Annotated in this window: 43 protein-coding genes, 1 riboswitch and 1 other annotated feature; of the genes, 12 read left to right on the forward strand and 31 right to left on the reverse strand. The window is 64.5% G+C overall.

What is annotated here, in order from left to right:
* Nucleotides 1–111 precede the first annotated feature (111 nt).
* On the reverse strand, nt 112–369 hold the full coding sequence (gene rpsO, locus ACTNAU_RS11335; RefSeq protein WP_044992442.1) for a 30S ribosomal protein S15: 258 nt from the start codon (nt 367–369) through the stop codon (nt 112–114).
* A gap of 449 nt (nt 370–818) precedes the next feature.
* On the opposite strand from rpsO, the gene ACTNAU_RS11340 reads away from it, so the two are divergent.
* Together ACTNAU_RS11340 and ACTNAU_RS11345 are read left to right on the forward strand one after the other, a co-directional pair.
* Nucleotides 819–1,658 (forward strand): 5'-3' exonuclease, encoded by an 840-nt coding sequence (locus ACTNAU_RS11340; protein WP_185915926.1) that lies wholly within the window; start codon nt 819–821, stop codon nt 1,656–1,658.
* 98 nt (nt 1,659–1,756) lie between these two features.
* The gene (locus ACTNAU_RS11345) at nt 1,757–2,332 is read left to right on the forward strand and encodes a cyclase family protein (RefSeq protein WP_256136130.1); all 576 of its coding nucleotides are present in this window, start codon (nt 1,757–1,759) and stop codon (nt 2,330–2,332) included.
* 349 nt (nt 2,333–2,681) lie between these two features.
* On the opposite strand, the gene ribF is transcribed toward ACTNAU_RS11345, so the two are convergent.
* The 15 genes from ribF to ACTNAU_RS11420 form a co-directional block, all read right to left on the reverse strand.
* Entirely contained in the window at nt 2,682–3,602 is a 921-nt protein-coding gene (ribF, locus tag ACTNAU_RS11350) for a riboflavin biosynthesis protein RibF (protein WP_441098487.1), read from the reverse strand.
* Between the two features lie 3 nt (nt 3,603–3,605).
* Complete coding sequence (truB, locus tag ACTNAU_RS11355; RefSeq protein WP_441098488.1) at nt 3,606–4,481, reverse strand: tRNA pseudouridine(55) synthase TruB; 876 nt, start codon at nt 4,479–4,481, stop codon at nt 3,606–3,608.
* On the reverse strand, nt 4,482–5,429 hold the full coding sequence (locus ACTNAU_RS11360) for a DHH family phosphoesterase (protein ID WP_441098489.1): 948 nt from the start codon (nt 5,427–5,429) through the stop codon (nt 4,482–4,484).
* A 117-nt stretch (nt 5,430–5,546) separates the two neighbouring features.
* Nucleotides 5,547–5,933, reverse strand: coding sequence for a 30S ribosome-binding factor RbfA (gene rbfA / locus ACTNAU_RS11365; protein WP_185915930.1), 387 nt, complete (start codon nt 5,931–5,933; stop codon nt 5,547–5,549).
* Nucleotides 5,934–6,006: 73 nt separating this feature from the next.
* Nucleotides 6,007–8,325 carry a translation initiation factor IF-2 gene (gene infB / locus ACTNAU_RS11370; protein WP_441098490.1) on the reverse strand — a complete coding sequence of 773 codons (2,319 nt, stop codon included), beginning with the start codon at nt 8,323–8,325 and terminating at the stop codon, nt 6,007–6,009.
* Nucleotides 8,318–8,653 (reverse strand): L7Ae/L30e/S12e/Gadd45 family ribosomal protein, encoded by a 336-nt coding sequence (locus ACTNAU_RS11375; RefSeq protein ID WP_021658651.1) that lies wholly within the window; start codon nt 8,651–8,653, stop codon nt 8,318–8,320. Before ACTNAU_RS11375 ends, infB begins: the two co-directional genes overlap by 8 nt.
* The gene (gene rnpM / locus ACTNAU_RS11380) at nt 8,643–8,915 is read right to left on the reverse strand and encodes an RNase P modulator RnpM (protein ID WP_021658652.1); all 273 of its coding nucleotides are present in this window, start codon (nt 8,913–8,915) and stop codon (nt 8,643–8,645) included. Before rnpM ends, ACTNAU_RS11375 begins: the two co-directional genes overlap by 11 nt.
* Before the next feature lie 75 nt (nt 8,916–8,990).
* The gene (gene nusA, locus ACTNAU_RS11385) at nt 8,991–10,088 is read right to left on the reverse strand and encodes a transcription termination factor NusA (RefSeq protein ID WP_185915932.1); all 1,098 of its coding nucleotides are present in this window, start codon (nt 10,086–10,088) and stop codon (nt 8,991–8,993) included.
* Nucleotides 10,085–10,609, reverse strand: a complete 525-nt coding sequence (rimP, locus tag ACTNAU_RS11390; RefSeq protein ID WP_059004467.1) for a ribosome maturation factor RimP — start codon at nt 10,607–10,609, stop codon at nt 10,085–10,087. Before rimP ends, nusA begins: the two co-directional genes overlap by 4 nt.
* A gap of 226 nt (nt 10,610–10,835) precedes the next feature.
* On the reverse strand, nt 10,836–11,375 hold the full coding sequence (locus tag ACTNAU_RS11395) for a stage V sporulation T C-terminal domain-containing protein (RefSeq protein ID WP_021658655.1): 540 nt from the start codon (nt 11,373–11,375) through the stop codon (nt 10,836–10,838).
* 180 nt (nt 11,376–11,555) lie between these two features.
* Entirely contained in the window at nt 11,556–12,740 is a 1,185-nt protein-coding gene (locus ACTNAU_RS11400) for a hypothetical protein (RefSeq protein ID WP_185915934.1), read from the reverse strand.
* A 256-nt stretch (nt 12,741–12,996) separates the two neighbouring features.
* Nucleotides 12,997–13,248 (reverse strand) — a binding site (T-box leader).
* A gap of 1,583 nt (nt 13,249–14,831) precedes the next feature.
* Complete coding sequence (locus ACTNAU_RS11405; RefSeq protein WP_441098491.1) at nt 14,832–15,956, reverse strand: putative glycoside hydrolase; 1,125 nt, start codon at nt 15,954–15,956, stop codon at nt 14,832–14,834.
* A gap of 153 nt (nt 15,957–16,109) precedes the next feature.
* Nucleotides 16,110–16,718, reverse strand: coding sequence for an Rnf-Nqr domain containing protein (locus tag ACTNAU_RS11410; RefSeq protein ID WP_185915936.1), 609 nt, complete (start codon nt 16,716–16,718; stop codon nt 16,110–16,112).
* 3 nt (nt 16,719–16,721) lie between these two features.
* Entirely contained in the window at nt 16,722–17,402 is a 681-nt protein-coding gene (locus tag ACTNAU_RS11415; protein ID WP_185915937.1) for an Rnf-Nqr domain containing protein, read from the reverse strand.
* A gap of 25 nt (nt 17,403–17,427) precedes the next feature.
* The gene (locus ACTNAU_RS11420; RefSeq protein WP_441098492.1) at nt 17,428–18,384 is read right to left on the reverse strand and encodes an RnfABCDGE type electron transport complex subunit D; all 957 of its coding nucleotides are present in this window, start codon (nt 18,382–18,384) and stop codon (nt 17,428–17,430) included.
* Between the two features lie 45 nt (nt 18,385–18,429).
* Here ACTNAU_RS11420 and ACTNAU_RS11425 point away from each other — a divergent pair, with 45 nt between their 5' ends.
* Nucleotides 18,430–18,966, forward strand: a complete 537-nt coding sequence (locus ACTNAU_RS11425) for an adaptor protein MecA (protein ID WP_216400963.1) — start codon at nt 18,430–18,432, stop codon at nt 18,964–18,966.
* Between the two features lie 64 nt (nt 18,967–19,030).
* Here the strand turns inward: ACTNAU_RS11425 and rpe are convergent, their stop codons facing one another.
* Nucleotides 19,031–19,726, reverse strand: a complete 696-nt coding sequence (rpe, locus tag ACTNAU_RS11430) for a ribulose-phosphate 3-epimerase (RefSeq protein ID WP_441098493.1) — start codon at nt 19,724–19,726, stop codon at nt 19,031–19,033.
* A 140-nt stretch (nt 19,727–19,866) separates the two neighbouring features.
* On the opposite strand from rpe, the gene ACTNAU_RS11435 reads away from it, so the two are divergent.
* Entirely contained in the window at nt 19,867–20,997 is a 1,131-nt protein-coding gene (locus ACTNAU_RS11435) for an aldo/keto reductase (RefSeq protein ID WP_441098494.1), read from the forward strand.
* A gap of 232 nt (nt 20,998–21,229) precedes the next feature.
* Here the strand turns inward: ACTNAU_RS11435 and ACTNAU_RS11440 are convergent, their stop codons facing one another.
* From ACTNAU_RS11440 to ACTNAU_RS11455, 4 genes are all read right to left on the reverse strand, one after another.
* Complete coding sequence (locus tag ACTNAU_RS11440; protein WP_441098495.1) at nt 21,230–22,690, reverse strand: S1C family serine protease; 1,461 nt, start codon at nt 22,688–22,690, stop codon at nt 21,230–21,232.
* A 73-nt stretch (nt 22,691–22,763) separates the two neighbouring features.
* Nucleotides 22,764–24,326 (reverse strand): HAMP domain-containing sensor histidine kinase, encoded by a 1,563-nt coding sequence (locus ACTNAU_RS11445; protein WP_441098496.1) that lies wholly within the window; start codon nt 24,324–24,326, stop codon nt 22,764–22,766.
* Nucleotides 24,327–24,398: 72 nt separating this feature from the next.
* Nucleotides 24,399–25,085, reverse strand: coding sequence for a response regulator transcription factor (locus tag ACTNAU_RS11450; protein ID WP_021659545.1), 687 nt, complete (start codon nt 25,083–25,085; stop codon nt 24,399–24,401).
* 295 nt (nt 25,086–25,380) lie between these two features.
* Nucleotides 25,381–26,118: a class I SAM-dependent methyltransferase gene (locus ACTNAU_RS11455; RefSeq protein WP_441098497.1), complete on the reverse strand. Its 738-nt coding sequence runs from the start codon at nt 26,116–26,118 to the stop codon at nt 25,381–25,383.
* 468 nt (nt 26,119–26,586) lie between these two features.
* Between ACTNAU_RS11455 and ychF the strand changes: the two genes are divergently transcribed.
* From ychF to ACTNAU_RS11470, 3 genes are all read left to right on the forward strand, one after another.
* Nucleotides 26,587–27,681, forward strand: coding sequence for a redox-regulated ATPase YchF (gene ychF, locus ACTNAU_RS11460; RefSeq protein ID WP_185915946.1), 1,095 nt, complete (start codon nt 26,587–26,589; stop codon nt 27,679–27,681).
* 412 nt (nt 27,682–28,093) lie between these two features.
* Nucleotides 28,094–29,440, forward strand: coding sequence for a sodium-dependent transporter (locus ACTNAU_RS11465; protein WP_185915947.1), 1,347 nt, complete (start codon nt 28,094–28,096; stop codon nt 29,438–29,440).
* 469 nt (nt 29,441–29,909) lie between these two features.
* On the forward strand, nt 29,910–31,313 hold the full coding sequence (locus tag ACTNAU_RS11470; RefSeq protein ID WP_441098498.1) for an MATE family efflux transporter: 1,404 nt from the start codon (nt 29,910–29,912) through the stop codon (nt 31,311–31,313).
* A 356-nt stretch (nt 31,314–31,669) separates the two neighbouring features.
* Here ACTNAU_RS11470 and ACTNAU_RS11475 read toward each other — a convergent pair whose 3' ends face one another.
* The 3 genes from ACTNAU_RS11475 to ACTNAU_RS11485 form a co-directional block, all read right to left on the reverse strand.
* Nucleotides 31,670–32,434 carry a hypothetical protein gene (locus ACTNAU_RS11475; RefSeq protein ID WP_441098499.1) on the reverse strand — a complete coding sequence of 255 codons (765 nt, stop codon included), beginning with the start codon at nt 32,432–32,434 and terminating at the stop codon, nt 31,670–31,672.
* A gap of 45 nt (nt 32,435–32,479) precedes the next feature.
* A complete protein-coding gene (gene ybaK, locus ACTNAU_RS11480) occupies nt 32,480–32,971 on the reverse strand; it encodes a Cys-tRNA(Pro) deacylase (protein ID WP_185915950.1) in 492 nt (163 codons plus the stop codon).
* 123 nt (nt 32,972–33,094) lie between these two features.
* Nucleotides 33,095–33,634: a rubrerythrin family protein gene (locus ACTNAU_RS11485; protein ID WP_185915951.1), complete on the reverse strand. Its 540-nt coding sequence runs from the start codon at nt 33,632–33,634 to the stop codon at nt 33,095–33,097.
* Nucleotides 33,635–33,794: 160 nt separating this feature from the next.
* Between ACTNAU_RS11485 and ACTNAU_RS11490 the strand changes: the two genes are divergently transcribed.
* Nucleotides 33,795–34,478 carry a 5'-methylthioadenosine/adenosylhomocysteine nucleosidase gene (locus tag ACTNAU_RS11490; protein WP_441098500.1) on the forward strand — a complete coding sequence of 228 codons (684 nt, stop codon included), beginning with the start codon at nt 33,795–33,797 and terminating at the stop codon, nt 34,476–34,478.
* Nucleotides 34,479–34,635: 157 nt separating this feature from the next.
* Nucleotides 34,636–36,885 carry a putative bifunctional diguanylate cyclase/phosphodiesterase gene (locus ACTNAU_RS11495; protein ID WP_441098501.1) on the forward strand — a complete coding sequence of 750 codons (2,250 nt, stop codon included), beginning with the start codon at nt 34,636–34,638 and terminating at the stop codon, nt 36,883–36,885.
* A 73-nt stretch (nt 36,886–36,958) separates the two neighbouring features.
* Here ACTNAU_RS11495 and ACTNAU_RS11500 read toward each other — a convergent pair whose 3' ends face one another.
* From ACTNAU_RS11500 to ACTNAU_RS11530, 7 genes are all read right to left on the reverse strand, one after another.
* Complete coding sequence (locus tag ACTNAU_RS11500; protein WP_441098502.1) at nt 36,959–38,737, reverse strand: adenine deaminase; 1,779 nt, start codon at nt 38,735–38,737, stop codon at nt 36,959–36,961.
* Nucleotides 38,738–38,847: 110 nt separating this feature from the next.
* Nucleotides 38,848–40,188, reverse strand: a complete 1,341-nt coding sequence (locus ACTNAU_RS11505) for an NCS2 family permease (protein WP_256136148.1) — start codon at nt 40,186–40,188, stop codon at nt 38,848–38,850.
* Nucleotides 40,189–40,314: 126 nt separating this feature from the next.
* Nucleotides 40,315–40,412, reverse strand: a riboswitch (purine riboswitch).
* A 1,305-nt stretch (nt 40,413–41,717) separates the two neighbouring features.
* Entirely contained in the window at nt 41,718–42,875 is a 1,158-nt protein-coding gene (gene dnaJ, locus ACTNAU_RS11510) for a molecular chaperone DnaJ (RefSeq protein WP_185915956.1), read from the reverse strand.
* A 161-nt stretch (nt 42,876–43,036) separates the two neighbouring features.
* On the reverse strand, nt 43,037–44,884 hold the full coding sequence (dnaK, locus tag ACTNAU_RS11515) for a molecular chaperone DnaK (RefSeq protein ID WP_256136149.1): 1,848 nt from the start codon (nt 44,882–44,884) through the stop codon (nt 43,037–43,039).
* A gap of 79 nt (nt 44,885–44,963) precedes the next feature.
* A complete protein-coding gene (gene grpE / locus ACTNAU_RS11520) occupies nt 44,964–45,620 on the reverse strand; it encodes a nucleotide exchange factor GrpE (RefSeq protein ID WP_441098503.1) in 657 nt (218 codons plus the stop codon).
* Nucleotides 45,598–46,620: a heat-inducible transcriptional repressor HrcA gene (gene hrcA / locus ACTNAU_RS11525; protein WP_082671698.1), complete on the reverse strand. Its 1,023-nt coding sequence runs from the start codon at nt 46,618–46,620 to the stop codon at nt 45,598–45,600. Before hrcA ends, grpE begins: the two co-directional genes overlap by 23 nt.
* Nucleotides 46,621–46,894: 274 nt before the next feature.
* Nucleotides 46,895–47,218, reverse strand: a complete 324-nt coding sequence (locus ACTNAU_RS11530; protein ID WP_441098504.1) for a hypothetical protein — start codon at nt 47,216–47,218, stop codon at nt 46,895–46,897.
* 118 nt (nt 47,219–47,336) lie between these two features.
* Between ACTNAU_RS11530 and ACTNAU_RS11535 the strand changes: the two genes are divergently transcribed.
* From ACTNAU_RS11535 to ACTNAU_RS11545, 3 genes are all read left to right on the forward strand, one after another.
* Nucleotides 47,337–47,549 (forward strand): helix-turn-helix domain-containing protein, encoded by a 213-nt coding sequence (locus ACTNAU_RS11535; RefSeq protein WP_021659516.1) that lies wholly within the window; start codon nt 47,337–47,339, stop codon nt 47,547–47,549.
* Between the two features lie 542 nt (nt 47,550–48,091).
* A complete protein-coding gene (locus ACTNAU_RS11540) occupies nt 48,092–48,445 on the forward strand; it encodes an arsenate reductase family protein (RefSeq protein ID WP_059004519.1) in 354 nt (117 codons plus the stop codon).
* A 15-nt stretch (nt 48,446–48,460) separates the two neighbouring features.
* Nucleotides 48,461–49,006, forward strand: coding sequence for a hypothetical protein (locus ACTNAU_RS11545; protein ID WP_185915961.1), 546 nt, complete (start codon nt 48,461–48,463; stop codon nt 49,004–49,006).
* Nucleotides 49,007–49,099: the final 93 nt, after the last annotated feature.

A 49,099-nucleotide genomic window follows, 5' to 3' on the forward strand; every position in this document is an offset into this window, starting at 1 on the left:
CCCCCCCCCCCGCCCCCCCCCCCCCCCCCCCCCCCCCCCCCCCCCCGCTCCTGCAAAAAAAGGCCCCTGGCCGATAGTGGCCAGGGCCCTCTCTGTTTTTTTGATCGTCGCCTACTTGCGGATGCCCAGCTCTTTGATGATGGCGCGGTACCGCTCCACATCGACCTTGGTCAGGTACTTGAGCAGGTTGCGGCGCTTGCCGACCATCTTCAGCAGACCCCGGCGGGAGTGGTGGTCGTGGGGGTGCTCTTTCAGGTGCTCGCTCAGGTGGTTGATGCGGGCGGTCAGAAGGGCGATCTGCACCTCCGGCGAGCCGGTGTCTTTCTCATTGACGCGGTATTTGGCGATGAGTTCCTGTTTGTTTTCCATGTCTTTCACCTCATTGTAAAATTTGCGCCGCAAAACTTCGCAGTGGGCAGGTGAACTCCCCGTTTCGGGGCATGCCCCCAGAGCCAAGTAATGGGTCACACAGTTGTTAGGATACCACAAACCAGGGCTGTTGTAAAGCAAAAATCCAATCTTTTCCCGGCGTTCGCCGGCGGGGAACGGCCCCCTCCTCCCCCTCCAAAAAAGGGAGGGGGAGGGGCGTTGCCAAGGGCCCGCCCCTCTGCTATAATGGGGGCAGAAGCAGTTTCTTCCGGCCGGGCGGCCGGACCCTAGAGATAGGTATGATCGACATCATACCTGTCTTTTTTTATCCCCCCGCCGGCGGGGGGACAGAGAAAACCGCCCCGCCCCCCCTTTTGCGCTGGGGGACGGAGGCGACCGCAGGGCCGAACGGCGGCCCACATCACCTTTTGATCGGGGAGGGCGAAAAGATGGAAAAAATCGTCGTCGTGGACGGGCACAACCTGCTGTTTCGGATGTACTATGGGATCCCCGCCTCTATTTTAAACAGGGAGGGGCGGGAAATCAAGGGGCTGGTGGGCTTTTTGGGGAGCCTGAAGAAGCTGGCCGAGCAGTTTGACCCCTGCGCCCTGGCCGTCGTCTTTGACAGCGAGACCAGTTGGGCGGGCAATCTGGCCATCGACAGCGGCTACAAGGCCAACCGCCGCGACTGCGCCGACGTGCCGGAGGGGGAGAACCCCTTTGCCCAACTGCCCCTCATCAAAAAGGCGCTGGACTACCTGGACATCCCCCACCGGGAGGCGGAGGGGGTGGAGGCCGACGACTTCATCGCCTCCCTCGTGGCGCGGGAGGGGGCAGCCGGGCGAGCCTGCACCGTCGTCTCCACCGACTCCGACTTCATTCAACTGGTGGACGGGCGCACCACCCTCTACGTTCCCCGGGGGAAAAACAGCGTCCTCTTCGACTGCCGGCGGGTGAGGGAGCGGTTTCAGATCGCGCCCGGGGAGTACGTCCTCTACAAGGCCCTGGTGGGGGACAAGAGCGACAACATCGAGGGGGTGCGGGGGATCGGCCCCAAGACCGCGGCGGCCATTCTGCACAGCGGGGGGATCGCCCCGTACATCGCCGCCCAGCCCGCCTCCAAAACGGCGGGCATCCTGCGGGAAAACCGGGACAAAATTGCCCAGAACGAGCGGCTGATCGCCCTTGACCGGACACTCGACACCGGGGCGCTGGTGCCGCGGCGGCCGAGCCCCGCCCTGCGCGAGCGCAAGACCTACGAAATCATCGCCGCCATCGGCGAACGGTAGGCCCGGCACTTTTTTGCCCCAAAAGTGCCGCCGCCCCTGTACAGGGGGGAAACTCTCTGCTATGCTGGAGAAAAGAAAACGGAAAGGCGGCGCTTGCCATGCGTCTGATCGACATCTCCCACGAACTGCTCTCGGCCCCCCTCTACCCGGGCGACCCGCCGGCCGAGACCCGCCAGACCCTCAGCCGGGCGCGAGGGGACGACTGCAACTGCACCCAAATCACCACCTCGGTGCACAAGGGCACCCACACCGACGCCCCCTGCCACTTCACCGACTCGCCGGTCTCCATCGCCGACATGCCGCTGGAGCACTACATCGGCGAATGCCTGGTGGTCAGCTATCCCGGCCAGACTGTGGGCGACACCTGGCTGCGGGAGCTGGACACCCAGGGCTGCTCCATCCTCCTCGTCAAGGGGTTTGCCTTTTTCAGCGAGAACGCCGGCCCCATCCTCCGGGAGAAGGGGATCATCACCCTGGGCACCGACGCCCTCTCGGTGGGCCCGGTGGGCGGGGAGAAACCGCCCCACCAGAGCATCCTCGGCGAGGGGATCGCCATCATCGAGACCCTCAAGCTGGAGGGGGTCGAGCCGGGGCGCTACTTCCTCTCGGCCGCCCCCGTCAAGATCGCCGGCAGCGACGGCGCGCCGGTGCGGGCCGTTCTGATCGCCCCCTGACCCGCCCGGACAATACGATTTGTTGTTTTTATAAAAATAATACAGGCAGGCGTATCATCCGCCTGCCTGTATTTTTATTTTGCAGCTTTGACACCCAGCCTCTCCCCGGTTTGACCGGAGGAGCGCAAACGGGCTTTGGCAGAAGCCCCTCCTGAAAGAATGGGCGCCGAAGAGGCAAAAAGCGATTTGAAGGGGGGTAAACGGCGCGAAACGGCGTCCCACCGGGGGCGATGGGGGCAATGGGGGGCGGGGCGATGCCAACATCCCGGCGCCCCTCTCTGGGGCAAAGGCCGGAGCACGCCCTTTTCGGCCGGCAGATACCGCCCGTTGCCCTGGCGAGGTCCACCTCTCAGCCGTTTTGGGCGAAGTAGTCCCGGGCGCTCTGCACGTCCCGGGCAATCTGTTCCCGCAGCGCCTCCACCGAGGCGAACTTCTGTTCCCCCCGCAGAAAGTGGAGCAGCTCCACCCGTATCTCGGCCCCGTACAGGTCACCGGAAAAGCCCAGCAGGTTGGTCTCGGCCACCGGCCACTCGCTCCCCACCGTGGGCTTGACCCCCACATTGGTCACCGAGGGCCACCAGCGCCCGGCCGCCCGGGTGCGGGAGACATAGACCCCGAAGCGGGGCTGCACCATCCCCTCCTGCAGTCGCTGGTTGACGGTGGGGAACTGGAGGGTGCGGCCCAGGTGGTTGCCCTGGCCCACGCTCCCCTCTACAGCGAAGGGGTAGCCCAGCAGCCGGCCCGCCTCCTCCACCTCGCCCTGGGCGATGAGGGCGCGGATGCGGGTGGAGGAGACCTCCCGCCCCGCCAGCCGGAACTCGGGCACCACCTCCACGGCGATGCCCAGGGGGGCGCAGAGGCACTTGAGGGCGGCGGCGTCCCCCGCCCCGCCCCGGCCAAAGCGAAAGTCGTAGCCGCAGGTCACCGCCCGGGCCCGCAGCCGCAGGTGGATCACCTCGGCCACGAACTGCTCGGGCTCCATCTGGCGAAAGCTGGCGAAGTGGGGGGTGAGCACCAGCTCCACCCCGGCGCCCGCCAGCAGCCGCTCCTTGGCCGCCTCGGTGAGCAGCTGCCCCTGCAGGGCCCGCTCCCCCTTGCGGCCCCCCTCGGCCACAAAGGTGAAGACCGCCGGGCGCAGCCCCTTCTCCCGGGGGGTGCCCACCGCCCGGGAAATCACCTCCATGAGGCCCCGGTGCACCCCGTCAAAGTACCCCAGCGCCACCGAGGTCTGCTGCAAACTGCAAAAGTCCAGTGTTGCCGCCACTTCCATCGGCTATCTCCCCCCTAAAAACAGGCGTTTGATCCGCAGTTGTCCCCCGTCTTGCAGGGCGACCCCCAAAAAGCCGTCCGGCCCAAAGACCCGGTACTCGCCGGGCTGCGGGCTGCCCACCTGCTCGGCCCGCAGCCGCACCCCGTTGGCAAAGAGGCGGGCAAAGTGGGCCGAGAGGGAGAGCGCCGGCAGGTGGGCGAAGGCCGTCTCCACCGGCAGCAAAAGGGAGGCCAGCTCCTCCCGCTTGGCCTGGGCCTCTTCCAGGGTGATGCATTCTTTCAGGGTGTAGGGGCCGGAGCGGGTGCGCACCAAGTCGGTGAGCACCGCGCCGCAGCCCAGGGCCTCGCCCAGGTCGCTCACCAACGAGCGCACATAGGTGCCCTTGCTGCAGAGGATGCGCAGGGTGTAGCTGTCCCCCTCGCCGTCCAGCAGCTCCAGCTCCTCTATGGTGATCCGGCGGGGCTTGCGCTCCACCTCGATGCCCTGGCGGGCCAGGTCGTAGAGCCGCCGCCCCCCCACCGACACCGCCGAGTACATGGGGGGCAGCTGCTCCTGCTCCCCCGTGAAGCGGGGCAGCAGGGCCAGCACCTCCGCCCGCCCCACCCGCACCGGCCGGGTCTCCAGCAGGGTGCCGGTGCGGTCCAGGGTGTCGGTGGTCCGGCCCAGCAAAAAGGTGGCCCGGTACTCTTTTTTCTGGCCGGGCACCATGTCCACCGCCCGGGTGGCCGCGCCGAAGTAGAGGGGCAGCACCCCGGTGGCCATGGGGTCCAGCGTCCCCCCGTGGCCGATCTTCTTGCAGCGGGCGATCCCCCGCATCTTGGCGATCACGTCAAAGGAGGTGAACCCCTCCGGCTTGTTGACGCACAAAATCCCGTCCATCTAGTGCAAAAACTCCTTTGCCAGTTGGTGGATGGTCTCCACCGCCTCGTCCGCCGTGCCGCGGACGGTGCAGCCCGCGGCGCGGATGTGGCCGCCGCCCCCCAGCCGGGCCGCCAGGGCCGAGGCGTCCACATAGCGGGAGGTGCGCACGCTCACTTTAAAGAAGCCGGGTTCCCGCTCCCGCAGGGTGACCCCGATCTCCACCCCCTCCACCTGGCGGGGCAGGGCGGTCAGCCCGTCAAAGTCGGCCGGGCCGGCCCCGGCCTCGGCGATGGTCGCCAGGTCCATCACCGCCACGGCCAGCCGTCCGCCGCAGAAATAGCGGATCGAGCGGATCAGGGCGCTCTCGGCCGCCAAGCGCCCCTGGGATTTGGTGTCGAAGATCGCCCGGTTGATTTCGGCCGCGTCGGCCCCCCACTCCATCAGCTCGGCGGCGATGCGGTGGGTGCGGGGGGTGGTGTTTTGGTATTTGAAGCAGCCGCTGTCGGTGGCGATGCCGGTGTAGAGGCAGTCGGCCAGGTGGGGGTCGGGCGCCAGCCCCCACTCCTTTGCCAGGGCGAAGATGACCTCGGCGGTGCCGGCGGCCTCCCGGTCCAAAAGCAGCCGGCGGGCGTACCCGGTGTTGGAGATGTGGTGGTCGATGCAGAGGTCCACCGAATCGCCGTACTGCGCGCAGAGGCGGCCCATCAGCTTGGCGTCGGCGATGTCCACCGCCACCACCAGGGCGGGGTCGAACGGCTCCTCCCTGTACCCCCGCAGGAGGGGTTTGAACAGCTCCGGTATCTCGTCCGGGCAGAGCACACGGGCCCGCACCCCCAGCTTTTTCAGGCAGAAGTACAGCCCGTACCCGCTGCCCAGGGTGTCCCCGTCCGGGCTCTGGTGGCAGAGGATCAGCACGTCCTTTGCCCCCTTGAGCAGGTCTGCCGCCCCTTTTACCGTCATCTCCATCTCCAACGTCTCCCCCTTTGATAGGGCCCCTCCTCGGGGCCGGTTTTGGGCGCGCCGACGAGGAAGGGCCGCCCCGCCTGTGCGGGGCGGCCCCTAGGTCTCGCCGGAACACCTCTGTCAATCGGACTCGGTCTGGTCCTTCTGCCGGTTCTGCCGGTCCTTTTCCCGGATGTCGTCCAGCTTTTTGAAGATCTCGCTGCTGTAAGCGATGGAGTCGTCGGCCACGAACCGGAATTCCGGGGTCCGGCGCAGCCGCAGGCGGTTGCCGATCTCCCGGCGGATATAGCCGGCCGCGCTCTCAAAGCCCTTGACGGCCTCCCTCGCGTCCTCGATCCCGTCGAGGGACGAGACGTACACCGTGGCGTAGGACAGGTCGCTGGTCACCTCTGCCTTGACGATGGAGATGACCCCGTGCTTGATGCGCGGGTCTTTGAGGACCCGGATGATGTCCACCAGTTCCTTCTTCACATCTTCAGAGATGCGGTTTACCCGAAAGGATGACATGGTTTCCCCTCCCTATCCCCGGCCGCCCGGTTGGGGGCGGCCGGGGCAGATTGCGGCGCGGGTCGCGCCCCTATTAGTCTTCTCTGTATTCCTCCATCATATAAGCCTCGAAGAAGTCGCCTTCCTTGATGTCGTTGAACTTCTGCAGGCTCATGCCGCACTCGTAGCCCTGGGCCACCTCTTTGACGTCGTCTTTAAAGCGCTTGAGGCTGGCCAGCTCGTCGTCGGCAATGATGATGCCGTCCCGGACCACCCGGATCTTGGCGCCCCGGAGGATCTTGCCCTCGGTCACGTAGCAGCCGGCCACCGCGCCCACGTTGGAGATGCGGTAGACCTGACGGATCTCGGCCCGGCCCAAGTCCACCTCGCGGATCTTGGGGGCCAACATCCCCTTCATGGCCGACTCCACGTCCTCGATGGCGTCGTAGATGACCCGGTAGAGCCGCAGGTCGACCCCGGCCTCTTCCGCCCGGTTCCTGGCCAGGGGGTCGGGGCGGACGTTGAAGCCGACGATGATGGCGGAGGAGGCCTCGGCCAGCATCACGTCCGACTCGGTGATGGCGCCCACCGCGCCGTGGATGACCCGCACCTTGACCTCGTCGTTGGAGAGCTTCTCCAGCGACTGGCGCACGGCCTCCACCGAGCCCTGCACGTCGGCCTTGACGATGATGGAGAGCTCTTTGGACTCGCCCTGCTCGATCTGGCTGAACAGGTTTTCCAGGGTGACCTTCTGGTAGGAGTTGAACTGCTCCTGCTTCTGCTGGTAGCGGCGCTTCTCCACCAGCTCACGGGCCAGCTTCTCGTTCTCGACGGCGTTGAAGTCGTCGCCCGCGGCGGGCACCTCGGCCAGGCCGGTGATCTCCACCGGGGTGGCGGGGCCGGCCTCTTCCAGGCGGCGGCCGTTCTCGTCGGTCATGGCCCGCACACGGCCCACGGCGGTGCCGGCGATCACCACGTCGCCCCGGTGCAGGGTGCCGTTTTGCACCAGCACGGTGGCCACCGGGCCGCGGCCCTTGTCCAGCTTGGCCTCGATGACGGCGCCCTTGGCCATCCGGTTGGGGTTGGCCTTGAGCTCCTTGACGTCGGCGGTCAGCTGCACCATCTCCAGCAGGGTGTCGATGCCCTGTTTGGTGGTGGCCGAGACAGGCACGCAGATCACGTCGCCGCCCCACTCCTCGGGCACCAGCTCGTACTCGGTGAGCTCCTGCATCACCCGGTCGGGGTTTGCCTCGGGCTTATCCATCTTGTTGATGGCGACGATGATCGAGACCCCGGCGGCCTTGGCGTGGTTGATGGCCTCCACCGTCTGGGGCATGATGCCGTCGTCGGCGGCCACCACCAGGATGGCGATGTCGGTCATCAGGGCGCCGCGGGCGCGCATGGCGGTGAACGCCTCGTGCCCGGGGGTGTCGAGGAAGGTGATCTCCCCGTCGCCCACCTTCACCTTGTAGGCGCCGATGTGCTGGGTGATGCCGCCGGCCTCGGTGGAGGTGACGCTGGCGTGGCGGATGGCGTCGAGCAGGCTGGTCTTGCCGTGGTCGACGTGGCCCATGACCACCACGATGGGGCTGCGGGTGACCAGGTCTTCGTCCTTGTCCTCCTCCTCTTCAAAGAGGCGCTCCTCGATGGTGACCACCACTTCCTTCTCGGGGGCGCAGCCCAGCTCGCTGGCCACCAAAAAGGCGGTGTCGTAGTCGACGGTGTCGCTGATGGAGGCCATGACCCCCAGCCCCATCAGCTTTTTGATGACGTTGGCGGCGGTCATCTTCATCCGCGCGGCCAGCTCGCCCACGGTGATCTCGTCGGGGATGAGCACCTTCAGCGGGGTCTTTTTGATGTTCTCCATCCGCAGCCGCTGCAGCCGCTGGGCCTCGGTCTCCACCTTCTTGCCGCCGCGGAAGCCGCCCCGCCGTCCCCGGCTGGTGAACTTCTGCTTGGTGACGGCGTTCTTGGTCTTGGGGGTCTGGGGGGCGATGCGGTCGTACTTCTCGTTGAATTTGTCCAGGTTGACGTCCACCGTCCGGGTGTCCACGTGCCGCAGGGTCTTGGCCTGTTTGGCGATCTCCTCGGCGGCCTTCTCGGCCTCGGGGTCCTGCACCACCGGCAGCTTGACCGTCTGCAGTTTCTCCTTGGGCTTTTTGGGCTTGGCCGCCTTCTGGGGCCGGGCCTTGGGCGCCTCTTTCGCGACGGGCTTTTTCTCCAGGTAACTGTCCAGGTTGGGCAGCTGGTTGCGCTCGGTCAGCTTTTCAAAGAGGTAGCTGAGCTGCTCGTCATCCAGGGCGCTCATGTGCTTTTTGGTCAGGTCGGCCTTCCCCTCCATAATCTCCATCAAGTCCTTGCTGGGCAGGCCCATATCCTTGGCCAATTCGTGGATGCGATGCTGTTTAATCATATACACAGTCCTCCTCGTTCGTACAGGTCAACAGGTTTTGTATGCTGGCGGCAAAGGAATCGTCGTCCACGCTGAGGACGGTGTACTCCTTGCCCATTCTCTTTGAAAGGTCCCCGCGGCCGACGGGCAGGTCTCTGCAGGAGACCCCTTCCCTGCCGCAAAAAAACCGAACTTCCTTGGCGGTTTTGGGGGAGCAGTCGGCAGCCAGCAGACAAAGCCGGCTCGCTTTGCGCACCAGCGCCTCTTTGGCGCTGTCAAAACCCATGGACAGTTTTCCCGCCTTTCGGCAGAGGGACAACATATTCAGCAGTTTCTCTCTACTCTCCATGGGCTTCTATCTCCGAGAGCAGGGTTTCATAGACGTCCTCCGGGATGGGCGCGCTCAGCGCCCGCTCCAGCCGCTTGGCCTTTTGGGCCTTTTTCAGGCAGCCGGCGCTGGGACAGAGGTAGACCCCCCGCCCGGGCTTTTTGCCCGTGGTGTCCAGGGAGACCTCCCCCTCTTTGTTGCGCACCACCCGAATCAGTTCCCGCTTGGGCTTCTGTTCGCCGCAGCCGGCGCACATCCGCATGGGGACCCGCTTTTGAACCATCTCTCTTCACCCTTCTCTGCTCAAAAAAACACGCGTTTGCCCGCCTGCGCGGGCCCTTGCCGGCAAACGGGGGGATCAGCCCTCTTCGCCGCTGTCCTGGGCGGGGGCCGGGGTCTCGTCTTCGTCCTCGCCGTAGAATCCGCTCTCGGGGCGGATGTCGATCTTCCAGCCGGTCAGCTTGGCCGACAGGCGGGCGTTCTGCCCCTTGTTGCCGATGGCCAGGGAGAGCTGTCCGTCGGGCACCGAGACCCGGCAGGTCCGCTGCTCCTCGTCCAAGATCTCCACCCCGACCACCTGGGCCGGGCTCAGCGCCTCGCTGATGAAGGCCACCGGGTCCTCGTTCCAGCGGACGATGTCGATCTTCTCGCCCCCCAGCTCGGCGACGATGGCCGCCACCCGGGAGCCCTTGGGGCCGATGCAGGCGCCCACCGGGTCCACGTCGGGGTTCTTGCTCCAGACGGCCATCTTGGTGCGGCTGCCCGCCTCGCGGGAGACCGCCTTGATCTCCACCGTGCCGTCGTAGATCTCGGGCACCTCCATCTCGAACAGGCGCTTGACCAGGCCGGGGTGGGTGCGGGAGATCATGATCTTGGGCCCGCGGTCGGTGGCCAACACGTCCACCACGTAGACCTTGACCCGCTCGCCCTCGTGGAGGACTTCCCCCTCCACCTGCTCGGAGCGGACCAGCACCGCCTCGTTCTTGCCCAAATCGACGGTGACAAAGCCCTTGAGGGGGTCCACCCGCAGCACGGTGGCGGTGATGACCTCGTGCTCCTTCTCCTGCATGTCGCGGACCATCAGCCCCCGCTCCGCCTCGCGGATGCCCTGGCGGATGACGTGCTTGGCCGTCTGGGCGGCGATGCGGCCGAACTCCTTGGTCTTGAGTTTGATTTGGATGGTGTCGCCGATCTTGGCGCTCTTTTTATAGGACTGGGCCTGTTCCAGGGTGAGTTCGGCGGTCTCGTCCTCCACCTCTTCCACCACGGTCTTGACCAGGTAAACGTCGAATTTGCACTTTTCGGCGTCGATGTCCACCAGCACGTTGTCGCCGCAGTTGTAGTCCTTCTTCACGGCAATCACCACGGCGGCCTCGATCTTCTCCAGCAGGTAGTCGGCGGGAATGCCCCGCTCCTTCTCCAGCAGGGCCAGCGCTTCAAAAAATTCGGTGTTCATCTTTTCTCCATTCCTCCGTCCTCATCTTCACTGTCGGCAAACGCCTCTTCGGTGTCCACGGCGTTGACCTTGGCCGTCTGGGCCAGGTCGATCTCCACCGTGCCGCCGCCTTCCAGCGCCAGGGTCAGCAGGGCCCCTTCCTTCTTCACCAGTTCCCCCACCAGCTCCTTGCAGCCGTCCAGCGGGCGGATCATGGTCACCCGGACGGGCTCGCCCAGGTAGCGGGCAAAGTGCTCATCCCGGGTGAGCGCGCGCTCGATGCCCGGGGAGGAGACCTCCAAAAAGTAGCTCTCGGGGATGGGGTCGGCCTCGTCCAGCAGGTCACTGACCCGGCGGCTCACCGCCTCGCAGGTGTTGAGGTCGATCCCCTCGGGGCGGTCGATGACCACCCGCAGGAACCAGTCCGACCCCTCTTTGAGATAGAGGACGTCCCAGAGTTCCACCCCCAGCTCCTGGCAGATGGGCTGGACCAGCTCGCGCACCAGGTTGGCGGTCTTGCCGCCGGAAGTTCGTTTTGCCACAGCAGTGCCTCCCTTATTTTCTGTGGAGGGGGACCCGCCTGGGCCCCATAAAAATGAAAGAGCGGGAAACCCCACTCTTTCAACCTCACTTATAAAACCTTACTGTGTTATTCACTATACCACATCCCCCGCCCCATTGCAAGGGGCTTTGGGGCAAAAAGCGGGGTAAACATCCCTTTTTTGGGGTGTTTGCCACTCCCAAATGCCGCTTTTTCCCCCGCTGGGGTCAGCCCTCGATCTGGCGGCCCAAAAAGGCGGCGCCGGCCACCGTCAGCTTGCACTCGGCCTCGGTGGCCGAGGCGGTGCCATCGCCCTGCAGCAGCACCGCGTAGCCCACCACGTCCCCGTTGCTGAGGATGGGGGAGGCCGTCTGGGCCTGGCGCTCCAACCCCTCCACCGGGCGCAGCACCTCGCCGCCCTTCTCCCAGAGGTAGTTTTTGCGGCCCTCCCCCAGCTGTTCCAGGGCCGGGGCCACCCGGCGGTCGAGCACCTCCTTCTTGGAGATGCCGCCGGCGGCGATCACCCCGTCGGTGTCGCAGATCAGGGCCGGCAGCCCGGTGGTCTTGGCCAACACCTCGGCGCAGACGGCGGAGAAGGTGGACATCTCCCCCATGGGGGAATACTTCTTAAAGATGACCTCCCCCCCGTTGTCGGTGTATATCTCCAGGGGGTCGCCCTCCCGGATGCGCAGGGTCCGGCGGATCTCCTTCGGGATCACCACCCGCCCCAAATCGTCGATTCTCCTCACAATTCCCGTTGCCTTCATCTGGCTTTTCCTCCCATGTCAAAACTGGCGTTATCCGCGGCGCCTCCTGGCGTCTGCGGGAAATTTCACATTGCTAGTATTTGCACGGCAGGTTATTTTATGCCAAAATCCCTTCCTCGCGCAGACGAAAGCAGGCCATTTTTTCCGGCGAAAAAACGGCCTGCTCTCCCAATCGAACAGTTATGCAAAAATCATGGGCGCCACCACCCCGGCCAGCACCACCGAGGCCACGCTCACGGTGGTCACCCCGGCGATGAGCATTTTGGGCAGCACGTAGTCGGTGAGGCGCTGCACCTCCTGCTCGGTGTAGTCGCCGCCGTCGGTGACCCCCTGGACGACCTCCATGGCCACCGTGTAGGTGATGGGGTAGCCGAACATGCAGGAGAAGCCCGCCGCGATGGAGAGGGCGGGGCTCCACTTGAATATCTTCCCCACCACCACCGAGAAGACGGCGATGCCCAGCGCCGAGATCAGCAGCATCCCAAAGACCGGCACCAAGATGCTGGCAAACTGGGAGAAGGACATGGTCAAAAAGCTGACCGAGCAGTAGGCGTAGGTGGCCAGCAGGATCACCCCGTCGCCCCCCGCTTTGGCGAGGGCGTTTTTGTCCACCACGCCGGTGGCTGAGGCCAGCGCCCCGAAGAGGAGGTAGACGATGGTGGCGTTGAGGCCGGTGGCCGAGGCGGCCAGTTCGGCCAACCCCGCCACCAGGGCCAGGCGGGCAAAGTGGGCGAAGGGGCTGTCCAGGCCCTTGGGGGTCTTGGGGAGGAAGTGGAGGTCGATGCGGCGGCCGCCCTCCTCGGCAGCCCGCTTCAGGTTGCCCTCAGAAGCGTACTTGGTGGCCGCCTTCTTTAGGCAGAAGGAGGAGATGGGCAGGCCGACGATCACCTGCAGGGCGTTGACTGCCGCCACGTAGGAGGCCACGTCGGGCCGGCCGGCGGCGGTGGCCGCGTCGCTGGTGATGATGGTGGCCACCACCCCGCCGGAGACCGGGGGCAGCGCCGAGAGGGCCAGTTCCCGGCCAAAGATGAGCTGGCCCAGGGTGAAGCCCAGCACCAGAATGCCGATCACCGCCGCCAGGGCCACCAGGATGGTCCTCCACTCCTTTTTCAGCTCGTTGAGGTCCAGGGTGGAGCCCAGGTTGGTGAGGATCAGCCCCATGCCAAAGGTGGGGATGATGGCGTTGAGGCCAGAGGTGTCCATCAAGTCGGCGGGCAGCACCTTGAGCACGCCGCCGAAGAGCACGAAGAGCACGATGGCGACGATGAAGGCGGAGATGATGCCCTTGGTTTTGCGGGCCACCAGGTCGCCCAGGGCAAAGACAATGGCGACCACGGCAAAGGCCAGAATGGGGGTAAAGGTCATGGTTGTTCAGTCCTCCTCAAAAATTGGTTTCGGGTGTCTGTGGGCGGGCGTTTTTCCCCGCCATCGAAACACCGGCAAGACCCCGGCGGCGCGGCTGTTCATCCCTCTCTCCCCCTTCTCACGGGCCTTGCGCGGCCCGACTCGACAGATGCGGTGGCGACGGTCCTTTGCCGGGCAAGAGCGCACTTGCGGCCCCCTTTTGCGGCCGCCCCCTCGATTTCCACGGCAATAAAAAATCCCCTGTCCCAGCAATTTCTGCTGGGACAGGGGAATCACTCTCCTGCGGTACCACCCAAATTGGCGTCTAAGCGCCCACTCGCTCCGCACACCACCATGTGCGCTCCCTTGGTAACGGGTGGAGGTCCCGTCGGGCACTACTCGGCCGTCCGCCTTTCGTCCCGCCCTCATGAGTCCATTCAGTCCGGCGCCTTGCCCGCTGCGCTCTCACCGCCCGCAGCTCTCTGGAAGGGAGCACTCCGCACCTACTCTTCTCAATCAACGGTTTTCTGGAATATGGTGTCATTCTACTCCGCCCCCGCCGTCTTGTCAAGGGGGAAAATCGTCCTCTTTGGCGCTCGCCGCTCGGTGGGGCGGAACGGGCAGGCACTGCCTCCAGGAGCGCCGGGTTGCACTGCAGGGGTCTGGGGGAGCACGAGCGGCTGCGCCGGTCAGGCCCTGCGTCAAAGCCACCCCATAAGGGTCGGAAGGCCGGCCTACGGGTCTCTTCCCCTTCCCCTGCCGCCCAAATTGCGCCGGACAGGGGCCGCTGCGGCGAAGGGAAAAAAGCGGTCACCCGCCCCTCACTGCGCCGGCTCCGGGGAGAAACTGCCCCGAACACCCCGAGGGCCCGCCAGAGCGGGCCTGCAACTGGATGGGGCGGGGAAGGTGTTTTCCACCAAACGCCTCTCGACTGTAGGGCAGTGGGATGAGGCGGCCAAAAGGAAGACGACCCTTAGGCCGCCCCGGCGCATCGGCACCGCGCCGCTTCCTCCGCGCCCCGACCCAATGCGGCCAGAGGGCACCTACAATAGAAGGTGCGGGGGAGTGGATTTTCCAGTGCGCTGTTGGATTTACGAGGGGTGCGGAACTGTCTCCTCCTTTTCGGGAATGCTCACCCCATCGGACACATGGTAAAGGGGGGCGTAGCTACCTTGCTCTCCAAGACCGCCCAAATTGTGCCCGCATCACACTGTCCCCCCATACCCCGACTTAATGCAATCGGGGCGCGCCTGTAAAAAATGCGCTGGATGGGACTTTCCCGGCGCACTGCCGGATTGAAATTTGTAGAAAAGGATGGAACCGTCTCCTCCTGCCCAATACGCCCGACCTGTCGGGTGCACGGTAGAAGGGGCGGGACCGTCTCTCCGGAGCCGTCCGCGTCATGTCAACACTGCGCCGTCCCCTACGCCCCGACTTGATGCGACCGGGGCACACCCACAAAAAAGCGTACTGGGGGAGGATCTCCCGGCGCGCCGTTTGATTTGGACTTATGAGAGGGGCAAGGTCGTTCCCCCTACTTGAAAATGTTTCCCCTGTCAGGCGCACAGTGGGGAGGAGACGTGATTGCCCCGCTCTCCAGGGCCGTTCACACTGTGCCCACACCCCGCCGTCTCCCTATGCCCCGACTTGATGCGACCGGGGCACACTCACAATATCGGGATGAGATTTTCCCGGTGCGCTGTTTGATTTGAATTTACGAGAAAAGGCGAAACCTTTTCCTCCTGCCCGGAAACACCACCCCAACGGATACACAGTAGGGAGGGGACATAGTTGTCTTGCCCTCCAGAGCTATCTGCACTTCCTCCCGGTTCGATACAGTTAGAACGCCCCTATAAAACGCATCGAGGAGAAGGACTTCCCCAGCACTCTTGAATTTACGAGAGGCACAAAACCGTCTCCCCCTGTCCGGAAACGCTCCCCCGTCGGGCGCACAGTGGGGAGGAGAGGAGACATGGCCGCCCCGCCCTCCAAGGCCGTTCACACTGTGCCCACACCCCGCCGTCCCCCTATGCTCCGACTTGATGCGACCGGGGCACGCCTACAAAAAACGCGCCGGGGAAGTCCTTCCCTGGCGCGCTGTTTGATTTGAATTTACGAGAGGGGCGGGACCGTCTCCTCCTGCCCGGAGACGCTCACCCCGTCGGGTGTGCAGTAGAGGGGGGACGTGGCCGTCTTGCCCTCCAGGGCCGCCCGCACCGCGTCGGCCACCTCCTGGCGGGAGGTGCCGGCCGCCACGGTGAGTTCCCCCACCTTGGTGCCGTTGGGCACGCCGGTCTCCCCCACGTCCACGTAGAGCCGGTCGGCCTTCAGGGCCCGGTAGTCCACCCCGTTTACCTGTTCGGCCAACATCCAGGGGCTGGCCGGGTAGTAAAGGCTCAACTCGGCCCCCGACTCCTTGGCGCTCTGGGCGATCCCATTGAGGGAGGCCTGCAGCGCCTGCTGGGCGGTAGTGCCGCCGGAGAGGCCATAGCCCGCGTCCTTCAGGAAGGCGGCCACCGGATAGGTGGCGTCGGCGAGAATGATCTCCTTGACCCCCTTCTGCCCCAGTTCGGCGCACAGGGCCTTCAGGTAGGTCTGGGCGCTTTGGGCATTGGGGTTGAGCCAGGGTTTGCCCCCGGCCTTAGCGGTGTTGTCCAGCCAGAGGACCCCTGCCTGGTTTTTGTAGAGGACCGCCGCGGTCTTGTCGTAGCGGGAGACCAGGGGGTCTTTAAAGGCCGACAGCTGGGCCGCCACCTCGATCCCCTTTTCCGAAAAGATGCTGACCACCCGGTCCAGATCGATGCCGCCGGCCGCCACTGCCCCGGCCGCCTGGGCGGTGGCCACCCCGGTGTTGTAGTGCACCAGCCCTTCGCTGTCCTTGAGGGGGAGCACCGCCCGGGTGACACCGGCGGCCTCCAGCCGCTGGGCGGTCTCGGCGATCTTGGCCTCGTCGGCGAGGTCGCTCAGGGAGACCCTGGCGTAGACGGGGGTCTTCTCCTCCTGGGGCGGCGCCTCCTCCTCGCCGGTCTGGCCCGGGTCCTGCGCCGGTTGAGAGGTGGGGGGCTTCTCCCCGGTATAGACGCCGTTTAGGAAGTTGACCAGGGGACGGTAGGCGGCAAAGCCCACAAAGGCGAGCACCACCAACACTGCGCCCCAAATGGCGATATTTCGGATCAGGTTTCGGTTGCTGCTGCGGTAGATCTTGTCGTAGCGCTTGATTTTGTATCGCTTCGCCATCCGCCTGACTCCCTCCTTTTTGCCCGCTGTTCGGGCGCTGTGATCAGCCGTGATAAGTATACACCATTTTTTTGACGAGGTGTGCAAAATGCAAAAGGGTTTAAAAAAATTTCATAAATTGGCCGTCTGCCGGCCCCATTTCGCCCTTTTCCCCTAAAAACTCAGCTGGTAGCCGGTGAACCCATAGATGCAGAGGCTGAGGATGCCGATGTAGAGCAGCGTCACCGGCAATCCCTGAAAGGAGGCGGGGACACTGCGGTTTTTCAGCTTTCTCTGCCCCTCGGCCACGATGAGGGTGGCCAGGGTGTAGCCCGCGCCGCTGCCCAAACAGAAGCCGACGGTCTGGGGCAGGGAGAACACCTGCCCGGAGCAGAGCATCAGGGTGCCCAGCACGGCGCTGTTGAAAGTGGCCAGGTGAAAGTGGGGGCGCACCTTGGTCTGCCACTTGACAAAGCGGGGGATGCGGATGCGGCGGGCGATCCCCGACAGGGCAAAATAGACCGCCACCATGCATAGGATGAACAGGAGCGGCTTGTAGATGTAGGCGTTGACGTCCTGCTGCAGGGGGAAACTCACCAGATAGGTGAGCAGCGAGGTGAGGGTGACCGAGAGGGTGGTCAGGCAGCCAAAGGTGACCATGGCCCCCATGTCGTCCACCAGCAGCAGCGTCCGCTCCACCCCCAGGGCGCGGGAGAAGAGGGCGTTTTCCGCAAAGATGGCCAAAATGACCGAAACCAGCATGTTTGCTGCGACCTGTGCCATGGCTTACTTCCCCTCCTTTTTGTTGATCCAGTGGCGGAAGCTGTTGTTGAGAAAGCGAAAGCCCGCCGCCAGCACGGCGATGAGGAAGAACCCGAAGAAGGGCAGGGCGATGGAGCGGGAGACCGGCACCACCCCTTTGAGGGTGACGCCCCAGAGCCGCCCGTAGGCCAACACCTCCCGCAGGGCGCCCACCACGCAGACCACCAGGGTAAAGCCCAACCAGGTGCAAAAGAGGTCCAAAAAGGTGTAGCGGTCCACCCCGAAATGGGTGTAAGAGCTGCACTTGGTCACCACGATCGAATCCACGATCAGGATGGGCAGGTAGATGCCCACATTGGTGGAGACAAAGGGAAACATCTGCGACAGCCCGTAGGCCACCGGCACAAAGAGCAGGGCCCCCAACAGCGCCGTGAGGATGGTGCGGTAGACTGCGTCCACCTTTTTAAAGAGCAGGCTGCCCAGGAGGATGGTGGGCACCACCACTCCCAGAAAGCCCAGGGAGAGGATGACCCCCGCCTTGAGCGACTGGGTGGCCACGATGGCCGGCGCCAGGGCCAGCCCCTGCATCAAAATCGGGTTTTGGGAGAAGATCCCATCCACCCGGCCCAGGTCGTCCTGGTGGCGGCCGAAAAAGAGGCGGCCCCGCTCCTTCCAGGCGCGAAAGCGCCGCTTGAATTTGGTCACAGTTGCTTCACTCCTTTCCGCGCCCTCACTGGGAAATCACCCGCAGGCCGCTGTTGCGACTTTGGAACCAAGCCACCTTGCGGTCGATGAAGGCGGCCATGGCATTGGAGGCGATGGCGGCAAAACAGATCCCCATCTCAAAGGCGCCATAGTAGCGAAAGAGCATGGTGATCACCCCGAAGAGGGCCCCGTAGATCAGCCGGGACAGGGGCTGCTTGGGGGCGGTGATGGGGTCGGTCACCACAAAGAAGGCCGCGAAGACCAGGGTGCCCGAGAGCAGTTCCAGACAGGCCGCGTCCAGCCGGGTGGTGTGCAGCCGGGGGAAGAGGTAGGAAAAGAGGGCGCAGGCCCCCAGGAAGGAGACCGGCAGCCGCCAGTCGACCGCCTTTTTCACAAAGAGGTAGACCGCCCCCGAGAGGACCACCAGCGTCCCCACCGCCCCCAGAGGGCCGGGGTAGTTGCCGATGAGGAATTCCATCTTCTCCACAAAGGGCACCCCGCCGATCTTCATGGTCTTGAGGGGGGAGTCCACCAGCACCGCGCCCTTGTGCAAAATCAGCGGCACGCTGGTGAAGGGCAGGGGATAGGAAAACATCCATTCCGGCCAGAAGAGGGCCAAAAAGGCACCGCCCACCGCCGCGGGGTTGAAGATGTTGTTGCCGTAGCCGCCAAAGGCGTTTTTGGCCAGCACAATGGCCACAAAGACGCCCACCACCGCCAGCCAATAGGGGGCGCTGGCGGGGAGGAACATCACCAAAATGGCGCCGGTGACCATCCCCGAGATGTCGTGGCGGTCGAATTTTTCCTGCCGCATCCGGGCGGTGAGGGCGTCGAAGAGATAGGAGAACGCCATCGACACCGCCAGCAGGAGGAGGGGGCGAAGGCCGTAGGTGATCACATTCATGAGGAAGATGGGCAGCATTGCGATGAGCACGTCTTTGGACAGCGCATACCGCCGGTAGAGGGGGGAGGACCGATCCATGGAGGACTCCTTTCCGGTTGTGAGAAGTGGGGGGATGGGACAGCCATGACCATTGAGAGGATAGACGCCGACCGCTGGAAGATCGCCCTGGAGGCCGCCGAGTTGCGGGCCCTGCAGATCGGCGAGGGCTGGCGGCCCGAGGGGGAGCCGGCCCGGCAGGCCATCGCCCGGCTGCTGGCGCGCATTCAGCGGGCCACCGGGCTGGCCCCGCTGCGGCCGGAGGCGCTCTCGGTCGAGCTGCGCCGCCAGGGCGAGGGGGCGGAGCTCTACCTCACCGGGCTGGCGTCGGGCGCGCCGCCCCAGCTGTGGGAGTTTGCGAGCCTGTCCCACCTGGCGCAGGGGTGCGCGGCGCTGCTGCGCCAGGCCGGGCCGGGGCGCTTTGAGAGCGCCCTCTTCGCCCGCGAGGGCCGCTACCGGCTGCGGTTGGCCCCCTGCCGGGGGCAGTCGCCCCGCCCCCTCTCCCTATTGGGGGAGTTCGGGCGGCCGCTGCCGCCGGGGGGCGTGGCCGACGCCGCCACCCGGGAGCACTGGCGGCCCCTGGCCGGGCAGCAAGCAGTGGAACAGCTGGCCAGGTTGGCCTGAAAGAGAGCGGCGGCAGGCGGGGGTCACCCCGCCCGCCCCCGCTTTTTGGCGCGCGAGAGGGCGATTAGAGGGCGCTCTCGCCGGCTGCCCGCAGGGCCCGCACCGCGGCGGTGCGGTCGGGTTTGTCGAAGATGGCCGAACCGGCCACCAGCACGTTGGCGCCGGCCGCCGTCACCAGCGGCGCGGTGCCCGCGTCGATGCCGCCGTCCACCTCGATGTCCAGGGAAAGCCCCAGCTCCTCGGCCTTTTTGCGGATGGCCTCGATTTTGGGGAGCATGTCGCCCATGAACTTCTGCCCGCCGAAGCCGGGTTCCACCGTCATCACCAGCACCATGTCCAGCAGGTCCAGGTAGGGGAAGACCGCCTCGGCCGGGGTGCCGGGCTTGACCGACAGGGCCGCCTTGATGCCGTGGGACTTGATCTTGGCGATGGTCTCGCCCACGTCGCTCTCGCTCTCCACGTGGAAGGTGATCAGGTCGCTGCCGGCGGCGGCAAAGTCGTCGATGTAGCGCAGCGGCTCGGAAATCATCAGGTGCACGTCAAAAAAGAGGTCGTTTTTCGGCCGCAAGCACTTGACGATGGGCGCTCCCAGGGTCAGGTTGGGGACAAAATGGCCGTCCATCACGTCGATGTGCAGCATCTCGGCCCCGGCCTCTTTCATCTGGGCGCACTCGCTCTCCAAATTGGCAAAATCACAGGACAAGATCGAAGGTGAAATTTTCAGCAAGGTGGGTAACCCCTTTCTGCAAGTCGCATTCATACAGATATATTGTATAACAAAACCGCCCGGCCGTCAATTTTGCCGGCGCCGCGGCGCTTTCCTTTGCAATGGTCCGGGCGATGGTGTATGATAAGGGCGAATCTGTGGGGATTTCCCACGCCATTAGGGAGGAATGACACGTGCAAAGGAGACAACTGGGCAACCTCGAACTCTCCACCCCGCTGCTGGGTTTCGGCACCATGCGCCTGCCCCTGCAGGAGGACAAGAAGACGGTTGATTTTGAGCGGGTGCAGCAGATGGTGGACTGCGCCATGGAAAACGGGGTCAACTACTTCGACACCGCCTACCCCTACCACGACGGCACCTCTGAGGAAAATGTGGGCCGCGCCCTGGCCAAGTACCCCCGGGACAGCTACATCCTGGTGGACAAACTGCCCATCTGGGCCTGCAAAGAAAAAGAGGACATGCAGAAGGTCTTTGACACCCAGCTGGCGCGCTGCGGGGTCGACTACTTTGACATCTACCTGCTGCACGCCGTCAGCCACGAGAACTACGACGACGCCGAGCGGCTGGGCGCCTACGACTTCATGCGCCGGATGCAGGCCGAGGGGAAGGTCCGCCACGTGGGCTTCTCCTTCCACGACTCCCCCGCCTTTTTGCAGCGGGTCCTCGCCTCGCACCAGTGGGACGTGGCCCAGATGCAGCTCAACTACGTGGACTGGTCGCTGCAGCACGCCGACGAGCAGTACCGCCTCTTCACCGAGGCCGGCGTCCCCCTCATCGTCATGGAGCCGGTGCGCGGCAGCTTTTTGGCCAAGCTGCCCGAGGCGGCGCAGGCCCCCCTGCGCGCCTGCCAGCCCGACTGGAGCGACGCCGCTTGGGCCCTGCGCTGGGTGGCGGGCCACCCCAACGTGCGGGTCATCCTCAGCGGGATGTCCGATTTGGCGATGATGGAGGAGAACATCGCCACCCTCAAAGACGCCGCCCCCCTCGCCGAAGAGGAGGAGCGCGCCCTGGCCGAGTCCCTGGATGAGCTGAGCAAGGTCACCGCCGTCCCCTGCACCGGCTGCCGCTACTGCATGCCCTGCCCCTTTGGGGTGGACATCCCCCGCATCTTCGCCCTCTACAACGATTACAAGCGGCACCAGAACCAGTTTTTGGTCAAATCCATGTACCAGCGCTTCACCCCCGCCGAAAACCGGGCCGACCAGTGCCGGCGCTGCGGGGCCTGCATGAAGCACTGCCCCCAGCACATCGAGATCCCCGACCGACTGGCCGAGATCCACGCCGAGATCCAGGGGCTGGAATAGGGGGGTTCCCCAAAAAAAGCGGGGGGCGGCGAACATTAGCCGGCCCCCCCCATCTATCTCAACGAGGGCCCGCATGCCGGACCTCGACAGTCCCATCCTATGCCCCTTTCGGGGGGGCCGTTCGGCAAATGAGGGGAGCGCGCAGGATCTGCCCCCCCCCCTCGCCCTTTCCCCGGGCAAAAAGGGCCCCTCTCGGGGCCCTTTGCGGAGAAAAGATCGGTCAAAAAATCATTCAGCTCACCTTGGAGCGGGCGGACTGGTTGACGACGGCGTTGGGCACGTCCTCCTTGAGGGTCACCACCACCTCGAAGGTCTTGTCGGTGCCCGACTGCTGGGACCGGTAGATGGTCAGCTTCACCTCGTCGCCCGGCTTGCAGTTTTTCAGCTGCGCCTGCAGGGCCTCATAGCTCTCGGTGCTCTCGCCGTTGAACTTGCGGATGATGTCCCCCGGCTGCACGCCGGTGCCCTCCAGGCTGCTGCCCTGGTCGATGCTCTTGATGTAGAGGCCCTTGGGCAGCCCGTTGAGGCGGGAGGTGGTGTCGTTGATCTCGATGACCGTGACCCCCAATTTTACCCGGTCCTTCACGTAGCCGTTTTGGATCAGCCCGTCGATGATGGGCTTGGCCTCGTTGATGGCGATGGCAAAGCCGATGCCCTCGTACTCGGTCTTGGCGATCTTGGAGGAGTTGATCCCCACCACCTGGCCGTACATGTTCACCAGCGCCCCGCCGGAGTTGCCGGGGTTGATGGCCGCGTCGGTCTGGATGCAGTGCAGCGAGTAGCCGGTGGAGCCGCCCACTGTCCGGTTGACCGCCGAGACGATCCCCTTGGTGACGCTCCCGGCCAGGCTGGGCCCGCCCGGGTTGCCGATGGCCAGCACATCCTCGCCCACCTTCATCTGGTCGGAGTTGCCAAACTCAGCGTAGGTCAGGTTCTGGGCCTCGATCTTCACCACCGCCAGGTCGGTCTTGGTGTCCGTCCCCACCACCTTGCCGGTGTACTCCTCGTCGTTTTCCAGGGTGACGGTCAGGCCGACCGCCCCCTCCACCACGTGGGCGTTGGTGATGATGTAGCCGTCGGCGCTCATGATGATGCCCGAGCCGTAGCCACTGGCCTCCACCGTGCTCTGCTGGCTGTAGACGGCGATCCCCACCACCGCCGGTTTCACCTTGGTGGCCACCTGTTCGGTGGTCATCTTTTCGCCGCTCTTGGCATCATCGCCGTCGTCTCCGTCCTCAGGGCGGTTTTGGATGGTCACCCCCGCCTGGGAGCTGCCCCCCTGGCCGCCGGAGCCCTTCTGGGAGTTTTTGTAGAGGATGTTGGCCCCCACCAAAATGCCCGAGAGGGCCAGCACGCAGCAGAGGATGACAGCAAAGGCCACCGCCCCCCTGCCCTTTTTGGGCTTTTTGTCCGGCCGTTTGCCCCCCGGGCCGCCGGAGGATGCGTACCGGTCGGGGTCAAAGACAAAGGGCTGCGCCCCGCCCGGGCCCGCCGGCCGGTAGGGGGAGTAGGGGGACTGGCCGCCCGCCTGTGCGCCGCCGCCCGCAGGCGGGGTCTGGGGGCGATGGCCGCCCGGTTGCTGCTGCCCATAGGGCCCGGGGCCGGGAATGCTGGAGCCGCCCGGCCCGCCCGCGGGGGAAGCGCCGCCGGTCTCGTCCCGGGGCGTTTCGGGATTTTGTTGGTTATCAAACATGGAGAGGCCTCCTAATTTTGAATAGTACGCTTTTGATTGTACCAATAGGATGTGACAGAATGGTGAAATCCCTTTAAATTTTTCTGTCCCCATCCCCCGGGTCGGGGGCCTGTTGCCCCTCCGCCTCGGCGGGGATGTCTGCCAGCTGGCCATCCCGCCGGCCCTCGCCCTTGGCGGCCCGTTTGGCCCGCAGCGGTTTGGCCGCCGGCAGGGAGAAGCGGAATTCGGTGTACTCCCCCTCTTTGCTGCTGACCACGATGTCGCCGCCGTGGCGGTTGACGATGGTCTTGGCGATGTAGAGGCCCAGCCCGACCCCCTTCTTGTCCAGCCCGCGGGAGCGGTCGGTCTTGTAGAAGCGGTCAAACACCTGCTGCAGCTGCTCTTTGGGGATCCCCTCGCCGCTGTTTCGCACCGCGGTGAAGGTGTAGCCCCCCACCGTCTCAAAGCCAAAGGAGATGACGCCCCCCTCGTTGACAAACTTCACCGCGTTGTCCACCAGGTTGTAGATGACCTGGTGCACCAGGTCCCGGTCGCCCTCCACCATCACCTTGTCCACGTCCAGCCCCTCGATCTCGATGGACTTCTGCTCGATCTGCTGTTCAAAGGAGAGCAGGGCGGTGAAGATCACCTCACAGATGTTGAAGGGGACGGTGTTGAGGGTCATCTCCCCGGCCTCGATCTTGGACACGTTTAGCATGCCACTGACCAGCCGGGATAACCGCTTCACCTCGTTTGAGACCAGGCCCAGGTAGTGGTTTTGCCGCTCCGGGGGGATGGTCCCGTCCAAAATCCCGTCCACAAAGCCGCCGATGGTGGTCATGGGGGTCTTGAGCTCGTGAGAGACGTTGGCCACAAAGTTGCGCCGGGTCTGCTCCACCACCGCCAGGGAGGAGGACATGTTGTTGAGGGCCATGGCCAGCTGGCCCACCTCGTCGTCGGAGGCCACCGGCACCGTCTGCGAGAAGTCGCCCTGCCCGAAGCGGGCGGCGTAGCCGGCCATCTCCTTGAGGGGGGAGACCAGCCGCTTGGTGGTGTAGTAGATCACCGCAAAGGAGATGGCCAGCACCACCACCGCGGCGATGGCGAACATCCGCAGCACGTCCACCAAAAATTGCGAGAGCTCATCCGCCGGCGAGGCGGCAAAGACGTAGCCGATGATGTAGCCGTCGTCCCCGGTGATGGGCACGCTGACGAGGTAGTGGGGGCGCTTGTAGATCTCCCCCAGCGTCCCCATCCCCCGGTAGCCCTTGGCCGCGCTCGCCTGGGAGGACTTCTCCAGCACCTCGGCGGGCACCCGGTAGGTGGTGTGGGCGCAGCGGGTCCCCTCGGTGCAGAGGACGGTGACGCCGTTCACATCGGTCATGAAGAGGTCGGCGTCCTCCTGGGTGGAGATCAGCAGCCGGTAGCCCTGGCGCAGGGTGTCGAAGTCCAGCAGATAGGAGTTGCCGTCGCTGGTGGTCAGGCCCGAGCTGGTGCGCTCGGCCGCCCGCTGGGCGATGATCAACAGCTGGTCCTGGCGCTCGTCTTTAAAGTACTGGGCCGACAGCCCCAAAAACACCGCCCCCAGCACCACGATGCTCACCAGCACCACCGACACACAGGTAAAAAAATACCGCTTGACTATCCCGTTTCGCACCTCGGCGCCCCTTTCCCGTCCAGTCGCAAAACGGGGGCCTTCCGCCCCCGTCCGCACCGCTTTTTTTGCGCGCTAGTCTTTCACTTCAAACTTGTAGCCGACGCCCCACACCGTCTTGACCGACCACTGGGCGGAGACGCCCTCCAGCTTTTCCCGCAGCCGCTTGATGTGCACGTCCACCGTGCGGGAGTCACCGTAGTACTCAAACCCCCACACCTCGTCGAGCAGCTGGTCGCGGGTGTACACCCGGTTGGGGTTGGAGGCCAGGTGGTAGAGCAGCTCCAGCTCTTTGGGCGGGGTGTCCACGATCTTGCCGTCCACCTTCAGCTCGTACCGGGTCAGGTTGACCACCAGCTTGTCGTAGCGCACCTCTTTCACGTCGGAGGCCTGGGCGCGGGTGCCGGTGCGCCGCAGCACCGCCTTGATGCGGGCCACGATCTCCTTGGACTCAAAGGGCTTGACCACATAGTCGTCGGCCCCCAGTTCCAGCCCCAGCACCTTGTCAAAGGTCTCGCCCTTGGCGGTGAGCATGATGATGGGCACGTCGGAGGACTTGCGGATCTCCCGGCAGACCTGCCAGCCGTCGAGCTCGGGCATCATCACGTCCAGCACGATCAGGCAGGGGGCCTCCTCCTCAAAGAGTTTCAGGGCCTGTTTGCCGTCGTAGGCCACAACGGTCTGGTAGCCCTCTTTGTCGATATACAGTCGCAGCAGTTCACAGATGTTTTTGTCGTCGTCTACGACGAGAATCTTTTCCACGCGTAAATCCCCTCCGGTTTCTTTGCCGCCGGACAGCCCGCCGCCCGGCGTCTCACCTTCTATTTTCCCATTATAGCGACTGCTCGGCGCGAAAGGTGAACAGTTTCTAAATGTTTGCCGCACGGCGCGGTGAGGGCGCCTATTTACCATTTATTATAGTACGGATCGGCGAAAGAAACCATATCATTTCCCCTGTTTTTTCCCCGCCGCGGCACTTTTTCGCGCCCCTCCCCCGCGCGGCGGGGAAAAAGGGCGGCCTGCCGCCCGGCAGACCGCCCTTTTGAGGCCAAAGGCCCTATTTTTTCCCCTTCTCGGCGCGCACCAGCAGCATCATCGGCCGGCGCAGCTCGTCGGCCATCCCCGGCACCTCCATCAGGCGGGGGTCAGGGCGGGGCTCCACCACCTCTTTGATGGCAAAGCCCGCCTGCAGCAGGGTGTTTAGGTAGCTGGTGAGGGTGCGGTGGTACTTGGTGACCTCGCACCCCAAAAAGTGGGCGGTGCGCCGCCCCTCGTCAAAGTAGCGGTCCACCGGCCAGTGGCGGGGGTTGCCCGCCCCGTCGCAGCACCACTCCTGGCTGCCCTCGGCGGTGAAGACCGGGTGCTCGCAGGAGAAGACAAAGCTCCCCCCCTCTGCCAGGCAGTCGCAGACGGCGCGGCAGACCGGCGCGAAGTCCTCCACATAGTGCAGGGCCAGCGAGCTGATCACCACGTCAAAGGAGCCGGGGGCAAAGTCCATCTCCTCCATAGCCATCCGCCGGTACTGGATGCGGGGGTCGGCATTTCGCTCCCTCGCCCCGGCCAGCATCTTTTCGGACAGGTCGGTGCCCAGCACCGACGCCGCGCCCTGCTCGGCCGCGTACTTGCAGTGCCAGCCAAAGCCGCAGCCCAGATCCAGCACCCGCTTGCCCGCCAGGTCGGGCAGCATCCGCCGCAACTCGTGCCATTCGCCGGCCGCCGACAGCCCCTCCACCGAGCGGGGGAAGTGGCTGTACTGCTCAAAAAAGGCCGGGTCGTCGTAGTGGTTCTCTTTCATCTTGCAAATCTCCTCGTCTCTCTTCGCGCCCCGTCCAGCCTGCCCGCGGCGGGGCGCAAAAAAGCCGCCGGCAGGGCGCTGTCGGCGGCAACCATCTCCCGGCGGCGGGCAACACCAACAGACGGGTGCGCCTTCGCACCCGCCGGGCTGCCTGATCGCCGACGAGAGGGGAGGGCGCTTTTCAGCCCTCCGTCAAAGCTCCGAACAGCGTCTCATCGCTTTTCATCTGCGCGGAGCGGCTTTTCCTTCTCATTTCCAGGGTCCAAATGGCGCACATTCGCCGTCCCTCCCTTTCCCCTCTACCATACCCCGGCGCTCCCCCTTCTGTCAACTGCAAAAAGGGGCGGCAAATTCACACGGGGGCATTTCCACCGGGCAGGCATTTGTGCTATACTGTTAAAAGCGCCGGGCGGCGGGGGCCCTGCCCCCCAAAGCCGCCCAAATGGAATAATAGTGAGGGATCTGCACGTGAAACTGGGAATCGTGGGTCTGCCCAACGTGGGCAAAAGCACCCTTTTCAACGCCATTACAAACGCCGGGGCCGAGTCGGCCAACTACCCCTTCTGCACCATCGAGCCCAACGTGGGGATGGTGGCCGTCCCCGACAAGCGGCTGGACAAGCTCGCCGAGATGTACCAGCCCGACAAGTTCACCCCCGCCACCATCGAGTTTGTCGACATCGCCGGGCTGGTGAAGGGCGCCTCCAAGGGCGAGGGGCTGGGCAACAAGTTCCTCTCCCACATCCGCGAGGTGGACGCCATCGTCCACGTGGTGCGCTGCTTTGAGAGCGGCGACATCGTCCACGTCGACGGCAGCGTCGACCCCCTGCGGGACGTGGAGACCATCAACCTGGAGCTGATCTTCTCCGACCTCGACATCGTCGAGCGCCGCATCCAAAAGGCCCAGAAGCTGGCCAAGGGCGACAAGGCCTACGCCGCCGAGGCCCAGCTGCTGGAGCGGCTGAAGGCCCACCTGGAAGAGGGCAAGCGGGCCTCGGTCTTCCCCTGTGAGCCGGAGGAGAAGGCCCTCATCGACGCCATGGGCCTGCTCTCGGACAAGCCGGTCATCTACGTGGGCAACATGAGCGAGGACGACTTCATCGGCGACATCTCGAACAATGAGAACTACCAGAAGCTCTGCGCCCTGGCCCAGGGGGAGGGGGCCCTCTCCCTGCCCATCTGCGCCAAGATCGAGGAGGACATCGCCGACATGTCCGCCGAGGACAAGGCCCTCTTTTTGGGTGAGTTGGGGCTGGAGGAATCGGGCCTGGACCGGCTCATCAAGGTCTGTTACGAGCTGCTGGGCCTCATCTCCTACCTGACCGCCGGCAAGCCCGAGGTCCGCGCCTGGACCATCAAAAAGGGCACCAAGGCCCCCCAGGCCGCCGGCAAGATCCACACCGACTTTGAGCGGGGGTTCATCCGCGCCGAGGTGGTGGCCTTCGACGACCTCGTCGCCCAGGGCAGCATGGCCGCCTGCAAGGAAAAGGGGCTGGTCCGCTCCGAGGGGAAGGAGTACGTGATGCAGGACGGGGACGTGGTCCTCTTCCGCTTCAACGTCTGATTCTGGGCCCCATTTGACAAACCGGCAGGGCGCCGCTATAATAGACCCATTCCGCCGGCGTTCGCGCGCCGGCGACAAAACCAGACCGCTGGTGTCAAATCGCCGACGGGGAAAAAGCCCATCCAAGCGCCTTCAGAGAGCCGTGGCAGGTGTGAGCACGGCGGCGAGCGGGGTGGGGTCAGTCGCCCCCGAGAGGGCGGGTGAACGGGGTGCGCCCCCAGTAGTCCGCCACGGCAGGTCCCGTTATCGGCCGGGGATGTGTTTGCATCCCGCAGAGTTGGGCGCTCTTTGCGCCAAGTTGGGTGGTACCGCAGGAAACTTTTGTCCTGTCCCTTCACGTCACTGTGAAGGGGCGGGACTTTTTTTGCGTTTTCCGCAGGGGGACCGAATCAACAAAGGAGTGTGAAAAAACATGGACAAGAAAAAAACGGGCCGCGGCCACTTCACCGGCTCCCTGGGCTTTGTCATGGCCGCCGCGGGGTCGGCCATCGGCCTGGGCAACCTCTGGAAGTTCCCCTATGTGGCGGGCATCTCGGGGGGCGGGCTCTTCATCGTCTTCTACCTGATTTTCGCCCTGGTGCTGGGCATCCCCATCATGCTCTCCGAGATGGCGGTGGGCCGCAAGACCCAGCTCAACGCCATCGGCGCCTTTCGCAGCATCGACAAGAAGTGGTCCTTCGTGGGGGTGCTGGAGATCGCCTGCGCCTTCATCATCCTCTCCTATTACAGCGTGGTGGGGGGCTGGGTGATGAAGTACATCGGCAGCTATCTCACCGGCGCCAATGTCTCCGACGGGGCGGCGTTTGACACCTTTGTCTCCTCCCCGGTGCAGCCGGTCATCTGGCACCTGCTGTTCATGGCGGTGGCTGTAATCGTGGTCATCGGCGGGGTGCAAAAGGGGATCGAGACCTGCAGCAAATGGCTGCTCCCCCTCCTCTTCGTCCTCCTCATCGGGGTGGTGGTGCGCTCGGTGACCCTGCCCGGTTCGACGGAGGGGCTCAAGTTCCTCTTTGTCCCCGACACCGCCCTCCTCTCCGACCCCAAAGCCCTGATCGACTCCATCGTGCTGGCCATGGGGCAGGTCTTTTTCAGCCTCAGTTTGGGGTTGGGCATCGCCATCACCTACGGCAGCTACCTGAAAAAGGACACCGACATCACCAAGGACACCTGCACCGTGGTGGGGCTGGACACCCTGATGGCCCTGCTGGCGGGGATGGCCATCATGCCCGCCGTCTTCAGCTTTGGGATGGAGCCCACCGGCGGCCCCGGCCTCATCTTCAAAACCCTGCCGGCGGTCTTTGACTCCATGCCCCTGGGGCGGTTTTTCGGGCTGGCCTTCTTCTTTTTGGTCTTTATCGCCGCCCTCACCAGCGCCATCGCCCTGTTGGAGGTGGTCGCCTCCTTTTTCATCGACACCTTCCACTGGCGCCGCCGCACCGCCACCCTGGTGATGGGCGGGCTGATGGCCCTCATCGGGGTCTTTGCCAGCCTCTCCATGGGCCCCCTCTCCGGCTTCACCATCGGGGGGATGAACCTGTTTGACGCCATGGGCTTCCTCACCGACAAGATCCTCATGCCCCTGGCCGCCCTGGCCACCTGCCTCTTTGTGGGCCACGTCTGGGGGGTGGGCAAGGTGACCGAGGAGGTGGAGCGCTGCGGCAAACGGTTTGTCATCCGCCGCGTCTACGGCTTCCTCATCCGCTGGGTGGCGCCCATCCTCATCGCCGTCATCTTCGTCATGGGACTCATCGGGGGGTAAGTTCCCCTTTTCCCAAAAGCCCCTGCGCTTTTTTGGCGCAGGGGCTTTTTTCTGTCGCCCCTTCACAGCGACAGTGGGCAGTGCTCCCCCCTTCGCTTTCTCTGGCCGCCCCCGCTTTTGCCCGACAAGACGGTCCTCTCGCCCTCTTTTGACAGCATTTTTTGGCCATCTCGCTGCATGTAAACTGTCCAATATTGGCCAATCCGCCAATCTTTTCCCGCTCCCTTGACTTTTCCGCCCAGGGCTGTCTATACTGGGACTGGACATCGGCATGACTGCCGAGGACCGGTGGTAGGAGGTTTGACGCGCAAGCTGTCTCTTCTGCCTATTTTTTTGCCCTTTTCGTCACCGCAAGATCAGCAGCAACGCGTTGCAGCCGCTTCGCCTTGCTGTTTTTTTGCCCTTTTGGGGATTTTTATCCGCCCCTGCCCGGGGCGATCGCGGCGCACAATACACTTTCACAGAAAGGATGAACGATATGACAAAAGACATGACCCGCGGCAACCCGGGAAAGATCCTCTTTCTCTTTGCCCTTCCCATTTTGTTTGGGAACATCTTTCAGCAGCTGTACAGCATGGTGGACTCCATCGTGGTGGGCAACTTTGTCGGCTCCGACGCCCTGGCGGCGGTGGGCGGCTCCTACGCCATCACCTTCGCCATCACCGGCATCGCCTTCGGCCTCTCCAACGGCGCCTCCATCCTCATCGGCCAGTACTTTGGCGCCGGCCGCAAGCGGGAGGTGCGCCACTCCATCGTCACCTGCGTGGCCTTTTCCATCGCCCTCTCCCTGGTGCTGGCGGCGGTAAGCATCCTCGCCACCCCCGCCCTGCTGCGCCTGCTCAACACCCCCCAGTCCCTGATGAGCATGTCCAAGCAGTACATCTACATCTACTTTTTGGGGCTGGTGTTCACCTTTACCTACAACATCCTCTCCTCGGTCTTTCGGGCGCTGGGGGACTCCAAGACCCCGCTGCTCTTCCTCATCATCTCCTCCATCACCAACATCGTGCTGGACCTGTGGTTTGTCATCAGCTTCGGCTGGGGGGTGGCCGGGGTGGCCATCGCCACCGTCATCTCCCAGGCCATCTCCTCGGTGCTGGCCCTCTTCGCCCTGCAAAAGCGGCTGGCCTCCATCGCCGCGGCCGACGAGGAAAAGCTGGACGCCGAGCCCCTGCGCCGCCAGTTCTCCCCCGCCCTGCTCAAGCAGATGATCAAGCTGGCCATCCCCACCACCGCGCAGGAGATTGCCATCTCCGCCGGGATGATGATCATGCAGGCCCTGGTCAACGGCTTCGGCCCCGTCATCATGGCCGCCTACACCGCCGCCATGAAGATCGAGAGCCTGGCCATGATGCCCATGGTCAACATCAGCACCGCCGTCACCGGCTACACCGCCCAGAACATCGGCGCCGGGAAGGTGGGCCGGGTCAAGACCGGCTACCGCTACTCCCTGCTCATCTCCCTGGGCTTTGCCGTGCTGATGGCCGGGGTGGTGGTCCTCTTCGGCGGGCCGCTCTGCTCCATCTTCGTCAGCGGCGAGGGGGCCGAGGCGGTGATTGCCGCCGGGGCCAACTACCTGCTCTACTCGGCCGCCTCCTACTTCCTGATGGCCCTGCTCTTCCCCGCCGAAGGGGTGATGAAGGGCGCGGGGGACGTCAACCTCTTCATGGTGTTCGCCCTCTCGGGCATCGCCTCCAAGACCATCGCCGCCCTGGCCCTCTCCCCCATTCTGGGGTACACCGGGATTTGGATCGCAGTGGTCATCGGCTGGCTGGCCGAGTGCATCGGCACCACCGTCCGCTACCTGACCGGCCGCTGGAAGGACAAGGCCATTGTCCGCCCCGCCTCCGCCGAGGAGGTCGCCGCCCAGTAGCCCCACGCCGCCCAAACCACCGCCGAAACGGGTGGTATCTGCGGGCCCGAAGGAACATCGCTCGGACCTTTCCCCTAAAAGGGATCGCCATTTTGTGCGCGCATGACACCCGCTGTATACCCGCAACGGTCCCCACCCCCTCCGTGCGGCTGACATCTCATGCGCATAGACATCTGCCGTCACTGGCAGCCCGGCAATCCAGTAGACCATCTCGCGCCGCCCGTACCCAAAATTGCCTTTCTCTTTATGCCTTCGGCGCCCCTCCTTTCAGGGGGCGCTGCGCCAAGGCAATTGGATTTCTCGACGGACCCCAGGGGGCGCTAACGCTAGAAAAAACGGCTGAGAGCAGGTTGCTCTCAGCCGTTTTCCACCTCTGCAGGCAGCTGGTAGAGGTAGGCCCGCCCCGCCTTGCCCGCGCGCTCCACCAGCCCCAGGGAGGCCAGCACGTTCAGCGCCCGGCGGGCCATCTCCAGGCGCTGGCGGGCGGCCTTGGCGTACTCTTTGGCGGTGAACGGCTGCGGCAGGTCGGGGGGGATCAGCTCCCCCCACTCCCGCCAGCCGGAGACCCACACCTGGCCGAACAGCCGGGTGGGCACCCGGTCGCTGCGGGTGGCCCGCCGCTTTTTGGTGCGGTCCCAGCCGTCGAGAAGGCGGTAGTCCTCCACCTCCAACAGGGGGATGCAGAACCGCAGCCCCTCCATTTGTAAAAAGTCTTTTATTTTATACAGTTCGTAGAATACGTCTGCCGCCTGTCCCCGGCGGGGGGAGCGGTTGCGGGCCACCACCTCGCCGCTGGACGGGTCCACCCAGTTGACCCACTTGAGCTGGGCCACCGGGTAGACCACCGTCACCGGGCAGACCGGCAAAAAAGCCGCCAGCTTTTTGCGCAGCTTGTCAAAGCCCTTTGTCTGGATTTCAAAGATCCCCTCGCTGCCCACGATGTCGGCCACAAAGCCGCCGACCCGGGTCTCCTGGTTCTCGCCCGCGGGCTCAAAGTAGTTTTTCAAAATCGCGTGCAGGCTCTTCTCCCCCAGGGTGCCGATCCCGGCGCGCAGCCGGTCGCCCCCCTGCACCCGCAGGCGGGCCTCCTCAAAGCGCTGGGGGTTGCCCGACTCCACCATTGCCACGCCTCCAGTCAATACAATTCGTATATTATCTTATAAAAATTACAAAATAGCGATTTCTGCGGTGGTGCCGCCCACCAATTTCAGCAGGTCGCCGGGGGCGCACTCCACCTGAAAGCCGATTTTGCCGGCGCTGAAGATGATGGTGTCAAAGAGGAGGCAGCTCTCGTCCACCACCGTCTTGTAGGGCTTTTTCATCCCCACGGGGGAACAGCCGCCCCGCACGTAGCCGGTGACCTGGTTGATTTCCCGGACGTGGATCATCTCCACGCTCTTCTCCCCGGCCGCCCGGGCCGCCGCCTTCAAATCCAGCTCGGCGGCCACCGGGATGCAGAAGACCAGGTAGCTGCCGCTGTGGCCCCGGCAGACCAGGGTCTTGAAGACCTGCGCCGGGTCCTGCCCCAGTTTGGCCGCCACCCCCTGGCCGTCGATGACCCCGTCTTGGTGGTCGTAGGCGTGGGTCTGGTGGGGGATCCCCTCCCGCTCCAAAATGCGCATCACGTTGGTCTTTTCCGCCTTTTTCTCCCTGCCCATGGGCGCGCCCTCCTTTTTCCCTATTGCGGGTTTTAGTATACCACGTTCCCCGGCGGGCGGCCAGTGCGCAGAACCAAAAAAAGAGGGGGCCCAGCAGGCCCCCTCCCCATGGACAGTCGTCTGTTACAGCTTGCCGCCCTCCAGCTCAAAATAGCTCTGGGGGTAGTGGCAGACCGGGCACTTCTCCGGCGCCTTCATCCCGGTGCAGATGTAGCCGCAGTTCTTGCAGACCCAGGTCTCGGCCTGGGGCTTTTGAAACACCTCGCCGCCGTCCAGGTTCTGCTTCATCTGGTTGTAGCGCTCCTCGTGGGTCTTCTCGATCTCCCCCACCAGGCGAAAGCGCTCGGCAATGGCGATAAAGCCCTCTTCCCGGGCGGTCTTCTCAAACTCCTTGTACATCTCGCTCCACTCAAAGTGCTCCTTCTCGGCGGCGTCCACCAGGCTGTCGGCGACGCCGGGGACCTCGCCCCCCTTGAGGTATTCAAACCACATCTCGCCGTGGGCGCGCTCGTTGGCGGCGGTGAGTTTGAAGAGGTCGGCAAACTGCTCGTACCCCTGCTCCTTTGCCTTTTTGCCGTAGAGCAGGTATTTGAGATGGGCCTGTGCCTCCCCGGCAAAGGCGGCCAACAGGTTGTCGTGGGTCTGGCTGTTTTGCAGTTCCATAGAAGATTCCTCCCATTTGGGGGCGCAGAGACACACCCTGCCGCCCGGTGTTTTTCACCCTTCAATATGGGCGGTTTGGGGTACCAATATGCAGCCGGATGTGGTACAATTTCCAAACGAGACAGACGCCCACCGGGCGCAAAACAGGAGGAGACGAGAGATGCAGACCATCGGGATCATCGGCGCAATGGAAAAGGAGATCGCCCTCATTCGGGCCAACTTGAAAAATCTGCAGGAGGTGGTGGTGGCCGGCGGCACCTACCTCTCGGGCCAGCTGGGAAGACAGCAGGTGGTGCTGACTTGCAGCGGCATCGGCAAGGTAAACGCCGCCATCAGCGCCCAGATCCTCTGTGACCGCTACCGGGTGGACGCCCTGCTCAACACCGGCATTGCCGGCAACCTGGCCGACGACCTGGGGCTGGGGGACGTGGTGGTGGCCGAGCAGGTGCTCTACCACGACTTTGATCCCTCCATCTTCGCCCAGTGCCACCCCTACACCCCGGTGCTCAAGGCCGACGGGGCGCTGGTGGAGCAGATCTGCCGCTGCCTCGACCAGATCGGCGGGGTGCGCTACAAGCGGGGCGTCGTCGCCACGGGGGACCAGTTTGTCAGCGACAGCGCCGTCAAGGCCGACATCATCGCCCGCACCGGCGCCGACTGCGCCGAGATGGAGGGGGCGGCCGTGGGCCACACCGCCGTCAAAAACGGGGTGCCCTTTGGGGTGATCCGGCTGCTGTCGGACACGGCCGACGACGAGGCCGAGAGCATTTACGAGGACTTTGCCGACCGCGCCGCCGAGTTGAGCGCCGAACTGCTGGTGCGGGTCATTCAGGGAATGGCGTAAAGGGGGGGGGGGATGTTCCCCCCTCCCTTTTTTGATTGGGAAACGGCGATCTTTGGCTGGCGTTTCGACGCTGCCAAAATGCCGGTCTTGTTCTTTTGCCCACAACCTGTTAAAATTGAGGAAATAAGGGAAAAAGAGGCGAAGGGAGGGCCCCCGCATGCCGCTGCAGGAAAAGCCGAAGGGACACCGTCGCTGGACAGTCACAGCCATCCTCCTCTGCCTCTGTTTTGTCGTGGGCAGCGTTCTGTTTTTGGCGCAGATGGGGCACCAGTACACAGACGAAAATCTGCTCTATCTGAAAAACGCCGTCCGCCAGCACGAGACCGCCCTCATCAAACAGGTGGACGGTGACTTTCAGACCCTGCACGGGGTCGGCGTCTTTGTGGCCGAACAGGACATCACCGATTTGGAGCAGCTGGCGCAGCTGATGGGCGAAGTCAACGAGGGCAACGCCTTCACCTGCATGGGCTTTGCCACCGCCGAGGGGCGGCTGGAATTGATGGAGTTGGGCGGCCGCCGCTACCGCAACCTGGACGTTTCGGGGGAGGATTTCTTCACCCGCGCCCTGGCGGGGGAGGACGTCATCTCCGCCGCCATCGCCGACCCCTTTCGCGAGGGGGAATCGGTCCACTACTACGCCGTGCCGGTCGAGCGGGCCGACGGCCAGGTGCTGGGCGTCCTCTGCGCGGTCAACAGCGTCTCGGTCATCCAGGAGATCCTCGACGCCCCCCTCCTGGACGGCAGCGGGTACACCGACCTGTACAGCAATACGGGGGCGGTGATCCTCGCCTCGTCCCGGGCCTCCTCTGCCACCCCGGCGGCGCTGGACGCCCTGGAGGGGGTCGATGGGGCGGAGAGGGCCGACCTGCAAGCCGCCTTAGAGCGGGGGGAGAGCACCCACTTTCACTACCTCGCCGGCGGGGTCGCCATGCTGGCGGTGCTGGAGCCCGCGGGGATCGAGGACTGGTTCGTGCTGGCCTCTGTCCCCCTGCAGGCCCTGCGCCAGCGCTACCTGGCCACCTCGGTGGGGGCCGTCGCCATCATCATCGCGGCCTGCGCCCTGTTTTTGCTGCTGCTGTTCCAGCAGCGGCGGATGATGAGCCGCAACCAGGCGGAAATCGAACGGCTGGCCTATGTGGACCCGCTGACCGGCGGCCGCAACTACAACAAATTTCTCCTGGACGCCGAGGTCGCCCGCAGGGGAGACGGCCCCTTTGCCGTGTGGTATTGCGACCTCAAAAAATTCAAATACTACAACGACGCCCTGGGCTACCAGATGGGCGACCAGCTGCTGCGGCAGATGTACCGCCTCTTTCAGGAGGGCGAGCGCCCGGGCGAGGTGTTCTGCCGGATGGCGGCAGACAACTTTGTTGGGCTGCGCCGCTACCGGGAGCGGCAGGAGTTGACCGACTGGTTCGACCAGCTGCTGCACGCCCTCCACCAGCCGGAGGAGAGCGCCGCCAACCTGGCCTACATCGGGCTGTGCATGGGCTTTTGCTGCCTGGAGCCAAAAGACAGCGGGCTGACGGTCAACGAGCTGATCGACCGGGCCAACATGGCGCAAAAGTCGGTCAAGGGGGAGGCGGGCAGCGGCTGCGCCTTCTTCACCGAGTCGCTGCGCCGGCAAAACCTGCAGGAGTCGGCGCTGGAGGCACAGGGCAAACAGGCCCTGCGCCTGGGACAGTTCCAGCCCTATTTTCAGCCGAAATTCGACATTCAAAACGGCAACCGCCTGGCAGGGGCGGAGGTGCTCTGTCGCTGGATCCACCCCGAGCGGGGGGTCATCCCCCCCTGCGAATTCATCCCCGCCTTTGAAAAGAGCGGACTGATCGTCCAGCTGGACCGCTACATGTTCCGCCAGGCCTGCCAGTGGTATCGCCGCCACCTGGACGGGGGCGGCCGGCCGCTGAACCTGGCGGTCAACGTCTCCCGAGCAGGGCTCCTGCGGGAGGACTTTGTCGACTACTACGCAAAGACCAAGGAGGAGTTCTCCCTGCCCGACGGCCAGCTTGAGCTGGAGGTCACCGAGAGCCTGGCCCTGGGGGGCGAGACCCTCTTTCTCCAACTGGTGCAGCAGCTGCACCAGCGGGGGTTCGTCTGCTCGCTGGACGACTTTGGGTCGGGCTACTCCTCCCTCAACCTGCTGAAAAACCTGCCCATCGACGTCCTCAAGCTGGACATCCTCTTTTTCCACAAGAGCGTGGACAAGAGCCGGGAGCGCATCGTGGTGCGCAACATCATCCAGATGGCCAGGGAGCTGCACATCCGCGTCATCGCCGAGGGGGTCGAGAGCATGGACAGCGTGGCCTTCCTGCGGGAGGCCGGCTGCGACACGGTGCAGGGCTTTGTCTTTGCCAAACCCATGCCCCTGGCGGATTTCGAGCGCCGGCTGAAGAGCGAGGATTAGCGCGCACCTTCCCTCTCTGCGCCATAAAAAAGAGGACTGGCAAAAGCCAGTCCTCTTTTTTCTATCAGAGCCTCTACACCTCGGGGAAGAGGGGCATCAGCTCTTTTTTGAGCACGTCCACCAGCCCCAGGTCGCTGATTTTCACCTTGGGGATCACCGGCAGGGCCAGGGTGGCGATGCGCAGCAGGGGGTTTTTCTGCTGCAGTCCCACCTGGCGCAGGGCCTTTTTCATGGCCACCGACTGGGCCGCCACCTGCTCCCAGGAGAGGTTGGACATCAGTCCGCCCACCGGCAGGGGGAAGGTGCAGAGGACCTCTCCCCCGGCGGCACAGGCGATGCCGCCGCCGCACTCCCGCAGCTTTTTGTAGACGGCGTAGCCGTCCTCCGGGGTCTTGTAGACGATGGTCAGGTTGTGGCAGTCGTGGGAGACGGTGGAGCCGTCGGCCCCCCGCTCCAGGCCGAAGCCGCGGACCACCCCTTTGGCCAGGGTGCCGTTGCCGTAGCGGTTGATGACAATGGCGTAGCAGAGGTCGCTGTCGCCGGAGATGTCCACCCGGCCCTCTCTGACCGGCAGCGTCTCCACCACGGCGTCGGCGGTGGAGACCTCCATGTCGCCGTAGGTCATCACGTTGACCGCCACCTGCTCCCCACAGCCGGCGGGGGCCGCCAGGGCAAAGTCGTCGGCGGTCAGGTCGGGCACGTCCATGGAGTTGACCGTCTCGAAGGGGTGGGCCTGCTGGGGGATCTCCACCAGCAGGGCCCCGTCCTCCGCCACCTTTTTGCCGGCGGTGAAGACCTCCTTGACCTGCAGGTTCTGCAGGTCGTCCAGCAGCAGGAAGTCGGCCACATAGCCGGGGGCCACCGCCCCCAGGTTGTCCAGGCGGGCGGCCTGGGCGGGCAGCAGGGTGGCGCTGCGGATGGCCAGGACCGGGTCCATCCCCAGGCTGACGGCGTGGCGGACCACGTCGTCGATATGCCCCACGTAGAGGATGTCGTCGGCCTCTCTGTCGTCGGTGCAGAAGGTCAGCCGGTCCAGGCAGGGGAAGTCCTTGACCCCCTCCCAGACGGCGGTGACGTTGCGGGAGATGGAGGAGTCCCGGGCGTCAACGTAGATGCCGGCGCGCATCTTGTCCACCGACTCCTCGCTGGTGGTGGACTCGTGGCAGGTCCAGGGGCCGCCCACCCGGTAGGCGGAGACCATCCGCCCGGTCTGGCGGGGGAGGTGGCCCTGCAGGTAGAGGCCCTCCTCCTCGGCGGCGGCGATGATGTCCATCATCCGCTCCTCGCCCTCGACCACCCCGACAAAGTCCATCACCTCGGCCAGGCCGTGGACGTTTTCCAGCTTGGCCAGCCGGTGGATGGTGCCGGCGTCAAAGGTGGCCCCGGCATTTTCCAGCCCGGGGACCGAGGGGACGCAGGAGGGGATGTTGATGAGCTGGCGCATGGGCAGGCCCAGGGCCGCATCGTGCATGTAGTGGACCGCCTCCTCCCCGGCGACGTTGGCGATCTCGTGGGGGTCGGTGACGGCGGTGGTGGTGCCGTGGGGCAGAACGGCGGCGGCAAAGTTGCGGGGGGTCAGCATCGAGCTCTCCACGTGGACGTGGGCGTCGATGAAGCCGGGCACCAGGGTGCGGCCGCGCCCGTCGTAGACCTCTTTGGCCAGGTGCAGGTCCGCCTGGGGGTCGCCCGCCTCCACGTGGGCCACAAAGCCCTGGTGGACAAAGACGGTGGCGGGGTAAACCTCGCCGGTGAAGACGTTGACGTACTGGACGTTGGCGATGGCCAGGTCGCAGGGGATGCGGCCCAGGGCCGCCTGCAACAGGGCGCGCTTGTCGTTGGGCTGGTATTTCATCTTTTCAGGTCTCCTTTTCTCTTTTCCCCGGCCCGGCCGCCGCCCGCTGCAAGGGGCGCCCGGGTGCCGGTCTCTCTCCGCAGGGTGTTCGGGTGAGCTCTACGTCCGCCTTACAGCGGGGTGTTGTAGAGGAAGTAGAGGACAAGGGGCACACAGAGGACGTACATCCCGGGATGGACCTCTTTGAAGCGGCCGGTGATGCACTTGATGAAGACGTGGGCGAGGATGCCGGCGGCGATGCCGCTGGCGATGGAGCCGGTGAAGATGACGAAGAGGATCATCACGAAGGGGCCAAATGCCTCGGAGAAGTTGGAGAAGTCGATCTTGCCGATGTCGGCCATCATCAAAAAGCCCACGAAGATGAGGGCCGGACCGGTGGCGGCGTCGGGGATCATCAAAAACAGGGGGGCGGCGAAGACCGAGAGGAGGAAGAGGGCGGCGGTGGTGACGGCGGTGAGGCCGGTGCGGCCGCCCGCCTCGACCCCGGAGGAGGACTCCACATAGGTGGTGATGGTGGTGCAGCCGGTGAGGGCGCCCACGCAGGTGCCGATGGCGTCCACCAGGAAGGGTTTCTGGATGCCCGGCAGGTTGCCGTCGTCGTCCAGCATCCCCGCCTTGCCGGCCACCCCCAGCACGGTGCCCAGGGTGGAGAAGAAGTCCCCGAAGAAGGCGATGAAGATCAGCACGATGAAGGCCGGGGTGAAGAGGCCGGAAAAGTCAAACTGGAAGCAGAGGTTGCCCACCTGGCTGAAATCGGGCAGCTTGAAGAGCTGGGTGGGGAGGGTGGTGACCCCGAAGGGGATGCCCAGCAGGGTGGTGGCGACGATGCCGATGAGGATGGCGCCCTTGACCTTGAAGGCAGTGAGGGCGGCGATGATCAGCAGCCCCACCACCGCCAGGATGACCGAGGGGGAACGAAAATCGCCCAGCCCGATGCCCCCTTCAAACACCCCGATGCCGGTGTTTTTGAAGCCCAGGTAGGCAATGAAAAAGCCGATGGCCGAGCCGATGGCCAGCTTGATGTTCTTGGGGATCATCCGCACGATCAAGTCGCGGATGCCAAAGACCGACAGCCCCAGGAAGATGAGGCCCGAGACCAGGATGACCGCCATGATCTGCCCAAAGGAGATGCTGCCCGACTGGAGCAGCGCCCCCAGCATGAAGTTGCTGCCCATGCCGGTGGAGAGGGCGAAGGGCATGTTGGCGTAGAGCCCCATCAGCAAAGTAATGAGGCCGCTGATCACCGCACAGGTGACCACGACGGCCTCTTTGGATACAGAAATTCCGTTGATGTCGACAATGGCCGGCACCGCGCCAAATCCCACAATGGCGCTGGGCTGCACCACCAGTACGTATGCCATGGTCATAAAGGTGGTGAGTCCGGCGATGATCTCGGTCTTGACCGAGGTCTTCCGCTCGCGCAGGCCGAAAAATTTCGACAGCTGTCCCATAGTTTTCCTCCTCTTTTCGCGTTTCGGGTTGTTGTTTTGGTTTCTGCAGCTTTTTTGTCGGCAGTCACTAAATGGACAACTCACAACACGCACGCGGCCGGCGGAGGCGGAGAGACAGCTCCGCCCGGCCGGTGAGAAGTTAGCCATAGTACTTCATTTACGGTGAAGTGTAGAAACTACCCGCCATATCCGGGTATTATATAGCAACCAGCGACACCCCGAGTATACCCCACCCCCTCCCCCAAAAGCAAGGGGAGGGCGCGCCGAAAGTGCGCGGCAAAAACAGGGCGAAATTTGTTCTTTCATACAAACTTTTGCATCTTCTCTTTTGCATCTCTCCAAAAATTCATGCAGAGTGTTGAAAAACCGATCAGCCCTTCGCCGCCCTTTTGTGGGGTCATCCACTTTGCGCGCATCCCCCATTTTGGATAAAAAAGAGGCGATTTTTAGATAAAAACGGTTCGCTAAGTTCCCTGGCAAGGCCCTTTTCGCAGGGAGAGGGGATCGCCGCTGCTGGGAGACAGATGCGCCCTTTCCTCGCCCTCTCTCGGCCCCCGCCGACACATCCCCTTATCCGCGAAAACGGTCCCCCTTCCAGCTGACGCCTTTTCCCTCTCGGGCAACCGCACACCACGGGGAAAAACAGGGCAAATGGCAGGTGGCAAAGAGCAAAGGGCGCGGACAGTGCAGGCGGTGAGGGGCGAGAGGGAAAAGGCCGGAGAAGCAGTTGCGCCGCCACTCTGCCCCCGCTGTGCCCGGGCCAGCACAGCCATCTCTCCCGGAAAACCTGTCCCTCCCCTAGCCGTCGGTTTCTTTTCTCCTCCCCGTCAGTCGTGCAGCGCAGGGCAAAGCAGGGCAAGGTAGAGGGCAAGGCGGGGTAGGGGGCAAGACAAACGGTGGCGAAAAGGAGCGCAATTGAGGAAAGGCAGCCGCGCTGTCAGCCTGTTCCCCACCATATGCGGCCAGAACACTCCTGGGTAAGCCTCATCCTCCCTGGGAAACGCTCTTCCCCCCTTGCCGCCGAGCAGTTGTGCAGCCCAGGGCAAGACCAGGAGCAAGGCGGGCGATGGACTGCGGGGAGAGATGCGGGGAGGGCGACTGCGCTATTTCTCTGGCCCCACTGTACCCGCCCGGTAGCCCACCTTTTGGGAGGACCTATCCACCCCATCAGCGAACTTCCCTCCTCCCCCACCAGCTGATCACGTATCGCAAAACAAGGCGAAACAGGAGACCAGGTCAGCGTCGGGAGGGCCAGAGAGGGCAACCGCGCTGTCACTCCGTCTCCGCCGCTCCCAACCAACGCACCTCCTTTCTCGAAAGACCTGTCCTCCTTTGGCCATCTCCTCCCCCCTTCCCCCGTCGGGCTGCCACATCATGCGGGACAAAATGGGGCGGGGGCAAGGCAAATCGCGAAGGTGAAGGGGAGCAGGAAAGCCCGGGGGGCACACCCACCGCCCGCGCCGCCCGGGGAGAAGGGTGACAAAAAAGTAGGGCCCCGGCCAAATGGCCGGGGCCCTGTGCAGAGACCTCTACTTCCAGAGGTCTTTGATGCGCTCGAGAAAGCTCTTTTGCTTTTCGTAGTTTTGCTCGATGGAGAGGGATTGCTCGAACTCCTCCAGCTCTCGCTTCTGCTCGCGGTTGAGGCGCTTGGGCACCTCGATAGTGACCTTGACGTACTGGTCGCCCTTGCCGCGCCCATTGAGGTACTGGATGCCCTTGCCCTTGAGGCGGAAGGTGGTGCCGGGCTGGGTGCCCTCGGGGATCTGGTACTTGACCTTGCCGTGCACCGTGGGGACCACCACCTCGCCGCCCATGACGGCAGTGTAGTAGCTGATGGGCACGTCGCACCAGACATCGAATCCCCGCCGCTCAAACAGGGGGTCGGGGCGGACCGAGACCACCACGATCACGTCGCCGCTGGGGCCGCCGTTGTACCCGGCGTCCCCGTAGCCCCGCATGGCAATGGTCTGGTCGTCGTCGATGCCGGCGGGGATCTTCACCTCCACCTTGCGGGTGACGGTCTTGCGGCCGCTCCCGTGGCACTTGGAGCAGGGGTTCTCGATGATTTGGCCGGTGCCGCCGCAGCGGGAGCAGGGCCGGGTGGACTGAATGACCCCAAAGGGGGTGCGCTGGCCCACCGTCACCTGGCCGGTGCCGCCGCAGTCGGGGCAGGTCTTGGGGGTGGTTCCCTTGGCCGCACCGGTGCCGCCGCACTCGTCACAGGCTTCCTGTTTCTGCACCTCGACGGTCTTGGTGCAGCCGTGGGCGGCCTCGAAGAAGTCCAGCACCACGTTGATGTGGCTGTCCCCGCCCCGGCGGGGGGCGTTGGGGTTCTGCCGGCGACCGCGACCGCCGCCGAATCCGCCCCCGAAAAAGCTCTCGAAGATGTCGCCCAGGTCGTCAAACCCGCCGAACCCGCCGCTGTAGGCCCCGCCAGCGCCGCCGGCGCCGTAGTTGGGGTCCACCCCGGCATGGCCGAACTGGTCGTACCGCTGCCGCTTGGCAGAGTCGCTGAGCACCTCGTAGGCCTCGTTGACCTCTTTGAAGTGGGCCTCGGCCTCCTTGTCGCCGGGGTTGAGATCGGGGTGATATTTTTTCGCCAGCTTGCGGTAGGCCTTTTTCAGCTCGTCGTCGCTGGCGCTCTTGGAGACGCCCAAGACCTCGTAGTAATCGCGTTTATCTGCCAATGGATACCACCTGTTTCCTTTTTAAAGTAGCGGGGGAAGGGGGCGCTTTTGCCGTACCAGTATAGCACAGACCCGGCGCAGCGTCCACCGCACCCCTGCCGCCAAACAGGCCGACTGCTCTGCTCGTCGGCCTGTGACTCGCTGCTTTGAGGCGCAGCAACTTATTTCTTGTCGTCGTCCACCTCGGTGAAGTCGGCGTCGACCACCCCGTCGTCGCCGGGGGCGGACTGGGCGCCGGCAGCGCCGGCATCCGCGCCGGCGGCCTGCTGCTGGGCGGCGGCCTCTTTGTAGACGCGCTCGGAGACCTCGTAGAACTTCTTCTGCAGCTCTTCGGTCTTCTGCTTCATCTCGTCCACGTTGCCGCCGGAGATGGCGCTCTTGAGGGCGGTGAGCTTCTCCTCCAGGGCGGATTTCTCCTCGCTCTGCAGCTTGTCGCCCAGGTCGGCCATGCTCTTTTCGGTCTGGTAGACCATCTGGTCGGCGCTGTTTTTCACGTCGATCTCCTCGCGGCGCTTCTTGTCCTGCTCGGCAAAGGCCTCGGCGTCCTTCACGGCCTTGTCGATGTCGTCCTTGGACATGTTGGTGGAGGAGGTGATGGTGATGTTCTGCTCCTTGCCGGTGCCCAGGTCCTTGGCGTAGACGTGGACGATGCCGTTGGCGTCGATGTCAAAGGTGACCTCGATCTGGGGCACCCCTCTGGGGGCAGGGGCGATGCCGTCCAGGTGGAAGCGGCCCAGGGTCTTGTTGTCGGCCGCCATCTCCCGCTCGCCCTGCAGCACGTGCACCTCGACCGAGGTCTGGTTGTCGGCCGCAGTGGAGAAGATCTGGGACTTCTTGGTGGGGATGGTGGTGTTTCTCTCGATGATCTTGGTGGAGACGCCGCCCATGGTCTCAATGCCCAGGGAGAGGGGGGTGACGTCCAGCAGGAGGATGCCCTCCACGTCGCCGCCGAGCACGCCGCCCTGGATGGCGGCGCCGATGGCCACGCACTCGTCGGGGTTGATGCCCTTGAAGGGGTCTTTGCCGATGAAGTTCTTGACCGCTTCCTGCACGGCGGGGATCCGGGAAGAGCCGCCCACCATCAGCACCTTGTGCAGTTCAGAGGCGGAGAGGCCGGAGTCCTTGAGGGCCTGGCGGACCGGGGCCATGGTGGCCTCCACCAAGTCGGCGGTCAGCTCGTTGAACTTGGCGCGGGTGAGGGTCATATCCAGGTGTTTGGGGCCGGTGGCGTCAGCGGTGATGAAGGGCAGGTTGATGCTGGCCTGGGCCATGCCAGACAGCTCGATCTTGGCCTTCTCGGCGGCTTCTTTGAGCCGCTGCATGGCCATCTTGTCCGAGGAGAGGTCGATGCCGCTGTCCTTCTTGAACTCGCTGACCAGGTAGCCGATGATCCGGTCGTCGAAGTCGTCGCCGCCCAGCTTGTTGTTGCCGGCGGTGGCCAGCACCTCCTGCACCCCGTCGCCCATCTCGATGATGGAGACGTCGAAGGTGCCGCCGCCCAGGTCGTAGACCATGACCTTCTGGTCGTCCTCTTTGTCCACCCCGTAGGAGAGGGCGGCCGCGGTGGGCTCGTTGATGATCCGCTTCACGTCCAGCCCGGCGATGCGGCCGGCGTCCTTGGTGGCCTGGCGCTGGGCATCGGTGAAGTAGGCGGGCACGGTGATGACCGCCTCGGTGACGGTGGTGCCCAGGTAGGCCTCCGCGTCGGCTTTCAGCTTCTGCAGGATCATGGCCGAGATCTCCTGGGGGGTGTAGTTCTTGCCGTCGATGGCCACGTGGTAGTCGCTGCCCATGTGGCGCTTGATGCTCATCACGGTGCGCTCGGGGTTGGTGATGGCCTGGCGCTTGGCCACCTGGCCCACCATCCGCTCGCCGTCTTTGGTGAAGGCCACCACCGAGGGGGTGGTGCGGGCGCCTTCGGCGTTGGCGATGACGACGGGCTCGCCGCCCTCCATGACCGCCACGCAAGAGTTGGTCGTACCAAGGTCAATGCCGATGATTTTTCCCATTGTCGTTTCCTCCTATTTCAATCCGTCGATCTGTACTGTATGGTTGTGAGGGGCGGCGGCCCGCCCCGGGATACTTGGTTTAGTTGGCCACCTTGACCATGGCGTAGCGGATGACCCGCTCCCCCAGCAGATAGCCCTTTTGGAAGACCTCCACCACCTGGCTCTCGCCCAGGGTCTCGTCCTCCACGTGCATCACCGCGTTGTGCAGCTGGGCGTCAAAGGACTCGCCCACCGGGTTGATTTCCGAGACACCCATCTTCTCCAGCACCTCGCGGAACTGCTTGAGGGTCATCTCCACCCCGGTTTTGAGGTCGCTGTCCTCCTGGCAGGCGTCCACCGCCCGCTCGAGATTGTCCAGCACCACCACCACCTGGGAGAGGGCGGAGGCCACCCCGTCGGTGAACATCCCCTCCTTCTCCTTGGTGGAGCGCTTGCGGAAGTTGTCGTACTCGGCGCGCAGGCGCAGCAGCCGGTCGTTTAGGTCGCTGTTCTCCTGGCGGCAGCCGGCCAGCTGCTCCTCCAGGGCCTCTACCTCTTTGTTCTTCTTGGGCTTTTTGGATTTTTTCTCGCCCGCCTTCTCCTCTTTTTCGGGGGCGGCGGGGGCTTTCTCCTCCGCCGGGGCGGTCTGTTCAGCTTCGGTCTGGGCCGTCTTCTTTTCCGGTTCCACCTGCAAGCTCCTCTCTATTGTTATTGGGTCGGGAGGGGGAGACCCCTCACCCGTCCCCGTCGGTTCCATTTAAGATCCTGCCCAGCAGGTCGGTAAAATAGGCCAGGTGGGGGATGATCCTGGTGTAGTCCAGGTGCCGGGGGCCGATGATCCCCAGCACGCCGGTGTGCTCGTCCCCGAAGAGGTAGCCGGTACTCACCAAGGTGGTGCCCGCCAGCTCCTGGTCCAGGTCGTCGCCCAGCAGCACCGCCACGTTCCCCCCCTCTTTAGGGGCGGCCCGCAGCAGGGTGTCGGTCTCCTTGAGCAGCTCGAGAAAGGCGTTGTAGCCGTGCTCCGGCGCGGCGTAGCGCAGGAGGTTCGACTGCCCCTCCAGGTGCACCTTGGCCCGGCAGAGTTCGGCGCACATCCGGCAGATGAGCTGCACTGCGGGGGCCAGACAGAGGTAGTCGCCCCCCAGTTCCCGCTGCAGGAAGTCGTCCCGCAGCAGCGCCACCTCGTGCAGCGGCCGGTGGAGGAGGTTTTTGCGGCAGAAGCCCGAGAGCTTCTCCAGCTGCCGCTCCCCCGCCGGCAGCCCCAGCTGGCAGACCTGGTTGAGCACCAACCCGGTGTTGGTGAGGGCCACCAGCGCCAGCGTCTGGGGGGTGAGGGCCACCACCTCCAACTTCTCCATCGACAGGTCGGAGAGCTGGGGGGAGGTGGCGAGGACGGCGTAGTTTGTCATGTAGGCCAGAAGGGAACTGGCCCGGGTCAGGAGGATGTCCGGGTCCCTGACCCCCTGGCGGAGAAAGCGGGCGATCTCCCGCTGTTTCTCCACCGGCAGCTCCCGCCGCGGCATCAGGTGATTGATGTAGTAGCGGTAGCCCTGGGCGGTGGGGATGCGCCCAGCAGAGGTGTGGGGCTGTTTGACACAGCCGAGGGCCTCTAGCCGGGCCATCTCGCTGCGGATGGTGGCGCTGGAAAAGGCGTCGCCCGCCAACTTGGCGATGGCCCCGCTGGAGACCGGCTCCCCGGTTTCAGAGTAGAGGTCGCAGATGGCCTGAAGCACAAATCCCTGTCTCGGCGTCAACATCGTCCCGCCCCCTTTCCGGCGGCCGCGGCACCCGTTTAGGGGGGACAAATGCCGAAGCAGCGCCGTTTTTGCGTTTAGCAGTCGAGCCTCTCGACTGCCAACACATACAGTCTACCCCCAAAGTCAATAAAAGTCAAGAACTGAAATAAATATTTACATATTGGCAACAGTTTTCCCGGCGCCCCCCTCTAAGGGGGCATTTCTGCACAAAAAAAGAGGGGCCACTGGGGCCCCCCACACATGGGGTCCGCTCCGCCTGCGGGGCGGGGGTATTTTAGAGAGGCGGGGAGGCGCCTCCCCTCCCCGGGCCGCCCCCACCGGGGCGGCCTTCGGGGGAGATGGGGTGCTGGGCGCGGCGGATGTCGTGCAGGATCTGCACCCCTTCGGCCACCGCATAGAGGAGGAAGACCCCCGCCAGGGCGCCGCAGAAGCTGTCCAAAAAGACGGCGAAGCGGGCGGTGAAGGGCACCGGTGGGCCGCCCGATGAGAGGCTGGCCCCGTCGGCAACGGCCAGGAGAAAGCTCCAGACCGCGTCGAGATAGGCGAAGTTGCGCACGATCTTGGCCGCCAGATTCTCGTCCCTTCTCTCCTCTTTCACGAATATCACCGCCTTTTCTACTCATTCTAGTAAATATATGTACTAAAGTCAATAGTAAATATTTTTACTATGCTAAAATGCTGCCAGTTCAACACCAAACGAGAGGGGACGACTCACCATGGTGCCCTACCAGCAGCGGCTGCGGGATCTGCGGGAGGATCACGACAAGACCCAGGCGGAGATCGCCGCCGTACTGGGCACCTCGCAGACCATGTACGCCCGCTATGAGCGGGGGGCCAACGAGATGCCGGTGCGCCACGTCATCGCCCTCTGCCGCTACTACGGCGTCAGCGCCGACTATCTCCTGGGGCTCACGGGGGAGGAGCGGTGATCCCCCCTCCCCCCTCGGCCGCCGCTGTGGTATAATGGCCACAAGGCGGTTGTGCTGCCGAGGATGGCCCGGCAGAGGCGCAAATGCTCCCCACCCCCTGGCCAAATGCCACCGCGCCCGCGGCGCCGGTGGTATGGCAGCCGCAGGGCAGTTGTGATGCCGGGGCGGCCCGACAGATGTACGGATGCCCTCTGCCCCACGGCCAAATGCCATCGCGCCCGCGGCGCTGGCGGTATGGCAGCCGCAGGGCGGTCACGATGCCGGGGCGGCCCTGCAGATGTGCGGACACCCTCTGCCCCACGGCCAAATGCCGCCGCTCCTGTGGCCTTGTCGGCCGCAGGGCGGTTGCAATACCGCAGCGGCCCGGACGGCGCAGACGGCCCCTGTCCCCTTCCCCTGCCCTTGGTCCTCTGCCTGCGGCAAAGCGGCATCTGCCCCGCTGCAGCGGCGCGCCGGAAGGGGAGAGTCGCGCACCGACCTTTTTTACCAAATACAAACGGCGCCCCGGCCTGTCGCCGGGGCGGATGGGAGGCAATTTGTCAATGAACGCACTGCTGATCTGGTACCCCAAATGTTCCACCTGTCAAAAGGCCAAGGCCTGGCTCGACGAGCACGGCGTGGCCTGCGAGACCCGCCACATCGTGGAGGAGACCCCCACCGCGGCCGAACTGGCCGAGTGGCACGCCCGCAGCGGCCTGCCCCTGAAGCGGTTTTTCAACACCAGCGGTTTGGTCTACAAAAACGAGCACATCAAGGACCGTCTGCCCGGGATGAGCGAGGAGGAGCAGTACGCCCTGTTGGCCCAAAACGGCATGCTCATCAAGCGCCCGCTGCTGCTTTTGGGGGACCGGGTGCTGGTGGGCTTTCGCCCCGCCGAGTGGGAGGCCGCCCTTTAGAAAGGAGCACCTGTGATGCCTGATTTTTCTGCCTCGGCGGCCCTCTGGCCGACGATCTTTACCGTTTTGCTGGCCCTGGCCGACTGTTTTCTGGGCTTCAAGCTGAGCAAGTTCTGGATTTCCCTGGCGGGCTTTGTCCTGGGCGCGGCCCTGGGGGGCTGGCTCGCCGCCCTCCTCTCCATCGAGGGGTGGCTCCTGCTCCTCCCTATCCTGCTGCTGGGGGTGGTCGGGGCCCTGCTGGCCTACCGCGTCTACCGGGGCGGGGTCTTTCTGCTCTGTTTTCTGACTGCCTTTGTCGGCATCTACGCCCTGATCCCCATCCCCTGGGCCGGGGCCCTGGCCGGCTGTGCCGCCGGGCTGTTGGCGGGGGCCCTCTCCCTCAAACTGCTGCGGCCCGCCCTCATCCTCTCCACCGGCATCGGCGGCGGGCTCTGCGCGGGGGCGGGCCTCCTCCCCCTGTTGGGGCTGAAAAATCCCCTCTGGGGGCTGTTGGCAGGGGTCGCCCTGGCAATTGCCGGGGTCGCCGTCCAATTTCACACCACCAGCGAGGAGGAGGGCTGATCCCTCCCCCTCCATCGCGCCATAAGAGCGGCCCCGCCAGGTGGCCCGGCCCCCCATTTAACCCCCACAAAAAATAACCGCTAACGCGGGTGG

The organism is Bittarella sp. HCP28S3_D9 (assembly GCF_052065655.1).
GTDB lineage: Bacteria > Bacillota > Clostridia > Oscillospirales > Ruminococcaceae > Bittarella > Bittarella massiliensis.

Excerpts from the sequence above, each read along its gene's own strand:
- ACTNAU_RS11375 (WP_021658651.1), bottom strand. The coding sequence starts at position 8,653 with ATGGAGAGTAGAGAGAAACTGCTGAATATGTTGTCCCTCTGCCGAAAG.
- infB (WP_441098490.1), bottom strand. The coding sequence starts at position 8,325 with ATGATTAAACAGCATCGCATCCACGAATTGGCCAAGGATATGGGCCTG.
- rpsO (WP_044992442.1), bottom strand. The coding sequence starts at position 369 with ATGGAAAACAAACAGGAACTCATCGCCAAATACCGCGTCAATGAGAAA.
- ACTNAU_RS11420 (WP_441098492.1), bottom strand. The coding sequence starts at position 18,384 with ATGGATCGGTCCTCCCCCCTCTACCGGCGGTATGCGCTGTCCAAAGAC.
- nusA (WP_185915932.1), bottom strand. The coding sequence starts at position 10,088 with ATGAACACCGAATTTTTTGAAGCGCTGGCCCTGCTGGAGAAGGAGCGG.
- ACTNAU_RS11410 (WP_185915936.1), bottom strand. The coding sequence starts at position 16,718 with ATGGCACAGGTCGCAGCAAACATGCTGGTTTCGGTCATTTTGGCCATC.
- truB (WP_441098488.1), bottom strand. The coding sequence starts at position 4,481 with ATGGACGGGATTTTGTGCGTCAACAAGCCGGAGGGGTTCACCTCCTTT.
- ACTNAU_RS11535 (WP_021659516.1), top strand. The coding sequence starts at position 47,337 with ATGGTGCCCTACCAGCAGCGGCTGCGGGATCTGCGGGAGGATCACGAC.
- ACTNAU_RS11405 (WP_441098491.1), bottom strand. The coding sequence starts at position 15,956 with ATGGCGAAGCGATACAAAATCAAGCGCTACGACAAGATCTACCGCAGC.
- ACTNAU_RS11440 (WP_441098495.1), bottom strand. The coding sequence starts at position 22,690 with ATGTTTGATAACCAACAAAATCCCGAAACGCCCCGGGACGAGACCGGC.
- ACTNAU_RS11540 (WP_059004519.1), top strand. The coding sequence starts at position 48,092 with ATGAACGCACTGCTGATCTGGTACCCCAAATGTTCCACCTGTCAAAAG.
- ybaK (WP_185915950.1), bottom strand. The coding sequence starts at position 32,971 with ATGGGCAGGGAGAAAAAGGCGGAAAAGACCAACGTGATGCGCATTTTG.
- rbfA (WP_185915930.1), bottom strand. The coding sequence starts at position 5,933 with ATGTCATCCTTTCGGGTAAACCGCATCTCTGAAGATGTGAAGAAGGAA.
- rnpM (WP_021658652.1), bottom strand. The coding sequence starts at position 8,915 with ATGGTTCAAAAGCGGGTCCCCATGCGGATGTGCGCCGGCTGCGGCGAA.
- ACTNAU_RS11545 (WP_185915961.1), top strand. The coding sequence starts at position 48,461 with ATGCCTGATTTTTCTGCCTCGGCGGCCCTCTGGCCGACGATCTTTACC.
- ACTNAU_RS11400 (WP_185915934.1), bottom strand. The coding sequence starts at position 12,740 with ATGACCTTTACCCCCATTCTGGCCTTTGCCGTGGTCGCCATTGTCTTT.
- ACTNAU_RS11345 (WP_256136130.1), top strand. The coding sequence starts at position 1,757 with ATGCGTCTGATCGACATCTCCCACGAACTGCTCTCGGCCCCCCTCTAC.
- ACTNAU_RS11360 (WP_441098489.1), bottom strand. The coding sequence starts at position 5,429 with ATGGAGATGACGGTAAAAGGGGCGGCAGACCTGCTCAAGGGGGCAAAG.
- ACTNAU_RS11470 (WP_441098498.1), top strand. The coding sequence starts at position 29,910 with ATGAACGATATGACAAAAGACATGACCCGCGGCAACCCGGGAAAGATC.
- ACTNAU_RS11395 (WP_021658655.1), bottom strand. The coding sequence starts at position 11,375 with ATGAAGGCAACGGGAATTGTGAGGAGAATCGACGATTTGGGGCGGGTG.
- ACTNAU_RS11475 (WP_441098499.1), bottom strand. The coding sequence starts at position 32,434 with ATGGTGGAGTCGGGCAACCCCCAGCGCTTTGAGGAGGCCCGCCTGCGG.
- ribF (WP_441098487.1), bottom strand. The coding sequence starts at position 3,602 with ATGGAAGTGGCGGCAACACTGGACTTTTGCAGTTTGCAGCAGACCTCG.
- dnaK (WP_256136149.1), bottom strand. The coding sequence starts at position 44,884 with ATGGGAAAAATCATCGGCATTGACCTTGGTACGACCAACTCTTGCGTG.
- ACTNAU_RS11500 (WP_441098502.1), bottom strand. The coding sequence starts at position 38,737 with ATGAAATACCAGCCCAACGACAAGCGCGCCCTGTTGCAGGCGGCCCTG.
- ACTNAU_RS11340 (WP_185915926.1), top strand. The coding sequence starts at position 819 with ATGGAAAAAATCGTCGTCGTGGACGGGCACAACCTGCTGTTTCGGATG.
- ACTNAU_RS11425 (WP_216400963.1), top strand. The coding sequence starts at position 18,430 with ATGACCATTGAGAGGATAGACGCCGACCGCTGGAAGATCGCCCTGGAG.
- rpe (WP_441098493.1), bottom strand. The coding sequence starts at position 19,726 with ATGAATGCGACTTGCAGAAAGGGGTTACCCACCTTGCTGAAAATTTCA.
- ACTNAU_RS11485 (WP_185915951.1), bottom strand. The coding sequence starts at position 33,634 with ATGGAACTGCAAAACAGCCAGACCCACGACAACCTGTTGGCCGCCTTT.
- ACTNAU_RS11465 (WP_185915947.1), top strand. The coding sequence starts at position 28,094 with ATGGACAAGAAAAAAACGGGCCGCGGCCACTTCACCGGCTCCCTGGGC.
- grpE (WP_441098503.1), bottom strand. The coding sequence starts at position 45,620 with ATGGAACCGACGGGGACGGGTGAGGGGTCTCCCCCTCCCGACCCAATA.
- ACTNAU_RS11495 (WP_441098501.1), top strand. The coding sequence starts at position 34,636 with ATGCCGCTGCAGGAAAAGCCGAAGGGACACCGTCGCTGGACAGTCACA.
- ACTNAU_RS11455 (WP_441098497.1), bottom strand. The coding sequence starts at position 26,118 with ATGAAAGAGAACCACTACGACGACCCGGCCTTTTTTGAGCAGTACAGC.
- ACTNAU_RS11505 (WP_256136148.1), bottom strand. The coding sequence starts at position 40,188 with ATGGGACAGCTGTCGAAATTTTTCGGCCTGCGCGAGCGGAAGACCTCG.
- hrcA (WP_082671698.1), bottom strand. The coding sequence starts at position 46,620 with ATGTTGACGCCGAGACAGGGATTTGTGCTTCAGGCCATCTGCGACCTC.
- ACTNAU_RS11490 (WP_441098500.1), top strand. The coding sequence starts at position 33,795 with ATGCAGACCATCGGGATCATCGGCGCAATGGAAAAGGAGATCGCCCTC.